The 56,136-nt window shown below is 60.9% G+C and carries 53 protein-coding genes and 1 pseudogene (2 of these 54 cut by a window edge); 27 read left to right on the plus strand and 27 right to left on the minus strand.

Going from position 1 to position 56,136, the window contains the following annotated elements; translation table 11 throughout:
- Window positions 1-173: the 5' end (the start) of an LPS-assembly lipoprotein LptE gene (locus ACVWXD_RS28730; protein WP_032884603.1), read on the minus strand. It extends 433 nt beyond the left edge of the window; the window shows 173 of its 606 coding nt (coding positions 1-173); it begins with the start codon at window positions 171-173; its stop codon lies off the left edge, out of view.
- A gap of 88 nt (window positions 174-261) precedes the next feature.
- On the minus strand, window positions 262-2,868 hold the full coding sequence (leuS, locus tag ACVWXD_RS28735; RefSeq protein ID WP_122681772.1) for a leucine--tRNA ligase: 2,607 nt from the start codon (window positions 2,866-2,868) through the stop codon (window positions 262-264).
- 261 nt (window positions 2,869-3,129) lie between these two features.
- On the opposite strand from leuS, the gene ACVWXD_RS28740 reads away from it, so the two are divergent.
- On the plus strand, window positions 3,130-3,447 hold the full coding sequence (locus ACVWXD_RS28740) for a hypothetical protein (RefSeq protein ID WP_032884605.1): 318 nt from the start codon (window positions 3,130-3,132) through the stop codon (window positions 3,445-3,447).
- Between the two features lie 98 nt (window positions 3,448-3,545).
- On the plus strand, window positions 3,546-4,307 hold the full coding sequence (locus ACVWXD_RS28745; protein ID WP_095186210.1) for a YdcF family protein: 762 nt from the start codon (window positions 3,546-3,548) through the stop codon (window positions 4,305-4,307).
- Between the two features lie 74 nt (window positions 4,308-4,381).
- Here the strand turns inward: ACVWXD_RS28745 and lnt are convergent, their stop codons facing one another.
- The 5 genes from lnt to miaB all read right to left on the minus strand — a co-directional run bounded on the left by lnt (window position 4,382) and on the right by miaB (window position 9,701).
- Window positions 4,382-5,905 (minus strand): apolipoprotein N-acyltransferase, encoded by a 1,524-nt coding sequence (gene lnt / locus ACVWXD_RS28750; protein WP_181643740.1) that lies wholly within the window; start codon window positions 5,903-5,905, stop codon window positions 4,382-4,384.
- 8 nt (window positions 5,906-5,913) lie between these two features.
- Entirely contained in the window at window positions 5,914-6,753 is an 840-nt protein-coding gene (locus ACVWXD_RS28755; RefSeq protein WP_005791724.1) for an HlyC/CorC family transporter, read from the minus strand.
- Window positions 6,754-6,784: 31 nt separating this feature from the next.
- Complete coding sequence (gene ybeY, locus ACVWXD_RS28760) at window positions 6,785-7,243, minus strand: rRNA maturation RNase YbeY (RefSeq protein WP_032884608.1); 459 nt, start codon at window positions 7,241-7,243, stop codon at window positions 6,785-6,787.
- Window positions 7,236-8,240 (minus strand): PhoH family protein, encoded by a 1,005-nt coding sequence (locus ACVWXD_RS28765; protein ID WP_181643739.1) that lies wholly within the window; start codon window positions 8,238-8,240, stop codon window positions 7,236-7,238. Before ACVWXD_RS28765 ends, ybeY begins: the two co-directional genes overlap by 8 nt.
- A 132-nt stretch (window positions 8,241-8,372) precedes the next feature.
- Window positions 8,373-9,701 (minus strand): tRNA (N6-isopentenyl adenosine(37)-C2)-methylthiotransferase MiaB, encoded by a 1,329-nt coding sequence (gene miaB / locus ACVWXD_RS28770; protein WP_032884610.1) that lies wholly within the window; start codon window positions 9,699-9,701, stop codon window positions 8,373-8,375.
- A 131-nt stretch (window positions 9,702-9,832) separates the two neighbouring features.
- Between miaB and ACVWXD_RS28775 the strand changes: the two genes are divergently transcribed.
- Window positions 9,833-10,159: a DUF1820 family protein gene (locus ACVWXD_RS28775; RefSeq protein ID WP_003236992.1), complete on the plus strand. Its 327-nt coding sequence runs from the start codon at window positions 9,833-9,835 to the stop codon at window positions 10,157-10,159.
- Window positions 10,160-10,167: 8 nt separating this feature from the next.
- On the opposite strand, the gene ACVWXD_RS28780 is transcribed toward ACVWXD_RS28775, so the two are convergent.
- The 4 genes from ACVWXD_RS28780 to ACVWXD_RS28795 all read right to left on the minus strand — a co-directional run bounded on the left by ACVWXD_RS28780 (window position 10,168) and on the right by ACVWXD_RS28795 (window position 13,702).
- Window positions 10,168-10,722 carry a tetratricopeptide repeat protein gene (locus ACVWXD_RS28780; protein ID WP_032884611.1) on the minus strand — a complete coding sequence of 185 codons (555 nt, stop codon included), beginning with the start codon at window positions 10,720-10,722 and terminating at the stop codon, window positions 10,168-10,170.
- 225 nt (window positions 10,723-10,947) lie between these two features.
- A complete protein-coding gene (gene hemL / locus ACVWXD_RS28785) occupies window positions 10,948-12,231 on the minus strand; it encodes a glutamate-1-semialdehyde 2,1-aminomutase (protein WP_095186212.1) in 1,284 nt (427 codons plus the stop codon).
- Window positions 12,232-12,249: 18 nt separating this feature from the next.
- On the minus strand, window positions 12,250-12,873 hold the full coding sequence (thiE, locus tag ACVWXD_RS28790; protein ID WP_032884613.1) for a thiamine phosphate synthase: 624 nt from the start codon (window positions 12,871-12,873) through the stop codon (window positions 12,250-12,252).
- A gap of 31 nt (window positions 12,874-12,904) precedes the next feature.
- Window positions 12,905-13,702 (minus strand): hydroxymethylpyrimidine/phosphomethylpyrimidine kinase, encoded by a 798-nt coding sequence (locus ACVWXD_RS28795; protein ID WP_032884614.1) that lies wholly within the window; start codon window positions 13,700-13,702, stop codon window positions 12,905-12,907.
- Between the two features lie 275 nt (window positions 13,703-13,977).
- Here ACVWXD_RS28795 and ACVWXD_RS28800 point away from each other — a divergent pair, with 275 nt between their 5' ends.
- The 4 genes from ACVWXD_RS28800 (at window position 13,978) to ACVWXD_RS28815 (ending at window position 20,468) form a co-directional block, all read left to right on the plus strand.
- Window positions 13,978-16,368, plus strand: coding sequence for a hybrid sensor histidine kinase/response regulator (locus ACVWXD_RS28800; RefSeq protein WP_122755999.1), 2,391 nt, complete (start codon window positions 13,978-13,980; stop codon window positions 16,366-16,368).
- Window positions 16,369-16,436: 68 nt separating this feature from the next.
- Entirely contained in the window at window positions 16,437-18,092 is a 1,656-nt protein-coding gene (locus ACVWXD_RS28805) for an acyl-CoA dehydrogenase family protein (RefSeq protein WP_457371555.1), read from the plus strand.
- Between the two features lie 195 nt (window positions 18,093-18,287).
- On the plus strand, window positions 18,288-19,760 hold the full coding sequence (gene amn, locus ACVWXD_RS28810) for an AMP nucleosidase (RefSeq protein WP_163033266.1): 1,473 nt from the start codon (window positions 18,288-18,290) through the stop codon (window positions 19,758-19,760).
- Between the two features lie 72 nt (window positions 19,761-19,832).
- Window positions 19,833-20,468: a pseudouridine synthase gene (locus tag ACVWXD_RS28815; protein WP_095186216.1), complete on the plus strand. Its 636-nt coding sequence runs from the start codon at window positions 19,833-19,835 to the stop codon at window positions 20,466-20,468.
- Here the strand turns inward: ACVWXD_RS28815 and ACVWXD_RS28820 are convergent.
- On the minus strand, window positions 20,463-20,672 hold the full coding sequence (locus ACVWXD_RS28820; protein ID WP_032884769.1) for a DUF2788 domain-containing protein: 210 nt from the start codon (window positions 20,670-20,672) through the stop codon (window positions 20,463-20,465). The two genes, ACVWXD_RS28815 and ACVWXD_RS28820, sit on opposite strands and share 6 nt — an antisense overlap.
- Window positions 20,673-20,867: 195 nt before the next feature.
- The gene (locus ACVWXD_RS28825) at window positions 20,868-21,347 is read right to left on the minus strand and encodes an Lrp/AsnC family transcriptional regulator (RefSeq protein ID WP_003176264.1); all 480 of its coding nucleotides are present in this window, start codon (window positions 21,345-21,347) and stop codon (window positions 20,868-20,870) included.
- A 416-nt stretch (window positions 21,348-21,763) separates the two neighbouring features.
- Here ACVWXD_RS28825 and ACVWXD_RS28830 point away from each other — a divergent pair, with 416 nt between their 5' ends.
- Complete coding sequence (locus ACVWXD_RS28830) at window positions 21,764-22,837, plus strand: DUF6515 family protein (protein WP_457371556.1); 1,074 nt, start codon at window positions 21,764-21,766, stop codon at window positions 22,835-22,837.
- Here ACVWXD_RS28830 and ACVWXD_RS28835 read toward each other — a convergent pair.
- Window positions 22,834-23,727 carry a cation diffusion facilitator family transporter gene (locus ACVWXD_RS28835; RefSeq protein WP_032884620.1) on the minus strand — a complete coding sequence of 298 codons (894 nt, stop codon included), beginning with the start codon at window positions 23,725-23,727 and terminating at the stop codon, window positions 22,834-22,836. The two genes, ACVWXD_RS28830 and ACVWXD_RS28835, sit on opposite strands and share 4 nt — an antisense overlap.
- Before the next feature lie 9 nt (window positions 23,728-23,736).
- On the minus strand, window positions 23,737-24,156 hold the full coding sequence (locus tag ACVWXD_RS28840) for a hypothetical protein (protein WP_032884621.1): 420 nt from the start codon (window positions 24,154-24,156) through the stop codon (window positions 23,737-23,739).
- A gap of 110 nt (window positions 24,157-24,266) precedes the next feature.
- Between ACVWXD_RS28840 and hrpB the strand changes: the two genes are divergently transcribed.
- Window positions 24,267-26,774 (plus strand): ATP-dependent helicase HrpB, encoded by a 2,508-nt coding sequence (gene hrpB / locus ACVWXD_RS28845; RefSeq protein WP_457371557.1) that lies wholly within the window; start codon window positions 24,267-24,269, stop codon window positions 26,772-26,774.
- 124 nt (window positions 26,775-26,898) lie between these two features.
- Here the strand turns inward: hrpB and ACVWXD_RS28850 are convergent, their stop codons facing one another.
- On the minus strand, window positions 26,899-27,987 hold the full coding sequence (locus ACVWXD_RS28850) for an endonuclease/exonuclease/phosphatase family protein (protein WP_032884623.1): 1,089 nt from the start codon (window positions 27,985-27,987) through the stop codon (window positions 26,899-26,901).
- 40 nt (window positions 27,988-28,027) lie between these two features.
- Window positions 28,028-28,687 carry a YciC family protein gene (locus ACVWXD_RS28855; RefSeq protein ID WP_401380767.1) on the minus strand — a complete coding sequence of 220 codons (660 nt, stop codon included), beginning with the start codon at window positions 28,685-28,687 and terminating at the stop codon, window positions 28,028-28,030.
- A gap of 180 nt (window positions 28,688-28,867) precedes the next feature.
- On the opposite strand from ACVWXD_RS28855, the gene ACVWXD_RS28860 reads away from it, so the two are divergent.
- The 3 genes from ACVWXD_RS28860 to ACVWXD_RS28870 all read left to right on the plus strand — a co-directional run bounded on the left by ACVWXD_RS28860 (window position 28,868) and on the right by ACVWXD_RS28870 (window position 30,865).
- The gene (locus ACVWXD_RS28860; protein ID WP_122681744.1) at window positions 28,868-29,617 is read left to right on the plus strand and encodes a DUF2076 domain-containing protein; all 750 of its coding nucleotides are present in this window, start codon (window positions 28,868-28,870) and stop codon (window positions 29,615-29,617) included.
- Between the two features lie 117 nt (window positions 29,618-29,734).
- On the plus strand, window positions 29,735-30,211 hold the full coding sequence (locus tag ACVWXD_RS28865) for a LabA-like NYN domain-containing protein (RefSeq protein WP_032884625.1): 477 nt from the start codon (window positions 29,735-29,737) through the stop codon (window positions 30,209-30,211).
- Between the two features lie 42 nt (window positions 30,212-30,253).
- Window positions 30,254-30,865, plus strand: coding sequence for a 3'-5' exonuclease (locus ACVWXD_RS28870; protein WP_032884626.1), 612 nt, complete (start codon window positions 30,254-30,256; stop codon window positions 30,863-30,865).
- Between the two features lie 154 nt (window positions 30,866-31,019).
- On the opposite strand, the pseudogene ACVWXD_RS28875 reads toward ACVWXD_RS28870, so the two are convergent.
- Window positions 31,020-31,261 (minus strand): annotated as a pseudogene (locus tag ACVWXD_RS28875) (DUF6124 family protein).
- Window positions 31,262-31,363: 102 nt separating this feature from the next.
- Between ACVWXD_RS28875 and ACVWXD_RS28880 the strand changes: the two are divergent.
- Both ACVWXD_RS28880 and ACVWXD_RS28885 read left to right on the plus strand, forming a co-directional pair.
- Window positions 31,364-31,930, plus strand: coding sequence for a hypothetical protein (locus ACVWXD_RS28880; protein WP_181643718.1), 567 nt, complete (start codon window positions 31,364-31,366; stop codon window positions 31,928-31,930).
- Entirely contained in the window at window positions 31,908-32,192 is a 285-nt protein-coding gene (locus ACVWXD_RS28885) for an acyl carrier protein (protein ID WP_181643717.1), read from the plus strand. Before ACVWXD_RS28880 ends, ACVWXD_RS28885 begins: the two co-directional genes overlap by 23 nt.
- Before the next feature lie 86 nt (window positions 32,193-32,278).
- Here ACVWXD_RS28885 and ACVWXD_RS28890 read toward each other — a convergent pair whose 3' ends face one another.
- Entirely contained in the window at window positions 32,279-32,740 is a 462-nt protein-coding gene (locus ACVWXD_RS28890) for an Lrp/AsnC family transcriptional regulator (protein WP_095186224.1), read from the minus strand.
- 161 nt (window positions 32,741-32,901) lie between these two features.
- Between ACVWXD_RS28890 and yedA the strand changes: the two genes are divergently transcribed.
- Window positions 32,902-33,798, plus strand: a complete 897-nt coding sequence (yedA, locus tag ACVWXD_RS28895) for a drug/metabolite exporter YedA (protein ID WP_032884630.1) — start codon at window positions 32,902-32,904, stop codon at window positions 33,796-33,798.
- 48 nt (window positions 33,799-33,846) lie between these two features.
- A complete protein-coding gene (locus ACVWXD_RS28900; RefSeq protein ID WP_032884631.1) occupies window positions 33,847-35,184 on the plus strand; it encodes a DEAD/DEAH box helicase in 1,338 nt (445 codons plus the stop codon).
- Between the two features lie 119 nt (window positions 35,185-35,303).
- Here the strand turns inward: ACVWXD_RS28900 and ACVWXD_RS28905 are convergent, their stop codons facing one another.
- Together ACVWXD_RS28905 and ACVWXD_RS28910 are read right to left on the minus strand one after the other, a co-directional pair.
- Entirely contained in the window at window positions 35,304-36,530 is a 1,227-nt protein-coding gene (locus ACVWXD_RS28905; protein ID WP_181643716.1) for a TIGR03862 family flavoprotein, read from the minus strand.
- A 170-nt stretch (window positions 36,531-36,700) separates the two neighbouring features.
- Window positions 36,701-37,621: a histone deacetylase family protein gene (locus ACVWXD_RS28910; protein ID WP_032884633.1), complete on the minus strand. Its 921-nt coding sequence runs from the start codon at window positions 37,619-37,621 to the stop codon at window positions 36,701-36,703.
- Between the two features lie 76 nt (window positions 37,622-37,697).
- On the opposite strand from ACVWXD_RS28910, the gene ACVWXD_RS28915 reads away from it, so the two are divergent.
- The 3 genes from ACVWXD_RS28915 to ACVWXD_RS28925 are packed head-to-tail and all read left to right on the plus strand — an operon-like array spanning window position 37,698 to window position 39,758.
- Window positions 37,698-38,267: a GNAT family N-acetyltransferase gene (locus tag ACVWXD_RS28915; protein WP_032884634.1), complete on the plus strand. Its 570-nt coding sequence runs from the start codon at window positions 37,698-37,700 to the stop codon at window positions 38,265-38,267.
- Between the two features lie 37 nt (window positions 38,268-38,304).
- Complete coding sequence (gene tesB / locus ACVWXD_RS28920; protein WP_032884635.1) at window positions 38,305-39,174, plus strand: acyl-CoA thioesterase II; 870 nt, start codon at window positions 38,305-38,307, stop codon at window positions 39,172-39,174.
- Window positions 39,171-39,758, plus strand: coding sequence for an HAD family hydrolase (locus ACVWXD_RS28925; RefSeq protein ID WP_099603258.1), 588 nt, complete (start codon window positions 39,171-39,173; stop codon window positions 39,756-39,758). Before tesB ends, ACVWXD_RS28925 begins: the two co-directional genes overlap by 4 nt.
- Window positions 39,759-39,890: 132 nt before the next feature.
- Here the strand turns inward: ACVWXD_RS28925 and ACVWXD_RS28930 are convergent, their stop codons facing one another.
- The 3 genes from ACVWXD_RS28930 to ACVWXD_RS28940 are packed head-to-tail and all read right to left on the minus strand — an operon-like array spanning window position 39,891 to window position 42,224.
- Window positions 39,891-40,865, minus strand: coding sequence for an alpha/beta hydrolase (locus tag ACVWXD_RS28930; RefSeq protein WP_122755991.1), 975 nt, complete (start codon window positions 40,863-40,865; stop codon window positions 39,891-39,893).
- Window positions 40,866-41,753: a KPN_02809 family neutral zinc metallopeptidase gene (ypfJ, locus tag ACVWXD_RS28935; RefSeq protein WP_032884638.1), complete on the minus strand. Its 888-nt coding sequence runs from the start codon at window positions 41,751-41,753 to the stop codon at window positions 40,866-40,868.
- Window positions 41,754-41,810: 57 nt separating this feature from the next.
- Entirely contained in the window at window positions 41,811-42,224 is a 414-nt protein-coding gene (locus ACVWXD_RS28940) for a membrane lipoprotein lipid attachment site-containing protein (RefSeq protein WP_095186226.1), read from the minus strand.
- Between the two features lie 198 nt (window positions 42,225-42,422).
- On the opposite strand from ACVWXD_RS28940, the gene ACVWXD_RS28945 reads away from it, so the two are divergent.
- Window positions 42,423-43,301: a DMT family transporter gene (locus ACVWXD_RS28945; protein WP_032884640.1), complete on the plus strand. Its 879-nt coding sequence runs from the start codon at window positions 42,423-42,425 to the stop codon at window positions 43,299-43,301.
- A gap of 1 nt (window position 43,302) precedes the next feature.
- Here ACVWXD_RS28945 and ACVWXD_RS28950 read toward each other — a convergent pair whose 3' ends face one another.
- Window positions 43,303-44,637, minus strand: coding sequence for an MFS transporter (locus ACVWXD_RS28950; protein ID WP_032884641.1), 1,335 nt, complete (start codon window positions 44,635-44,637; stop codon window positions 43,303-43,305).
- Window positions 44,638-44,869: 232 nt separating this feature from the next.
- On the opposite strand from ACVWXD_RS28950, the gene quiC reads away from it, so the two are divergent.
- Together quiC and ACVWXD_RS28960 are read left to right on the plus strand one after the other, a co-directional pair.
- Window positions 44,870-46,771: a 3-dehydroshikimate dehydratase QuiC gene (gene quiC / locus ACVWXD_RS28955; protein ID WP_099603255.1), complete on the plus strand. Its 1,902-nt coding sequence runs from the start codon at window positions 44,870-44,872 to the stop codon at window positions 46,769-46,771.
- An 80-nt stretch (window positions 46,772-46,851) separates the two neighbouring features.
- Window positions 46,852-47,517 (plus strand): TetR/AcrR family transcriptional regulator, encoded by a 666-nt coding sequence (locus ACVWXD_RS28960; RefSeq protein WP_032884643.1) that lies wholly within the window; start codon window positions 46,852-46,854, stop codon window positions 47,515-47,517.
- 47 nt (window positions 47,518-47,564) lie between these two features.
- Here the strand turns inward: ACVWXD_RS28960 and ACVWXD_RS28965 are convergent, their stop codons facing one another.
- A complete protein-coding gene (locus ACVWXD_RS28965) occupies window positions 47,565-48,413 on the minus strand; it encodes a shikimate dehydrogenase (protein WP_122681736.1) in 849 nt (282 codons plus the stop codon).
- Window positions 48,410-48,859 (minus strand): type II 3-dehydroquinate dehydratase, encoded by a 450-nt coding sequence (gene aroQ / locus ACVWXD_RS28970; RefSeq protein WP_099603253.1) that lies wholly within the window; start codon window positions 48,857-48,859, stop codon window positions 48,410-48,412. Before aroQ ends, ACVWXD_RS28965 begins: the two co-directional genes overlap by 4 nt.
- A 207-nt stretch (window positions 48,860-49,066) precedes the next feature.
- Here aroQ and ACVWXD_RS28975 point away from each other — a divergent pair, with 207 nt between their 5' ends.
- The 5 genes from ACVWXD_RS28975 to ACVWXD_RS28995 all read left to right on the plus strand — a co-directional run.
- Window positions 49,067-49,588, plus strand: a complete 522-nt coding sequence (locus ACVWXD_RS28975; protein WP_095186230.1) for an RNA polymerase sigma factor — start codon at window positions 49,067-49,069, stop codon at window positions 49,586-49,588.
- Window positions 49,589-49,652: 64 nt separating this feature from the next.
- Window positions 49,653-50,651 (plus strand): FecR family protein, encoded by a 999-nt coding sequence (locus ACVWXD_RS28980; protein WP_122681735.1) that lies wholly within the window; start codon window positions 49,653-49,655, stop codon window positions 50,649-50,651.
- Window positions 50,652-50,802: 151 nt separating this feature from the next.
- Window positions 50,803-53,553: a TonB-dependent hemoglobin/transferrin/lactoferrin family receptor gene (locus tag ACVWXD_RS28985; protein WP_457371558.1), complete on the plus strand. Its 2,751-nt coding sequence runs from the start codon at window positions 50,803-50,805 to the stop codon at window positions 53,551-53,553.
- 103 nt (window positions 53,554-53,656) lie between these two features.
- Window positions 53,657-54,280: a heme acquisition protein HasA gene (locus ACVWXD_RS28990; RefSeq protein WP_401380753.1), complete on the plus strand. Its 624-nt coding sequence runs from the start codon at window positions 53,657-53,659 to the stop codon at window positions 54,278-54,280.
- A 176-nt stretch (window positions 54,281-54,456) separates the two neighbouring features.
- Window positions 54,457-56,136: the 5' portion of a type I secretion system permease/ATPase gene (locus tag ACVWXD_RS28995; protein ID WP_032884650.1), read on the plus strand. Its footprint extends 57 nt past the window's final position; 1,680 of the gene's 1,737 nt are visible here — the first part of the coding sequence; the start codon lies at window positions 54,457-54,459; its stop codon lies off the right edge, out of view.

Below are 56,136 nucleotides of genomic sequence, written 5' to 3' on the forward strand. Positions count from 1 at the left end.
CCGTTGTTTTCCAGGACCTGGCGCAACTGGGTCACGGTTTCGCTGTAGGCGTCGCGCGCGCTGACATCCAGTTCCTTGATCGTCAGGTCATTGGTGCCGGTGCCGCGCAGCTGGAAGCCGCAAGCGCTCAGTAGCACGGCAAGGCCCATAACCAGCAGATTGCGTTTGATCATTTTGTTGCTCCCCTTGAAACCATGTGGGCCTTATCGAGGCCTTGAAGGCTTTGTTCGGCGCAGGGCTCAAGCCCTGCGCCCGATGCGATTAGCTAGCGACGATATTGACCAATTTGCCAGGCACCACGATCACTTTGCGGATCGTCAGGCCTTCGGTAAAGCGCAGCACGTTCTCGTTGACGCGTGCGGCCGCTTCGACTTCTTCACGGCTGGCACTGGCCGGCATGTCGATCTGGCCACGCAGCTTACCGTTGACCTGGATCACCAGTTGCAGCGTGTCCTGTACCAGGGCGCTGTCATCCTGCACCGGCCAACGCGCATCGATGACTGCGTCGCTATGGCCCAGACGGCTCCACAGGTCGTGGCTGATGTGCGGCGTAATCGGTGCCAGCAGCAGGGTGACCGTTTCCAGGCCTTCCTGTACCAGTGCGCGGTCCTGTTCGGTCGCTTGCGGGGCTTTTTCCAGCACGTTCATCAATGTCATCACCTGGGCGATGGCGGTGTTGAACTTGTGGTTTTGGCCTACATCCTGGCTGGCTTGCTTGATGGCCAGGTGGGTGCTGCGGCGAATAAGTTTCTGCTCGTCGCTCAGGGACGCCACGTCCAGCTTGGCCGGCAGGCCCTGGCTGACATGGGCGTGAGCCAGGCGCCAGACGCGCTTGAGGAAGCGGTGCGAGCCTTCGACGCCGGAGTCGGACCATTCGGCGCTCATGTCAGGTGGCGAGGCGAACATCATGAACAGACGGCAGGTGTCGGCACCGAACTGGTCGATCATCGACTGTGGGTCGACGCCATTGTTCTTCGACTTGGCCATTTTCTCGGTACCGCCGATCTCCACCGGCAGGCCGTCGGCGATCAGCTTGGCGCTGATGACCTTGGCTTTGCTGTCGCGCTCAAGTTCGACGTCCGCCGGGTTGAACCAGGTGTAGGCGCCATTGGCTTCGCGGCGATAGTAGGTCTCGGCGATCACCATGCCTTGGGTCAGCAGGTTCTTGAACGGCTCGTTGGAACTCACCAGGCCTTCGTCGCGCATCAACTTATGGAAGAAACGCGCGTACAGCAGGTGAAGAATGGCGTGTTCGATGCCACCAATGTACTGATCCACCGGCAACCAATGGTCAGCCGCGGATTTTTCCACCAGGCCACCCTCGTAGTGAGGCGAGGCGTAGCGGGCGTAGTACCACGAGGACTCCACGAAGGTGTCCATGGTGTCGGTTTCACGCTTGGCAGGCTGGCCGCATTTAGGGCAACTGCACTCGTAGAACTCAGGCATGCGTGCCAATGGCGAACCGGCGCCGTCCGGCACCACGTCTTCCGGGAGCACGACCGGCAGTTGGTCTTCCGGTACCGGCACGTCACCGCAGGTTTCGCAGTGGATAATCGGGATCGGGCAGCCCCAGTAGCGCTGGCGGCTGATGCCCCAGTCGCGCAGGCGGAACTGGGTGCGCGAGGCGCCGAGGTTCTTCTTGATCAGTGCGACTTCGATGGCGTCGAAAGCACCGGTGAAGTCCAGGCCGTCGAACTCTCCGGAATTGATCAGGGTGCCGTGCTCGCCGTAGGCGTCTTGCCATGGGGCCGGGTTGGTGTCGCCCGAACTGGTGCGTACCACCGACTTGATCGGCAGGTTGTACTTGGTGGCGAATTCGAAATCACGCTCGTCGTGGGCCGGTACAGCCATTACTGCGCCATCGCCGTAGTGCATCAACACGTAATTGGCGACCCAAACCGGCAACTTCTCGCCGGTCAGTGGGTGCTCGACGAACAGGCCGGTCGGCAGGCCTTTTTTCTCTTGGGTGGCGACGTCGGCTTCAGCCACGCTGCCGCCTTTGCATTCGGCGATGAACGCCTGCAGCTCCGGGTTGTTCTGTGCGGCCTGGGTGGCCAGCGGGTGCTCGGCGGCCACGGCGACGTAGGTCGCGCCCATCAGGGTGTCGGGACGGGTGGTGAAGACTTTGAGTGCGCCTGCTTCGCCGATGGAGTCGACGTTGTATGGGAACTGCACTTCCATGCCCTTGGACTTGCCGATCCAGTTGCGCTGCATGGTCTTGACCTGTTCAGGCCAGCCCGGCAAATCGTCGAGGCTCGACAAGAGTTCATCCGCGTAGGCGGTGATCTTGAAGTAGTACATCGGGATTTCGCGCTTTTCGATCAGCGCGCCGGAACGCCAGCCGCGCCCGTCGATCACCTGCTCGTTGGCCAGCACGGTCTGGTCGATCGGGTCCCAGTTCACGGTGCCGCTTTTTTTGTAGATCACGCCTTTTTCGAACAGGCGAGTGAACAGCCATTGTTCCCAGCGGTAGTAATCCGGCTTGCAGGTGGTCACTTCGCGGGACCAGTCCACCGCCAGGCCCAGGCTGCGCAGCTGGGTCTTCATGTAGGCGATGTTTTCGTAGGTCCACTTGGCGGGAGCCACGTTGTTTTTCATCGCAGCGTTTTCCGCCGGCATGCCGAAGGCGTCCCAACCCATGGGTTGCAGGACGTTCTTGCCTTGCATGCGCTGGTAGCGGGAAATCACGTCGCCGATGGTGTAGTTACGCACATGCCCCATGTGTAGCTTGCCGCTGGGGTAAGGGAACATCGATAGGCAATAGAAAGTCTCCTTGCCTGGCTGTTCACTGACTTCAAAGGACTTTTGCTCGTCCCAGAAGGTTTGGGCGGCATTTTCTATTTCACGGGGCTGATATTGTTCGTGCATGGCTACTTTTGAACTGGATAGGGGTGGCCTAATCCTCTTCGGTGCAACGTTCAGGTTGTTCGACACCAAAAAGCGGCGCGTCCGTGCCCAAACCCTGCGGGAAGTGGAGTTACAGGAAGCGCCGTAGCATACATGACCCCACTCTATCGAGGGAAACCCTGATTGCGTAGCCGAGGCCGTCTGTCGCGGCGCCGGGCAGGCGCAGCAACGAGGGCTACGCTGTTCAGTGGGGAGCAAGTCTTTCTTCAATGAGGTGAGGGGATGGTTGAATCGCAGCGAATCGCAACTAAACCGGACGTCTACGAGGGACTGATCGACCGATTGGGTCGTGCATTGGATGCAGCGAGGACAGCGGGCCGATTGCGTGATGAACGGCCTGTCGAGTTGGAACTGCGTGGATTGAGTCGCGCGGAGTTGGAACTGATCAAGGCTTACCTGGAACGCAACAAACGCAGTGCGCCCCCTTGGGTGGCAACCCCGCCAGTCCAAGAGCCTACGCACTCTGCCAAGGTGGTGTGGCTCAAGGACTTGCCGGCCGGTCGTGGCCCGGAAACATTCCGGTCCGCCCGCTACAAGTAGTTAACCCCCGCTGAACAACACCATTGCGCTATTTCACTGTAGAGATTGTCGCTAAACCCCGTTACACCTTAGGCTTCGGGCATCTTTGGAGATGCCCGATGCCTATTCGTTATTTCATTAAACAACTGCTCCTGCCGCCCGGCATTCTCTTGCTGCTGCTGGCCCTTGCCTGGTGGTTTAGACGCACTCGCCCACGTTTGGCCGGCTGCTGCTTTGCCCTGGGGTTTGGCGGCATGTGGTTGATCAGCTTGCCGGTGGCCGTGGAGTGGGGCGCGCGGGCCCTGGAGACCGAGCCTCCGTTGGCGCGTGAAGACTGGTCGACCCTGGCCCAGCGCGCCGACGCCATTGTGGTGCTGGGCTCGGGACGTGAGCGCGGCGACCCGGCATGGGGTTCTGATCAGCCTACCGGTATTGGCCTGGAGCGCCAGCGGTATGCCGCCCGACTGGCCAAGGCGTCCGGCCTGCCGGTGCTTACCACCGGGGGATTGCACTACGGCACGCCGCCCAGCGAAGCTGAGCTGATGGCGGTGTCGATGCAGGACGATTTCGGCGTTACGGTGCGCTGGAAGGAAGAGCGCAGCCGTACCACCTGGGAAAACGCACAGATGAGTGCCGAGATTCTATTGCCCGAGGGCATCAAGCGTGTGGTGGTCGTGACCCAGGCCTGGCACATGCCGCGTTCGGTGTGGAGTTTTGAAAAGGCCGGCTTCACCGTAGTGCCGGCGCCGGTGGGGTTTCTAGGCGTGGACAATGCACGGCCGCTGGGTGGATGGATGCCCGAGTTCAAGTCGGTGTGGCAGAGCGGGCAGTTGATCAACGAGGCGGTAGGGCAGGTGGGGTATCGGTTGTTCTATCGATAACCCTGCTGATTAAAATGCAGATCAAGATGTAGGAGGGGGCAAGCCCTCTCCCACATTTTGATTCGCGTTGGCTGTTAGACGGTTTTTGACATCCGGCCTGCCAGCAGCGCCCAACCAAACAACCCCAGGCACACGATGATCAGCGGCCACGAGCGCCATTGCAGGTATGGCGTCAGGTTATGCATCGGCACCACTTCGCCATAGAGGATTCCGCGCTCGAATTGCGGGATCTGCGCAGTGATCTGGCCAAACGGGTTGATCAACCCAGTCACGCCATTATTGGTCGCACGGATCATCCAGCGCCCAGCCTCCAACGCACGCATCTGCGCCATTTGCAGGTGCTGCAGCGGGCCGATGGAGCGGCCGAACCAGGTGTCATTGCTGATGGTCAGCAGCAGGTCGCTCTGGGCCGACAGTCCGGCGGCGAATTCCGGGTAGACCACTTCGTAGCAAATGAAAGGCGCGATCTGATAGCCCTTCGCCTGCAACATCGCCTGGTCGGCGGGGCCGCGGGCGAAGTCCGACATCGGCAGGTCGAAGAAGGCAATCAGTCCGCGCAGCATGTCCTGCAGCGGCACGTATTCGCCAAACGGCACGAGCTTCTGCTTCAGGTAAGTGCCGTCGCCTTCGCCTACCACGGTGATGCCATTGAAGTAGCGCTTCTGGTGGTGCACTTCCTGGCGTATTGGCACGCCGGTGATAAGCGCGGTGTGTCGGTCGGCGGCAAACTTGCCCATCATCCCCAGGTAGCCCTCGACGGACTCCTTGAGCACCGGCACCGCCGTTTCCGGCCACACCAGCAGGTCGACAGGCTTGGAGCTGAAACTCATGTCGCGGTACAGCGCGAGCTGCGCATTGAGCTGCTCGGGGTCCCACTTCATGCTTTGTTCGACGTTGCCCTGGATGGCCGCTACGGTCAGCGGAGCGCCGGACGGGGACGTCCAAGCGTGATGCTTGAGCGCCAGGCCGATGGCCCAGGGGGCGACCAGCAACACCAGACCTGCGCCGATAAACCCATTGCGTTTACTGGCCAGCAGGCGCGGCAGGTTGCCCAGCAGGGCCGCCGTCAGTGCCAGGGCAAAGGAAATCAGCCACATGCCACCCACTGGCGCCAGGCCGGTGAGGGGGCCGTCGAGCTGGCTATAACCGGAGTACAGCCACGGGAATCCGGTGAGGAACCAGCCGCGAAAGGCTTCCTGGCCGACCCACAATGCGGCAAACGTCAGCGCATCTGCCAACGGTGCTTCATTGCGACGCAACCAGCGCGCCCACAGCCAAGCCGGCAGGGCGAAGAACCAGGCAATGGCGGCGGTGAACAACAGCATCAGGAACCCCGCCAGCAGCACCGAAGCGCCGCCGAAGTGGTGGATACTGTAGTAAATCCAGCTGGTGCCAGCACCAAACAGGCCGAAACCGAAACACCAGCCACGGCCCAGGGCCTGACGGGGTGTCAGCTCTCGCAGGCCGACATAGAACACTCCCACCGCGATCAGTGCAAACGGCCACAGATCGAACGGCGCCAGCGCCAGGGTAGTGATGGCGCCGGCCACCACGGCCAGCAAGTTACCGGGCCAGCCGGGTGCGATCATGCGGCGCATTTCAGTCCTTAACGGGCAATAGGGGTCAAGCGGATCAAGTGGATACGACGGCTATCGGCATTCAGGATGCGGAAGCGATACGCGCCGATCTCGGTGGTTTCGTTACGCTTGGGCAGATGCCCGAACGCACTCATTACCAGGCCGCCAACGGTGTCGAACTCGTCGTCGGAGAATTCGCTGTCGAAAAACTCGTTGAAGTTCTCGATCGGCGTCAGCGCCTTGACCAGGAAGTCACCGCTCGGCAGCGGCTTGATGTAGCTGTCTTCTTCGACGTCGTGCTCATCTTCGATGTCGCCGACGATCTGTTCCAGCACGTCTTCGATGGTCACGAGGCCGGCCACGCCGCCGTATTCGTCGATCACAATGGCCATGTGATTGTGGTTGGCGCGGAATTCGCGCAGCAGCACATTCAGGCGCTTGGATTCGGGTACGAAGGTGGCGGGACGCAGCAGGTCCTTGATGTTGAAGCTGTCGCCGTTCTCCTTGAGGATCAGCGGCAGCAGGTCCTTGGCCAGCAGGACGCCCATGACGTCGTCATGGCTTTCACCGATCACCGGGTAGCGCGAGTGCGCGGAGTCGATCACGGCCGGGAGGAATTCCCGCGGGGTCTGGGTCGCCTTGATGCTGATCATCTGCGAGCGCGGGACCATGATGTCCCGTACTTGCAGGTCAGCGACCTGGATGGCGCCTTCGACGATGGCCAGCGCTTCGCTGTCCAGCAACTTGTTCTGGTGGGCCTCGCGCAGCAGCTCCAGCAGCTCCTGGCGGTTTTTCGGCTCGTGGGCAAAAGCCTGGGTCAGTTTACCCAGCCATGACTTTTGCCCGTTGCTCGATCGGTCTTCGCTCATAGCGATTACTCTAAATCCTTTGTTGTGTCAGTTATGTTTCGTCGTCTGCATACGGATCAGGGTGACCCAGTTCGGCAAGCAACGTTTGTTCCAGTGTTTCCATTTCCTCGGCTTCGTCATCGTCTATATGGTCGTAACCCAAGAGATGCAAGCAGCCGTGGATGACTAGATGAGCCCAGTGGGCTTCCAGCGTCTTACCTTGTTCCTTCGCCTCGCGCTCCACCACTTCGACGCAGATCACCAGATCGCCCAGCAACGGGATATCCAGCAGCTCGTCGGGTACGTCGGCGGGGAACGACAGCACGTTGGTCGCGTAGTCTTTCTGGCGCCAGGTGTGGTTCAACTCGCGGCCTTCGGGCTCGTCCACCAGACGGATGGTCAATTCCGAGTCGGCAGTGCGCTGGCGCAGGGCCAGTGCGCACCATTGGCGGAATTGTTCTTCACTGGGGGCGGGCGCCTCGGTGGCCAGTTGCAGGTCAAGCTCAAGCATCGCGGCGAATGTCCTTTGACAGTCCGTCGTCGCGGTGTTCGAAGCGCTCGTAGGCTTCGACGATGCGTTGCACCAGCGGGTGGCGCACTACGTCCTTGGGTGAGAAATGCGTGAAACTGATACCCGGCACGTCCTTGAGCACTTCAATCACATGGCTCAAGCCCGACTTGGTGCCCTTGGGCAGGTCAACCTGGGTAATGTCGCCTGTGATGATGGCCGTCGAGCCGAACCCGATGCGGGTCAGGAACATCTTCATCTGCTCGACCGTAGTGTTCTGGCTTTCGTCGAGGATGATGAAACTGTTGCTCAAGGTGCGGCCGCGCATGTAGGCCAGCGGGGCGATTTCAATCACCTGGCGTTCGATCAGCTTGGCCACGTATTCAAAGCCAAGCATCTCGTACAGCGCGTCGTAGAGTGGACGCAGGTACGGGTCGATCTTCTGTGCGAGGTCGCCGGGCAGGAAACCGAGCTTTTCGCCCGCTTCGACCGCCGGGCGCACCAGCAGGATGCGGCGCACTTGCTCGCGCTCAAGGGCATCCACTGCACAGGCCACGGCGAGGTAGGTCTTGCCGGTACCGGCGGGGCCGATGCCGAAATTGATATCGTTGCCGAGGATTGCCTTGACGTACTTCTGCTGATTCAAGCCCTTTGGGCGAATCATGCCTTTCTTGGTACGCAATGCCACGCTGGCTTCAGCGACGGGGTTGTTAGCCAAGTCTTCCACAGCCGACTCCTGCAAATACAGGTGCACGGTTTCTGGCGACAGCTCGCTACCCTTGGTTTCGCGGTAGAGACGGCGCAGCAGATTTTCTGCAGATTTAGTGGGCTGGGCTTCACCAATAAGCTCGAACTGATTGCCGCGATTGCGGATCTCGATGCCCAGGCGTTGTTCGATCAGGCGCAGGTGCTCGTCGAACTGTCCGCACAGATTGGCGAAACGGCGAGCCTCAAAGGGCTCAAGGATAAAACGATGGGGTTCTACTGTGGGTGCGTTCAAGGTCGCTTTTAGCCGCCCTTTGGCTGTTTAGGTGAAAGAGAGGATAACGCCAGTGACGCGGGTACGAAAGCACTTACGTCATTGGAATGTTGCACGGCTCCTATGTGGGAGGGGGCAAGCCCCCTCCCAAATTTATTGCACCAGAGAGCCGCGCAGCGAGTGTGGTTGCGCCGCATCGATGTGCACATCGGCAAATTGGCCGATCAGGGTTGGATTGTCGCAACGGAAGTTGACGATCCGATTGTTCTCGGTGCGGCCCTGCAATTCGCCGGGATCTTTCTTCGAGTAGTCGGTGACCAGGATGCGCTGGACTGAACCGACCATTTGTCGGCTGATCTCGAAGCCCTGCTGGTTCAGTCGGTGTTGTAGCGCGTTCAAGCGCTCTTTTTTCAGCGCTTCCGGGGTTTCGTCCACCAGATCGGCGGCGGGTGTGCCGGGGCGTTGGCTGTAGACGAACGAATAGGAGAAGTCGAAACCGACGTCTTCAATCAGCTTCATGGTCTGCTGGAAGTCTTTTTCGGTCTCGCCTGGGAAGCCGACGATAAAGTCTGAGCTGATGCAGATGCCCGGCACTGCTGCACGCAATTTGCGCAGTTTGGATTTGTATTCCAGGGCGGTGTGATTGCGCTTCATTGCCGACAAGATGCGATCCGAACCCGACTGCACCGGCAAATGCAGGTGCTTAACCAGCTCAGGCACGTCGGCGTGGGCCTGGATCAGGCTGTCGGAGAACTCCAGCGGGTGCGAAGTGGTGTAACGGATGCGCTCGATACCGTCCACTGCTGCCACTACGCGGATCAACTCTGCCAAGTCCGCCAGGCGCCCGTCCTCGGTCAAGCCGCGATAGCCGTTGACGTTCTGGCCCAACAGGGTCACTTCGCGCACGCCGTTTTCGGCCAGGTGGATGATCTCTGCCAGCACGTCGTCAAAGGGCCGGCTGACCTCTTCGCCACGGGTGTAGGGCACCACGCAGAAGGTGCAGTACTTGCTGCAGCCTTCCATCACCGATACATAGGCGCTTGGCCCGTCGATACGCGGCTCAGGCAAATGGTCGAATTTTTCGATTTCCGGGAACGAGACGTCTACCTGAGGCAGCTTGGTGATACGGGCCGCGTCGATCATTTCCGGCAAGCGGTGCAGGGTTTGCGGGCCGAAGACCACGTCGACATAGGGGGCGCGGTCGCGGATCGCGGCGCCTTCCTGGCTGGCCACGCAACCGCCGACGGCGATTACCATCTCTGGATTGGCCAGTTTCAATTCACGCCAGCGGCCCAACTGCGAGTACACACGGTCCTGGGCACGCTCGCGGATCGAGCAAGTATTGAGCAGGATAACGTCGGCATCTTCGGCGCGGGCGGTGACTTCCAGGGCCTGGTGTTCGCCCAGCAGATCGACCATGCGCGAGCTGTCGTACTCGTTCATCTGGCAACCGTGGGTTTCGATATAAAGCTTCTTGGCCATGGGAATCGTCAACTGGTGGTAAAGAACCGCGCATTATAGGGGGCATGCCCATTGGTTCCTAGCGTTGTGCATCGGGTGCCATGCTATAGTTCGCGCCCTCTTTTATATCCCCGATGTGTTATCCGCCCACCATGACCAAACGCGAAGCTCCAATCTACAAGGTGATTTTCCTCAACCAGGGCCAGGTGTTCGAAATGTACGCCAAGCAGATCTATCAAAGTGATCTGTGGGGCTTCCTGGAAGTGGAAGAGTTCGTCTTTGGCGAGCGCACCCAATTGGTCGTCGACCCGGGCGAAGAAAAGCTCAAGGCGCAGTTCGAAGGCGTGGTGCGCAGTTTTGTGCCGATGCATTCAATTGTGCGTATCGATGAAGTCGAGCGGCTGGGCACGCCGAAGATCAGCGAGGCACGGGGCGTGAGCAATGTCATGCCGTTTCCGATGCCAATGCCTGAGAAGTAAGACGGCTGTCAGGGCAGGGGTGAGAAGGGCGAACGCCCATCGGCACTCTGCAGTTCCTGCAGGTAGTTGCGGAAAATCTGGCCCAAGACCTGGGTGGCCACTTCCAGTTCATCGCGCTGCATGTGCTCGGCGACTTCGTCGGCCGTGTCCAGCGCGTCTTCGGCGCCGTTGACGGCGGCCATTTTCAGCACGATATACGCCTGAACGTTATTGGCCGGCACGCCTTCGCCTTTGAAGAACATGGTGCCTAGCTGGAATTGTGCCTGCGCGTGGCCCTGCAACGAGGCTTTCTCGAAGTAGCTCAAGGCTTTGTTGAGGTCGAGGGCGGGATTTTTGCTGTCGTGGTAGTACTCGCCCAACTCATATTGCGCCTGCGCATCACCTTCGTCGGCCTGTTTCTGGCACGCGCTCAGGGATTCGGCCTGGCTGTCTGGCTGGGTATTGAGGGTGCAACGACCCATCGCTGGGATTAACAACGAGTTGCCGCCTGCTTGGGCATTTGCCAGCAGCGGCTGAAGGAGCAACAGGCAGCCCAGTACCAGGGTGCGGCCGGTGCGTTTCATGGGAATCGACTTACCTCTGACGGGGCGCGCGGACCCTCACGGGATCCAATAAGCGCGCATTATGAAATAAGCAGGCCTCTGCTTACAAAGTCTTTACTCGTTTTTCTGCTGCTTGGGCAAGTTATCTGCCGGATTGCAGGTGAATTCTCGAAAAAATAAGGAAATCTCTGTAAGCAAAGTAGCAAATCTGGCGCCACCCACAGCGACGCCAGATGTTGCGACCGTTTATTTCAGGGCTGCGAATGCGCGTTCGGCGGCGTCCAGGGTCAGTTGCAACTCGGTTTCGCCATGGGCAATCGATGTGAAGCCCGCTTCAAAGGCACTCGGCGCCAGGTACACGCCGCCTTCCAGCATCAGGTGGAAGAAGCGTTTGAACAGGTCGGCGTCGCTGCTCATCACGTCATCAAAGGTGACGATATCGTCCGCACCGCTGAAGTACAGGCCGAACATACCCCCCGCCTGCGTGGTGACAAACGGGATGCCGGCCGCATCGGCGCGCTGTTGCAGGCCGTCCAGCAGGCGAGTGGTGTAGTCGGTCAGCTCAGCATGAAAGCCCGGGCGGCTGATCAAACGCAGCGTGGTCAGGCCGGCAGCCATAGCCAGCGGGTTACCCGACAGCGTGCCTGCCTGGTAGACCGGACCCAGTGGCGCGATGTGCTGCATGATTTCGCGTTTGCCGCCGAAGCAGCCTACCGGCATGCCTCCGCCGATGATCTTGCCGAAGGTGCTCAGGTCAGGCGTGACGCCATAGTGCGCCTGGGCACCACCAAGGGCGACGCGGAAACCGGTCATCACTTCATCGAAAATCAATACCACGCCATGCTTGTCGCACTGCTCGCGCAGGCCTTCGAGGAAACCCGGTGCAGGTGGTACGCAGTTCATGTTGCCGGCCACCGGCTCAACAATGATGCACGCCACGTCTTGGCCGACTTCGTTGAGCATCTGCTCGACGGCGGCTATGTCGTTGAACGGCAGCGTCAGAGTGTGCTTGGCAAATGCCGCTGGCACACCGGCCGAGCTGGGCACGCCTTGGGTCAAAAGGCCGGAGCCGGCTTTTACCAGCAGGCTGTCGGAGTGGCCGTGGTAGCAGCCTTCGAACTTGATGATGCTGTCGCGGCCGGTGAAACCACGGGCCAGACGAATCGCGCTCATGGTGGCTTCGGTGCCGGAGCTGACCATGCGCACCATTTCCATTGACGGCACGATTGAGCACACCAGGTCAGCCATCTCGGTTTCCATGGCGGTAGGGGCGCCGTAGGACAAGCCGTGCTCCAGTTGTTTACGCACTGCATCCAGCACGTCCGGGTGGCTGTGGCCCAGGATCATCGGGCCCCAGGAACCGACGTAATCTACATAGCGTTTATCATCTTCGTCGGTGACGTAGGCACCTTCGGCATGCTTGAAGAACAACGGCGTGCCGCCCACGCTCTTGAACGCACGCACGGGGGAGTTCACACCGCCGGGGATGTGTTTCTGAGCATTGGCAAACAGGGTTTCGGAACGAGACATGGTGGGGGCTCTCTGAATTCAGGATTTGATTAAGGCGTTGAAAGCGCGGGCGCGGCGCGTGACTTCCTGGGTGCTGTCGGCACCGAACAGGCCGTGGACCACGGCCAGTAAGTCGGCACCGTGGGCCACCAAGGGCTCGGCGTTTTCCAGGGTGACGCCCCCGATCACGCAGATCGGCAGGTGCAGGCGCTTGCGGGCCTCAGCCAGCATTTCAAGGGTGGCGGCAGGTGCACCAGGCTTGGTATTGGAATTGAAGAAGCGACCGAAGGCTACGTAACTGGCGCCTTCGCGCGCGGCCTGTTCGGCCAGTTCAATCTGGCTGTGGCAGGTGGCGCCGATGATGGCTTTGGAGCCCAGCAGCGCACGGGCCGGTGTCAGCGGGCCGTCGGTCTGGCCCAGGTGCACGCCGACGCCCAGGCGCGCGGCCAACTCGGCGTCATCGTTGATGATCAGTTGGGTCTTGTAGCGCGAGCACAGTTCACGCAGCTTTTCGGCTTCACGCAGGCGCCGAGCTTCGTCGCTGCTTTTGTCGCGGTACTGCAACAGGGTCACGCCACCGTCCAACGCCGCTTCCACATAGGCGAGGAATTTGCCAGCCAACAGTTGGCTGTCGGTGATGGCGTAAAGGCCACGTAGTTTCATCGGGCAGGCCTCTTGATGTTCGAGCAGAAAGTTACGAGCAGAAATCCAGCGGCAGCCGGCGCGGTACAAACTGGCCCTGGCCGAGCTGTTCAGCGTCACGCAGGGTGCGCCAGGTGTAGTTGAGCGCCGATTGCACCGCGCTCACCAGACCTTCGCCCTGAGCGATCCGCCCGGCCAGTGCGCTGGCCAGGGTGCAGCCCGAACCGTGATAGCTGCCGGGCAGGCGCTGGCAGGTAAAGGTCTGGTGCGTGCCGTCGCGGCTGTAGAGGCGGTTGTGCACTTCATGCTCGTCGCCATGTCCGCCGGTGATCAACAGATGCTTTATAAATGGCAGCAGTTTTTCGGCGCATTCGTCCGCGGTGCCTTCGGGCAGTTCGGCGAGAATGCGCGCTTCGGGCAGGTTCGGTGTGGCAATCAGCGACAACGGCAGCAGCCGCTCGCGCATGGCGTAGCCCACTTCGTCCTTGCCCAGGCTCCCGCCGCCGCCGGCACGCAGCACCGGGTCGCACACTACCGGCAGGTGCGGATGCGCCTGCAGCAGTTCGACCACGGTGTCGACCATTGCGGTGGAACCGAGCATGCCCAACTTGACCGCCGCTACTTCGGAATCGCCGAGCACTGCATTGGCCTGGGCCAATACCCACTCGCGGTCGAGCACGCGAAAATCGCTGACATTGACGGTGTTCTGCACGGTCAGGGCAGTAACGGCCGGAGCCGCATGGCACCCTTGGGCGAGCAGGGCTTCGATATCTGCCTGCAAGCCGGCGCCACCACTGGGATCATGGCCGGAGAGACAGAGGACAACAGGGCGAGAGCTGTAGATATTCATGGTGCGCGAGCTTACCACCAAACGCTTTTGGCGTGGCCGTCGCCCGATGGTTGAATTTTGTCCAGGCGGCGACGCTTTTTTGGCACTTTTCTTCTCGCAAAAGTGTGCTGAAAGCCTTGTCCTAGAGCCTTCAGGAAAATTATTTCAATGGTGTCCAATGGCCTTTAGCGGCTATGCTAAAGTGGATCCAAACAACTTAACTGTATCGCCGGTGTACGTCTTCTCAAAAGGAATGGGGGCTTTTGACATAACCGGACAGGCCACGCTGGGGCTCTATGCGCTATTTGCTGATCTTATTGTTGTGCGGGCTGCCGATGCTCGCCAACGCCATCGAGTTCAACCAGGACACTCGCAGCCTGGCACTGGGCCGAGCCATGCAAGTGCTCGAAGACCCGACCGATGCCCTCACGATTGCCGATGTCAGCGCGCCTTCCGCCGCCCGACAATTCAAACCCCACGATAAAGACACCCTCAATGCCGGCTATTCACGCTCGGTGTTCTGGCTCAAGGTCAACCTGCATTACCTGCCCCACAGCCCCGAGGCCCAACGCACTTGGTTGCTGGAGTTGGCCTACCCGCCGCTGGACCACCTTGACCTGTACCTGCCCGATAGCACCGGCAACTATCGCCTGGCCGGGCGCACCGGGGATGCGTTGCCGTTTTCCGCCCGTGAGATTCGCCAGAACAACTACCTGTTCAAGATCGATTTCACCCCCGGCGAGGCGAAAACGGTGTACCTGCGCCTGCAAAGCGAAGGCTCGATCCAGGCCCCGCTGACCCTTTGGTCCAGCACCGCCTACCTGGAACAGCAGCCGCTGCGCTTGTATGTATTGGGCCTGATCTACGGCGTGTTGTTGGGGATGCTGGTGTACAACCTGTTTATCTACCTCAGCGTGCGCGACACCAGCTACCTCTATTACATCTTCTATATCGCTTCGTTCGGCATGTACCAGTTGTCGGTCAACGGCGCGGCAGTGGAGTATTTCTGGCCGAACAACCCCTGGTGGGCGAATGCCGCGACGCCGTTCCTGATCGGTGCGGCTGCGTTGTTTGGCAGCTTGTTCGCGCGCAGCTTCCTGCATACGGCGCAGCACAGTCGCTGGATCAACCGCTTACTGCTGGCGTTGGTGGCCTGCGGTGCCGTGGTGATGTTGTTATCGTTGATGACCAGCTACGCCCTGGCGCTGCGCCTGGCTACCGGCTTGGCGTTGGTGTTTACCGTGACTATCTTTGTCGCCGCCATCAAGGCCTGGTACTGCGGGCAGCGGGTGGCGCGCTATTTCATCATTGCTTGGTCGGCCTTCCTGCTGGGCGGAGTGGTGAATACGCTGATGGTGCTGGGCTACCTGCCCAATGTGTTCCTTACGATGTACGCCAGCCAGATCGGCTCGGCGATTGAAGTGGCGCTGTTGTCCCTGGCGTTGGCTGATCGCATCAATGCCATGCGTGAGCAACAGGCGCAGATTCTGCTCGACGCCAGCCAGAAGCTCGAAGTGCTCAACCAGCAACTCGCCCGCAGCAACCGGCTCAAGGATGAGTTCCTCGCCACCCTGACCCACGAACTGCGCACCCCTATGAACGGCGTGATCGGCTCCCTTGAGTTGATGCAAACCGTGCCACTGGACGACGACCTCGCGCAATACCAGCAAACCGCCGCCGGCTCGGCGCGGGACATGATGCGCATGGTCAACGGTATTCTGACCCTCACCGAACTGCAGGCCGGGCGCCTCAGTGCACAGCTTCATGTGTTCAGCCTGCGCGGCGTGCTCGACACCTTGCGCCAGCAATTCAGCGCCAGCGCCCAAGCCAAAGGCTTGGCGTTTTCCATCGATGTGGCCGATGAACTGCCGGACCGCGTGGTGGGCGACGCAGACAAACTTATCCAGTGCCTGGATTGCCTGCTGGACAACGCATTCAAATTCACCCACGAAGGCGCCGTGCGCTTGCGGGTGGTGGGCGTGCCCCACAGCGACGGTGGCTTGCGCCTGAGCTTTATTGTGACCGACACCGGTATTGGCTTCGCCTTCCTCGACGAGGCCACCCTGTACCAGCGGTTTTTCCAGCTGGATGGCTCCATGACTCGTGAATACGGCGGCATGGGTATCGGCCTGGCTATCTGCCGGCAATTGATCGAGCTGTTGGGCGGGCGCCTCACGCACCATTCCGAGCCAAGCAAGGGCAGTCGTTTTCAACTGGAAGTGGAAGTCAGCCCGGTGGCGCCTGAAGCAAAACCGGCGGCGGATCGGCAGCGCGCGCCTCAGGATTGCGCGGTGCTGCTGGTGGATGACAACAGCATCGGCCAACTGGTGGTGCGCGGCATGTTGCTCAAACTCGGTTACCGAGTGAAAAACGTGGACAGCGGCCCGAGCGCATTGGCGGCCTTGCAGAGAGGCAATTTCGACGCGGTGGTGTTGGATATACCTGAGGGCGGCTTCTCATTGTGCTGTCAGATCCGTGCACTGCCGGGCTGCGCAGAGTTGCCGGTTATTGCCTTGAGCACGTCGCTGAATGTGTCTGAGCGCGAGCACTGTCATGGCATCGGTGTGTCCGACCGCCTCGCCAAGCCTGTGCGCTTTGAGGCCTTGCGGGCCGTGTTGGAGCGCCGGGTGCTGTGTCCGCAAGAGGGTGAAAGCGCCGGGCATTCGGCGGGTATGTCACTTTTTTAAGGCGGGTGACGGTGCTTAACTGAAATTCAGGCCTCAACTCAACGGGGCTTTTTCCATGAGGCCCCGTCATGAACCTGCACCCGTTCGCCGAAACCCACGACGTCACTAACCAGCCCCCATCCCTGGATGGCACCAACCTTTACCGCATCGATCTGCCGTTGCAAGAGTGGTCGCGCCGCTTTGGTGCCGGCTGGGCGCAACCGCGCCTCGATGCCTATGGCGCGCTGGCCGGTGGGCCGTTGATGGCGGCCGGTTTCCTGGCGAACCAGAACAAGCCCGTGTTCAACAGCCATGACCGTTATGGTCATCGCATCGACCTGGTGGAATTTCATCCTGCTTACCACGAACTGATGCGTATCGCCGTCGAACACGGCCTGCCGTCGTTGCCGTGGGCACACCCGCAGTCCGGCGCTCATGTGGCGCGGGCCGCGATGAATTATCTCCACAGCCAGGCCGAAGCCGGCACTGGCTGCCCGCTGACCATGACCTTCGCCTGCGTCCCGGCCCTGCGCCTGCAATCGGACCTGGCGAAGACGTGGTTGCCGAAAATCCTCAGCACCGAATATGACCCGCGCAATGTCGGTATCGCCCATAAGACCGGCGCCACCATCGGCATGGCCATGACCGAAAAACAGGGCGGCACCGATGTGCGGGCCAATACCACTCGCGCGTATCCGGTAGGGGCCGGCGGTCCAGGGCACGCTTATGAGCTGGTCGGGCATAAGTGGTTCTGCTCGGCGCCGATGTGCGATGCGTTCCTGACGCTGGCTCAGACTGACAAGGGCCTGACCTGTTTCCTACTGCCTCGGCACCGCCCGGATGACACGCGCAACGAGTTCTATATCCAGCGCCTTAAAAACAAGCTCGGTAACTGCTCCAACGCCTCCAGCGAAGTGGAGTTTCGCGGTGCCCTGGCCTGGATGATCGGCGAAGAAGGCCGTGGCGTGCCGACCATCATCGAGATGGTCGCCATGACCCGCTTTGACTGCATGGTCGGCTCCAGCGCCTTGATGCGCCAGGCGTTGACCCAGGCCAGTCATCATTGCGCCCATCGTTTGGTAGGTGGCCGTGTACTCAGTGAGCAACCGCTGATGCAAAACGTGCTGGCCGACCTGGCCCTGGAAAGCGAAGCCTCGCTGGCCTTGAGCATGCGCATGGGCTGCGCCCTGGATAATCTGGGTGATGAGCGGGAGGCCAAATTCGCCCGGCTGGTGACAGCGGTGGGCAAATATTGGATCTGCAAGCGCGCCCCGGCGATGATCAACGAAGCCGCCGAGTGCATGGGCGGCGCGGGGTATGTCGAGGACAGTATCCTGCCGCGCTTGTACCGTGAGGCACCGGTAAATTCGACGTGGGAAGGTTCCGGCAATGTGCAGTGCCTGGACGTGCTGCGCGCTCTGTCCAAAGAGCCCGGCGTGCTGGAAGCGCTGTTTGTCGAACTCGGTGACGGGCATGGTGATAAGCAGCTGGCGCGGCACATCGAACAACTGAAGTCGGCGTTCATGGACACCCAGGACATTCAGTATCGCGCGCGGCAGTTGACTGAGGACATCGCCGTGGCACTGCAGGCCAAGTTATTGCTGGAGGCCGGTCATGGGGCGGTCAGCGATGGGTTTATCGCCAGCCGTTTGGGCCAGTCGTCTGGCCGCGTCTACGGCACCTTGCCGCGTGGCGTCGATGTCGGGGCCATCGTCGCGCGCTCAAGCCCCAATGTCTCTGAATAGACACGGTCCAAATGTGGGAGGGGGCTTGCTCCCGATGGCTGAGTGTCCGTCAGCCTATCTATAAACTGACCCACCGCTATCGGGAGCAAGCCCCCTCCCACAAGGATTGCAGCCATCTTGGGAGGGCACTCCAATTCAAGGTTTGCGTCTGACAGGGATACAGGCAAGATAAAGGCCTGCAAGTCAGAACACAGGATGCTTACCGTGACCGAAGCTTTTGTTGTCGTTCAAACCGCCGAAGAGGCCGTGGATCGGCTGGCGGCCCTGCATGAGCGGGCTACCGGCGCGCTCAATCAAGCCCTCAAGCAATACCTCAAGGACCGCGTCGAACCCGACGCCGCACAACGCGCGTTGTTTCGTTATCCAGAGTTGCGCCTGACCTACCATTGCCACGGCGAAGTCCCACAGACTACCCGGGCGTATGCCAAGGTCCAGCTACCAGGGACCTACAGCGTCACCGTCACCCATCCGGCGGCGTTTCGTAAGTATTTGCTGGAACAATTGGTGCCGCTGATGCACGACTTCACCGTGACGGTGGAAGTGGGCGTCAGCCAGCAGAACATTCCGTACCCGTACGTGGTGGAGCAGGGCGACGAACTGGCCGGCTCCGGCGTAACCGCGGCCACCCTGGCCCGTGTGTTCCCCAGCACCGATCTGTCGGCCGCCACCGATGGCATCGCCGACGGCCTCTACGACTGGGAAAACACCGACCCGCTGCCCCTGGCACTGTTCGATGCGGCGCGTGTGGACTTCTCCCTGCGCCGCCTGGTGCATTACACCGGCAGCGACTGGCGCCATGTGCAGCCATGGATCCTGCTCACCAACTACCACCGTTATGTCGACCAGTTCATCCTGCATGGCCTGGAGCAACTGCGCAGCGACCCGCGCTTTATCCGCATGGTGCTGCCGGGCAACGTGGTGATCGATAAGAGCATGGACCACGGCGAAGCATCGGCCATTGCCGCGGGCGTGGTCTGGCATCGCTATCAGATGCCGGCCTATCACCTGCAGGCCAGCGATGGTCACGGCGTAACGCTGGTGAACATCGGCGTCGGCCCGTCCAACGCCAAGAACATCACTGACCACCTGGCCGTGCTGCGTCCGCATTGCTGGCTGATGATTGGCCACTGCGGCGGCCTGCGCCAATCCCAGACCATTGGCGACTACGTACTGGCCCACGCCTATATGCGCCGCGACGGGATTCTCGACCGCGTGGTGCCGCCGAACATTCCGATCCCGGCCCTGGCCGAAGTGCAGATGGCCTTGCAGCAAGCCGCCGCCAACGTCACCGGCGAAAAAGGCGAAGAGCTGAAAAAGCGCCTGCGCACCGGCACCGTGCTGACCTACGACGATCGCAACTGGGAACTGCGCTGGGCCCAGGAACGGCCATTGATCAACTTGTCCCGCGCCGTGGCGGTGGACATGGAAAGCGGCACCATCGCCGCCCAGGGCTACCGCTTGCGCGTACCGTACGGCACGTTGTTGTGTGTGTCGGACAAGCCGCTGCACAGTGAGATCAAATTGCCGGGTTCGGCCAACGCGTTCTATGAACGTGCGGTCAGCCAGCACTTGAAGATTGGCATCGAGGCGGTGGACCTGTTGCGCACCGAACTCAACTCGCTGCACTCGCGCAAGCTGCGCAGCTTCGACGAGCCGCCGTTCCGCTAAGCGGTTGGGATGGTCATTTAGCGGTCAGGCCACTAGCATTGTCGGTCCTGACCGTTAGATGTTCCTTTTGCCATGTCCCGTCCTACTCGCCCCGATTCGCGCCGCCCTGGCGTGAAACCTCCGTATTCTGCTGCGCGCCGTGTTGCCAAGGCGCCGCCTGCCGAGCCGAAGTTGGTCCTGTTCAATAAACCCTTCGATGTGCTGACCCAGTTCAGCGACGAAGGCGGGCGCGCGACGCTCAAGGACTTTATCGACATCCCCGGCATTTACCCGGCAGGCCGCCTGGACCGTGACAGCGAAGGCCTCTTACTGCTGACCAACGATGGTCAGTTGCAGGCGCGTATTGCCGATCCCAAGCACAAACTGGCGAAAACGTACTGGGTGCAGGTGGAAGGCGAACCCACCGAAGCATTACTGCAACGCCTGCGCGACGGAGTAGAACTCAACGACGGCAAAACCTTGCCCGCCGAGGCCCGGCGTTTGGACGAGCCTGAGTTATGGCCACGCAACCCGCCGGTACGCTTTCGCAAAAACCTACCGACTTACTGGCTTGAACTGGTGATTCGAGAGGGGCGTAACCGCCAGGTGCGACGCATGACCGCCGCCGTGGGCCTGCCGACCTTGCGTCTGGTACGGGTGCGTATTGGCGATTGGACAATCGACGGCCTGGACCAAGGCCAATGGAAGGAAGTACCCGCGCGTTTATAAAGCGCCGGACTCGATGAGGCCGATCACCACGCTCTTGATGATGAACGCGGCCACGCCCAGGCCCAGCACGAAAAACAGGATGAACGAACCAAAGCGCCCGGCCTTGGATTTCTTCGCCAGGTCCCAGACGATAAAGCCCATGAAAATGATCAGGACGGTGACCAGGCCGGTCATCATCCATTCTTCGAAGAGTGCGGGGTCGATGTTATTCATGGGGGCTTCCGACGGGGCAGGCGGCAAGTATACGGCAGCGTCACAGGTGCAACATTGACCTGGATCGAAGTGCGTTCCAAATGTGGGAGGGGCTTGCTCCCGATGGCGGTGTGTCAGTCAGCTAATCTGTGGCTGACACACCGTCATCGGGAGCAAGCCCCCTCCCACAGTTGACCTTCACCGATCTTAAGTACGCAGGTGGGTCAGTGGCAATTCGGTGCTGTTGAGCACCTGGTTCAGCACAAAGCTCGACCGGACGCTGGTCACGCCTTCAATGCGAGTGAGGTGGCCCAGCAGCAGCTTCTGGTAGTGATCCATGTCCGGCACCACCACTTTCAACTGATAGTCAGCATCCATCCCCGTCACCAAACTGCACTCCAGCACCTGGGGCAAGGTGCGGATGGCTGCTTCGAAATTCTCGAAGCGCTCCGGTGTATGCCGGTCCATACCGATCAGTACATAGGCGGTGAGGCTCAGGCCGAGCATCTTGCGGTCGAGCAGGGCGACCTGGCGGGAGATGTAGCCGTCGTCCTCCAACTGCTTGACCCGGCGCGAGCACGGCGACGGCGACAAGCCGATGCGCTCGGCCAACTCCTGGTTGGAGATCCTCGCGTCGCGCTGCAATTCCGCCAAAATACTCAGGTCGTATCGGTCAAGCTTGCTCATTGGGTTGGCCTTTGTCGTAACTATTGCGGCGAATTATCCATGAAGGGTTAAAAATTGCGCAAGCACTGTTTATTGACGCAATCTTCGCAATCATCTGTCGGGCGCTGGCGGGTATCTTTATCAACAGAATCACCGCCTGGACAACAGTCCACAGCAGCTCGCCCAATCAGGCTTGCTGCGGCCGCCACCCCAGCAGGGTTGAGCCGGCCTCCAGGCTGCACACTGTCCACAAGACGGCGTGAGGTGAGCCAACGTCAAAAGCGTTGAGCATGGACGAAGTTCTCAAGGGGTGGCCGACGGGTCACCCCTTTTCTTTTGCCTTAAGAAAATTGTTCTGGTGACTGATAACCTGTCTCAGAACCGGGCGAGGCTTTTCCAGTCTCATGTTCAAGCCCTAATCCGCAGTGAGGAATAGCATGAAGCGCATCTGGCGTATGGCAGGTGTTGGTTTGCTGGTGGTCACCGTCGGCACGCAAGTGATGGCTGAAGAGCAACGCCCTGAAGCGGGCGGCCAGCATGAAAGAGGGGCGGAGCGTGGTCGGCAGGGTAACGAACAGTCGCGCCCGCAAAATAACCAGCCGCGCCCGCAGCCTCAGAACAATCAACCACGGCCCGAAAACAATCAGCCGCGTCCACAGAACCCGCATTTTGATCGCGCCGAGCAACAACAGCACGGTGGCGGACAGGGAGAAGGTCGCCCGCAAGGTGCCGAACAGCCTCGGCCAGCACCGCAGCCTGCGAATAACCTGCCGATCCAGAGCCGCCCCGATACCGTGCGCCAGACCCAGGAGCCACGCCAGGGTTACTACCGTGACATCCCGCGTCGTAACGACGGCAACCAGCATTGGGAGGCCGGTGGTCCCGGTTCACGTCCGGGCAACAACGGCGGCGGTTACAACAACGGCCATCCCGGCGATAACCGTTGGCCAGGCCGTCCCGATGGGCATGGCAACGGCTGGGGCCCTGGCCCGCAATATCGTCCCGGTTATATCGTCGACCGCTTCCCCGACCGCAATTACCGCGTGCCGTACCGTGGCCAGGATTACTTCTTCTCCGGCGGCTACTGGTACCGCCCTCAAGGCCCGCGCTATGTAGTCGTGGCGCCGCCGTATGGCATTCGGGTGCATTACTTGCCGGACTATGCGCGCGAAGTCTGGGTCGGTGGCTCGCTGTTGTTCCTTGCCGCTGGCGCTTACTACGCCTACGAACAAAGCACCCAGCAATACGTGGTGGTGCAACCGCCGGCGCAAGTGCCAGCGCCACAGCCAGCACCGCAAGGCAATGGCTATGACGTGGTGGCCTATCCCGCCAACGGGCAGTCACCGGCGCAAGTCCAGCAGGACGGTTACGACTGTTATCGCTGGGCGGTGCAACAAAGCGGCTTCGACCCGCAGGCGGCCACCTACGCCCCTGACCCAGCGGTGGTGCAAACCTACCGCCAGGCCCAGGGCAACTGCCTGAGCAGTCGCGGGTATCAGGTGCAGTACTAGGCCTTGGCGCCCGTGACCACTTCTCGTGGGTCGGCGTGCACCAGCACTTCGGCACGCGGGTAGGCGGCGTGAATGGCATCGGCGGCCTGGTCGCTGATGCCGTGGGCCACTGACAGCGTCAACTCCCCTGGCAGCTCCAGGTGCAACTGCACAAACCAATGGTTGCCAGAGATGCGCGTGCGCAAGTCATGGGCACCCAGCACCCCCGGCACGCCGCGCGCCAGTTCCAGCATGTGCTGGCTGACGTCCGGCGGCAGTTCCTCGTCCATCAACACCGCAAAGCTTTCCTTGGCGATCTGGATCGCGCTCCACAAAATGTAGGCGGCGATGCCCAGGCCGAACCAAGCGTCGAACTGATGAAAACCCATGCCCGCCAGCACCAGCGCCACGAGGATGCTGCCGTTGAGCAGCAAGTCCGAGCGATAGTGCAACGAGTCCGCCCGCACGGCATTGGAGCCGGTTTCGCGCACAACTCGGTGTTGCAGCATCAGCAGTGCCACGGTCAGCGCCAGGGAAAACACGATCACCCCAATGCTCAGCCAAGGCGCGCCGACCGGTTCCGGATGCTGCAAACGCTCGTAGGCCTGCAAGGCGATCAGCACCGCACTGCCACCGATAAACAACGCCTGGGCCATGCCCGCCAGCGACTCCGCCTTGCCGTGGCCGTAACGGTGATCGTCATCGGCTGGGCGCAGGGCGTAATGGACCGCCAGCAGGTTCAGCAGCGAGGTCACGCCATCGAGCAGTGAGTCAGTCAACCCGGCGAGCATGCTCACCGAGCCGCTGAGCCACCAGGCGATGGCCTTTGTGACGATCAGCGCACAGGCCACGCCTACCGAGGCGCGGGTGGCCAGGCGTAACAGCCGGGCGTGTTCGGGACTGCTGGTCATAAACGTTCCTTAGGCGGCGGGTTGCAGGCCCAGGGACGCAAGTTGTTGCACGCTGCCCTTGAACTGGATCATGCGTGGGTCGTCCAGCGGCAGGGTGCGGCCGGTTTCTTTCTGGATGATGCTTTGCAGCTTGGCGTTGTCGACCTTGCCGTCGGCGCCGATAGCTTCCTGGAGTTTTTCCGGGGCGACCTGGGCCGTCTTGCCGGGTTCGAAATAGATCGCGCCCGTGGCGAAGTCGACGCCGAACGCGATCAAGCCAGGGATCACGTAGAACAACAGGCCTACGGCATCGAGCACGGCGATGGCCGGGTCGATCTTGCCGTCGATCTGGCCACGACGGTCCGGGTAGAAAATCGAACCGCAGGCCGTCAGTTGGCTCAGCAGGGTGACGGCGAGGACACCGCCGATGACACGGGAAGCGATACGCATGAAGACTCTCCTGAACACGGTTGATAGGGGACTATATAGCACTGCCATTGAGACCATCGTCGGCATCCGGCAGTTCGCCGTTATACTCGCCGCTCTGCTTTGGAGCCAGTATGAATTCGTTGCCGATCGATGATGTTTTACCCGCCCTGCGTGACGCCTTGGCGAATCGCCATGAAGCCGTGCTGGAAGCGCCACCCGGCGCCGGTAAAACCACCCGTGTGCCCTTGGCCCTATTGAATGAACCCTGGCTGGCCGGGCAGACCATCCTGATGCTCGAACCCCGGCGTTTGGCCGCTCGCGCCGCCGCCGAACGTCTGGCCAGCGAGCTGGGCGAAAAGGTCGGTGAAACCGTCGGCTACCGCATCCGCCTCGACAGCAAAGTCGGCCCCAACACCCGCATCGAAGTCGTCACCGAAGGCATCCTCACGCGCCGCCTGCAGGACGACCCGGCGCTGGACGGCGTGGGCCTGCTGATCTTTGACGAGTTTCACGAACGCAGCCTCGACGCCGACCTGGCGCTGGCCTTGAGCCTCAACGGCCGCGAGTTGTTTCGCGACGAGCAACCGCTGAAAATCCTGCTGATGTCTGCGACCCTTGAAGGCGAGCGCCTGGCCAGCCTGTTGGATGACGCGCCGATTCTGCGCAGTGAAGGGCGCATGTTCCCGGTGCAGATGCGCTGGGGCCGGCCGTACCAGGCCGGTGAATTTATCGAGCCGCGTGTGGTGCAGACTATCCTCGAAGCCGTGCATGACGAGACCGGCAGCGTGTTGGTGTTTCTGCCGGGGCAAGCCGAGATTCGGCTGGTCCACCAGCAACTGGTCGACGCGCTGGGTGATCGCCCTGATGTGCTGTTGTGCCCCCTGCATGGCGAGCTGGACCTGAATGCCCAACGCGCCGCCATCGACCCGGCACCCGCTGGTAAACGCAAAGTCGTACTGGCTACCAACATCGCCGAGACCAGCCTGACCATCAACGGCGTACGCGTGGTGATCGACGCCGGGTTGGCGCGCGTGCCGCGTTTCGACCCCGGCAGCGGCATGACCCGCCTCGACACCCAGCGTATCTCCCGCGCCAGCGCCACCCAGCGCGCCGGTCGGGCAGGGCGCTTGGAACCGGGGGTGTGTTATCGGTTGTGGTCCGAAGACCAGCATGAAGGGCTGGCCGCGTATGGCAGTGCGGAAATCCTTGCGGCCGACCTCGCCGGCCTCGCCTTGCAGCTGGCGCGCTGGGGCGTCACTCCCACGCAACTGGTGTGGCTGGATCTGCCGCCGACCGCCGCGTATGCCCAGGCCCAGGATTTGTTGCAACGCCTCGGTGCATTGAACGAAGACACACTCACCGCCCACGGCCAGAAAATGGCCGAGCTGCCGGCCCATCCGCGCATTGCCCACTTGCTGTTGCGCGGGCAGGACTTGGGGTTGGCGGCCACCGCCTGTGATGTCGCCGCCTTGCTGGGTGAGCGCGATATCTTGCGCGGTGGCGGCGCGGATTTGCACAGTCGTCTGGCCCTGCTGTCCGGCGAAGAGCGGGCGCGCGGAACCCAAGGCGGTGTGCAGCGGGCCAAGCAATTGGCGCGGCAATATCGCAGCTATTTAAGAGGCCAGGCGACCCAACCGGTGCCCGACCCCGATCACCCGCGCTGGCTCGGTGCGTTGCTGGCGCTGGCCTACCCGGATCGTGTCGCCCAGCAACGTCGCCCCGGCGGTGCCGAATACCGCCTGGCCAACGGCCGCGCGGCGCTGTTCGCCGAAGCCGACAGCCTGATGAAACAACCCTGGCTGGTCATCGCCGACCTTGGCAGCCGCCAGGGCCAGCGCGAAGAACGCATCTACTTGGCGGCGGATTTTGATCCGGCACTGTTCGACTCGGTACTCGCCGAGCAAGTGCGCAACGTCGACCAGCTGGATTGGGACGAACGCGAAGGCGTGCTGCGTGCCGAGCGCCAGCGCAAAGTCGGCGAACTGGTGCTCAGCCGCGAACCTCTCACCGGCCTCGACGAAAACGCACGCAGCCAGGCGCTGGTCAATCTGGTGCGGCGCAAAGGCCTGGAGTTGTTGCCGTGGACGCCTGAGCTGCGCCAATGGCAGTCCCGCGTCATGCTGCTGCGCCAACTGGACGTCGGCAAAACCAGCGAATGGCCCGACATCAGCGACAGCGCCTTGCTCGCCGACCTGGAGCACTGGCTGATGCCCTACCTGGGCAAGGTCTCGCGCCTGAGCCATTTCGCCAACCTGGATATCTCCAGCTACCTGCACAACCTCTTACCCTGGCCGCTGCCCCAGCGCCTGGACGAGCTGGCGCCGCAGCATGTGAAGGTGCCATCGGGGTCATCGGTGCGGTTGGATTACAGCGAACAACCGCCGATCCTGGCGGTGCGCTTGCAGGAATTGTTCGGGCTGGCGGATACGCCAAGGATTGCGGGCGGGCGTCAGGTGGTGAAGTTGCACCTATTGTCCCCGGCGCGGCGGCCGGTGCAGGTGACGCAGGATCTGGCGAACTTCTGGCGCAGTACGTACGCCGAGGTGAAGAAGGATTTGAAAGGCAGGTATCCCAAGCACTATTGGCCAGATGATCCGTTGATCGCAGAGCCGACCGCGCGGATCAAACCCCGAAAGTAAGCGTGATAGAGATCCAAATGTGGGAGGGTGCTTGCCCTCGATGACTGTGGGCCAGTTACCGATAAGTTGACTGACACGCCGCTATCGGGGGCAAGCCCCCTCCCACATTAGTTTTGTGTGTCTGTTATTGCGCAGCGGGCAGCAGGAAGCGCGCAATCACCGGCAAATGGTTGGAAATACGCAACGTATCCTCCTGCCGCACCTTGGCCTCCACTCGCTTGATCCTTGGGCTGTAGAACAGGTAATCCAGGGTGCGATCCGGGCCATCGATGCTCGGGTCATTGGGAAAGTGCGTCAGCCATTTCTCACGATCAATCCCGCTGGATTGGCTGTTGCTCGGGATCATCGGGTACTTATCCCACAACAGATGCAGCTCACTGTCCGGCGAATACTGCCCGCGCTTACCCGCATCCAAACGCAGGAATTGCCCCAGTGGCAGCAGGTTGAAATCACCGCCGATCAGCCAGGGCGTGCCACGGCCTTCAAATTTATCCAGTAACTTTACCGTGGCTTGCACTTGCTCCTGTACGGCACTGCGCCCCGGCGCGTCGCCGTCCAGGCGGGTGTTGAGGACGGCCAGTTGGCCGCCGTCGCTCAGTGGCAGGTAGGTCAACAGCAACGCTGGCTTGGGCTGGAATTGGCGACTGATGAAGTTGGCGTCCGGCACCGGCAATTGCAGGCGCTCGGCGTGTTCGATCTGGTAGCGGCTGAGGGTCGCGAGTTTTCGACCGACGCTGCCGAAGATATGCAGGTCGGGCACAAAGTCGGCCTTCCAGTCGAAGGCCTGGGCGCTGCATGGATAGAGGTCGACCAGGCGCTCCTGCAACAAGGCAAGTTGGTCCTGGTAATGGGAGGGCTTGGCGTTTTCGTCGAGTTCCTGCAACAGCAGGATGTCGGGCTGTTCGTCGCGAATCACCCGCGCCACTTCATCCAGGCTCACAGCCATGTCTTCCACGGTGGGGCGGTCGTCCGGGCCGCTGCCGTCGGGGGTGTCGTACCAGAACACGTAGTTCTTGCCGGCCAGGTATTGCACGTTCCACGTCATAACCTTGAGCGCCTGCCCTGGCAGCAGCGTCGGCGCGCGGGGCGCAACGCAGCTCACCGGCAAGGTTTCCTTAGGCGCGGGGCGCCAGGTCAGGCTGTAGATCAGGGCGGTGAGCACGCCTGCGATGATCAGCAGGCCCAGCAAGGTGATGCGCAATAAACGGGTCATCGGCTCGGCTTATAGCGTTTCAGGAATGGCACGGAGCATATCACCGCGCGTCGGCATCGCCACCGATCAGCATGAATAAACGGAACAGCACCACGCTGGTGAACAACTGTAGGAAGCTGTGGGCACTGTCCATCAACAGCCCCAGCAGCGGCGCAGGGTTGGGATACGCCGCGAGGCTGGCGCCTTTGAGCAACCACAGCGGGGTCATGACGCACAGCAGGCACACCAGGATCCGCCAGAAATGCCCACGGGTCAGACGGAAACTTTCCTTCATCGCCTCCAGCGCCGGCATGCCGCGCAGCACCAGCAGGTACTCGGCAAACGCCAGCACCACCATCAGCCACAGGCCAGGCAGGAAATACAGCGACAGGCCCAGCAGGATCAACAGGGTGCTCATGGCCGTCAGCAGGGCGAAGCGCGGCCATAGAGCCAGCGACATGGCCCAGACATCCTTGGTGCGCGGCGACTCACCACGGGTGCGCGCGTCGAGGAACAGAATCAAGGCGCCGGTGTACAGCGGGTACACCAATAAGCCCACCACTACGCTGTAACCGGGAAACGCATCCGCGTCCAGCGTGTGGTCCAGTATCTGTTGCAGCAAGGCTTCGAGAATCACCAGCGGCAGGCATAACTGGACGATCGCGCCCAGGTTGCTGCGGGTAAAACGGAGGGAGTCGCGCAATACGTCTAACGGATTCATCAGGTTCATCGCAGGCCTGGAAACAAGGGCGACACTTTAACCGATCACGGTCAGAGGGTCACAAACGTAAACCTTGAGTAAAGACCATTGAAACAACTCGTAACACCCCCATAACTGGAAGGCACCTGACCTGATCACAGGCGGGACCAGAATTTCTACCGGCAATCTAACGAGGTCGCCATGAACAGCGAAGAGCAAACCCTGATCGATGGACTGTTTTCACGGTTGCAGCAAGCCGAAACGGACTCAGCCCCCCGCGACGCCCAGGCCGAAGCGCGGATCAAGGAGCACATGACTCGCCAACCGGCCGCCGGGTACTACATGACGCAGTCGATCCTGGTGCAGGAACACGCGCTCAAGAGTCTCGACGCGCAGAACAAGCAACAGGCGCAGCAGATCCAGCAATTGCAGGATGAGTTGCAGCGGGCCAAGTCCGCGCAACCGGCCCCGGCGAGCAGCGGTGGTTTCCTGTCGAGCATCTTTGGCGGCGGCGGTTCCCGTGACGCGCAACCGGCGTCGAGCGCTCCGGGCAATTCGGGCGGTGGCTGGCGCGAGCCAGCGCGGCCTTCGTTCGGCGGCCAGTCCGCGCCGCAGCAAAACTATCAACAACCACAACAACCACCCGCCGCCGCGCCCATGGGCAGCGGCTTTCTCGGTGGCGCGATGAAAACCGCCGCTGGCGTGGCCGGTGGTGTGTTGCTGGCAGAAGGCATCAGCAGCCTGTTCAATCACAATTCGCAACAGCCGCAGGTCGTGGAAGAAATAATCCGTGAAGAGCCGGCGCCCGCCAGTGACAACGGCAACTGGGGCAATGACGACCAGAAGTTCGCCGGCAATGACAACTGGGGCGGCAATAACTCGGACAGCTTCGCCGACAGCGATTATTCCGACGATTCCTCCTCCTTTGGCGACGACGACTCCTTCGTCTGACACTCCCGGTCCGGGGCGCTGCGGCGTCCCGGTCTGATTTTTTCCGGAAACTTTCTCGCGGCTGGCATACTGGCACCCTTTCCGGGCCCAGGCGCCTGGCTGTCATGAGGAAGTGCGGTGAAGAAAATTGCAGTGTTCGCCGATGTACAAAACCTCTACTACACCGTCCGCCAGGCGTATGGCTGCCACTTCAACTACGCCGCCCTGTGGGCAGACATCAGCTCCCGCGGGCAGATCGTCGAGGCGTACGCCTATGCCATCGACCGTGGCGACAGCAAGCAGCAGCAATTCCAGCAGATCCTGCGCAACCTGGGGTTTACGGTAAAACTCAAACCGTACATCCAACGCAGTGACGGCTCGGCCAAGGGCGACTGGGACGTGGGCATCACCCTCGACATCATGGACGCCGCCGACCACGTCGACGAAGTGGTACTGGCCTCCGGTGACGGGGATTTCGACATGCTGCTCGAACGCATCATTCAAAAGCATGGGGTTGAAGCCGTGGCCTACGGCGTGCCCGGGCTGACGGCCAACTCACTGATACGCGCCGCCAGCCGCTACGTGCCGATCGAAGGCGCGCTGCTGCTCAAATAAGCGCCGCGGCTCAATCAATTGTTAGACGGAGTTGGAACAGGTTTGGAACGTATAGCGGTCATCGACTTTGAAACCACCGGCATCACCCCGAGCAGCCACTGCCGGGCCACGGAAATCGCGGTGGTTATCCTCGAACGTGGCCAGATCGTGGACCGCTACCAGAGCCTGATGAACGCAGGTGTGCGCGTACCGGGCTTTATCGAACAACTCACCGGCATCAGCAACGCCATGCTGCGCAGCGCCCCGCCGGCCGAGCGGGTGATGAATGAGGTCAACGAATTCGTCGGAACCACGCCCTTGATGGCGCATAACGCCGCGTTCGACCAGAAGTTCTGGGATTACGAGCTGGGGTTGATTCGCCGGACGCGTTTGCAGAAATTCGCCTGCTCGCTGTTGCTGGCACGTCGTCTGATGCCATCGGCACCAAACCACAAGCTCGGCACCCTCAACACCTACGCGAAACTGCCCCACACCGGCCAGGCTCACCGAGCGCTGGCGGATGCGGAAATGGCGGCCAACCTCACGGCGCACCTGGCCCAGGAACTGCGGCGTACCCACGGCTTGCGCGAACTGTCCCACGACCTGCTGTGCACTTTGCAGAAAGTGCCGGCGGCGAAGATCAATGAGCATTTGAAGAAGCATCGCGGGTTCTGACAGAACAACGCCGTTCAACATGTGGGAGGGGCGGTGCGACGGTTCGACTTGCTCCCGATTGCGGCGGGTCAGCCACACATAAGCTGACTGATCCACTGCTATCGGGAGCAAGTCGAACCGTCGCACCGCCCCTCCCACATTGGTTATCGGTCGTTCATCGAGGCTGCACACACTCCAACGCCCGATCCACCACCCCTTCGCCATCTCCACCAAATGCATCACCGCCCGCTGCTGCACATCCATCGCCTCACCCGACGAGTGCGCAGTGCCCACCGCGCAATGCAGCAAATCCGCCGCATGGGCGAGGGCATCTTCGAGGCTCAGGTTGTCGTTCAGGATGAAGGGCGGGGCATCTTGAGGGCGTTTATCTGCTTTCTGAATGGTCAGTAGGCTCAGCCCTAGTGTTTCGTCAGACCGTTCTGGATTTTCCTTCTCCCACCTATCGCTCTTCGCCGCAACCTAAAATCCCGCCTGTCATTTACGTAAAAGGACTACGTTATGCAGGAAAGCGATCTTCACACAGCAATCATGCGAAGCCAGCTCGAACTCCAACGGGACGGCATCGATTTCGGCTCAACTTCCAGCATGGCGTTTCATTTGGGTAATGCGATGACAAGTTGCCCGGCAGTCATAGTGTTGCCTCATTCACCAGGCTGGACCCATGGCGCCAGGTACCAGTTACTCAAGCCCATTCAGGCTGACTCCTCAGTGCCGAGCACCCCGTTTGACGAGCTCTGGACACCTACACAGCAACACCACGCCTTGACCGACGCGACGGTTCTGGCCGGTGCTGAGGGAATAGCTGTCAGCAAAATTGCCGTGGGCACCTGGGGCCGTGTCGGCGCCAGCAAAACGACTAGCCCGCTGAGTCTCACCGGGATGTGCTTTTTCCCTCGTACATTGATCAGGCAACCCACCTCGGCCAGAGTGGCAAAGGCAAATTTTGGCACCTTCCGGGTGTTTGGCATTGTTGGACGGGGTATTCCTTTCGTCGCTGGGGGGTTGGCTGTCTTTAATCTGGTCAGTGCCGGTAAGTGCGCCTATGAAACAAGCAACGGAAGGTAGCGCGACCAGAACCGAGATCAGCGAAAAGGTGATTCAGCTCTTCGTCGACATCATCGGTTTCATCGACCGAAGCCAGGTCACGGAGCAAACGGACTTCATCCATGACTTCACGATTATTGATGATGATTTGACCTGCTTTTTCATGCAGAACAAGTGGCAATTCAACTTGCAAGCGACCCAGGAAGATTGGGATCACATCACTACCGTCCAGCAGATAGTCGATTTGATTGTTGAACGCTCGAATTTGCAGTGCGGCCACTGACGCCATCGGGAGCAAGCCCCCTCCCACATTTTGAATGTATTCACAAATCAAACTGTGGGAGGGGGCTTGCTCCCGATGGCGGTAGATTAGCCACCATTTTTGCCATTGGTTTCCAACTGCCCCAACGGCACCCGCCGCTCTATCGCGCTCGACAAGATGATTGAGGTCTTGCTGAACCCGAACTTCGCCAGCCGATTGATCAAACGCTCCAACTCCGGCATCGACCCTACCGCCGCTTGCATGATCACGCACGGATCCCCTGTCACCCGATGGCATTCGGTCAGTTCGGGGATTTCGGCGAGTGCGTCATAAACCTTCTGGCTGCCATGGTTAGTCAGCCGCAGTTCGATCACGCACTGAATCGGCAAGCCCACCTTCGAAAAATCCACCTTGGCCTGGTATCCGGTGATCACCCCGCTGGCCTCCAGCTTGGCCACGCGCTCGGCTACGGCGGGGGCGGAAAGGTTTACCTTGCGGGCCAGTTGCGCGTAGGAGGCGCGGCCGTCTTCGAGCAGGGCGCTGAGGAGCATGCGGTCGTATTTGTCCATGATAAGGCTCCAATTGCACGTGGCTTTCGAAAGCACGGGTTATAGCCTTCATAACCATGATTTGAAAAGTGTATGGGCGGTTTAAACAGGTTTTGTAACTTATGTTTAACGACCTGCTTTTTTAGAATAAGCCTCTCTTATATCTGCCTTCGAGCCGCCCAATGCCTGGCACACGTCGCTTTCCCTTACCGTTGATCGCCGCTTTTTTTGCTTTGTATGTGATTTGGGGGTCTACCTACTTGGTGATCCGCATCGGCGTGGACTACTGGCCGCCGTTGTTGCTGGCGGGGATTCGATTCTGCACGGCGGGTGCACTGATGTATGGCTACCTCAGATGGCGCGGCGTGCCAGCGCCGACGTGGCCACAATGGAAGGCCGCCGGGATGATCGGCATTTTGCTGCTCACCTTCGGCAATGGCGGCGTCACGTTGGCCGAACATGCGGGCGTGTCGTCTGGCGTCGCTGCCCTGGCGGTAGCGACCGTGCCGCTGTTCACCTTGCTGTGCGGGTATTTCTGGGGCGCGCGCAATACGCGGCTGGAATGGGCCGGGGTGATCCTGGGGATTGTCGGCATCGCCATGCTCAACATGGGCAGCACGCTGCAATCGAGCCCGGTGGGCGCCGCCTTGTTGTTGTTCGCGGCGGCATCGTGGGCATTCGGGTCCGTGTGGAGTCGGCAGTTGTCGCTGCCCCAGGGCGCCATGGCCAGCGCTGCGGAGATGCTGGTGGCGGGCGTGGCATTGTTGATCGGCAGCGCGCTGTCCGGTGAGCACCTGCAGGCCATGCCGCCGCTGGAGGGTTGGCTGGCGTTGGCCTACCTGACGGTGTTCGGCTCAATCATCGCCTTCAACGCCTATATGTACCTGCTCAAGCACGTACGCCCGGCGGCGGCCACCAGCTATGCCTATGTGAACCCGGCGGTGGCGGTGTTGCTGGGGATTGTGTTCGTGGGTGAATCCATCGGCCTGGAAGAGGGCTTGGCCATGCTGGTGATTATCAGCGCCGTGCTGTTGATCAGTCTGCCCCAGTGGCGAAAGCCCAAGCCGGAAATAAGGTAAACTGCCGCGCAATTGCGACCTTGCGCTGAATTTTCCTACGGTAACTACATGACTTTCGCCACACTTGGCCTGATCGAACCCTTGCTGCGCGCCCTTGAGACGCTTGGCTACCAGACCCCGACGCCGGTGCAGGCGCAAGCCATTCCGGCGGTGCTGGCCGGTCGTGACCTCATGGCTGCGGCCCAGACTGGCACTGGCAAGACCGCAGGTTTTGCCTTGCCGTTGCTGCAACTGCTGACCATGGAAGGGCCGAAAGTCGCCGCCAACTCGGCGCGCGCGCTGATTCTGTGCCCGACCCGCGAACTGGCCGAGCAAGTTCATACCAGCGTTGCCGAATATGCCCAAAACCTGCCGCTGACCACCTACGCGGTCTATGGCGGCGTGAGCATCAACCCGCAGATGATGAAGCTGCGCAAGGGCGTCGACATCCTGGTTGCCACCCCTGGCCGCCTGATTGACCTGTTCCGCCAGAACGCGCTGAAGCTTAATCAGCTGCAGACCCTGGTGCTGGACGAAGCCGACCGCATGCTCGACTTGGGCTTCTCCGAGGAACTGGCGAATATCTATCGCATGCTGCCGAAAAAGCGCCAGACCCTGCTGTTCTCCGCGACCTTCTCCGATGAGATTCGCACGCTGGCCGGGCAGATGCTCAACGACCCGCTGAGCATCGAAGTCAGCCCGCGCAACGTGGCCGCCAACACCGTTAAGCAATGGGTGGTGCCGGTGGACAAGAAGCGCAAGGCGGAGCTGTTTGTGCACCTGATGCGCAAAGGCCGCTGGAAGCAGGTGCTGGTGTTCGCCAAGACCCGTAACGGCGTGGACGCGCTGGTGGATAAGTTGCAGGGCCTGGGCATCAATGCCGACGGCATCCATGGCGACAAACCCCAGGCAACCCGCCAGCGTGCGCTGGATCGCTTCAAGAGCAGCGAAGTGCAGATCCTGGTGGCCACCGACGTGGCGGCCCGTGGCCTGGATATCGAAGACCTGCCGATGGTCGTTAACTTCGACCTGCCGATCGTGGCCGAAGATTACATTCACCGTATCGGCCGTACCGGGCGTGCGGGCAACACCGGTGAGGCGATTTCCCTGGTGTGCGCCGATGAAGTGAACATGCTGTCGGCCATCGAGATGCTGACCCGTCAGACCTTGACCCGCAAAATGGAGCAGGACTTCGAACCGGAGCACCGCGTGCCGGACACCGATGCGAGTGGGCAAGTGGTGAAGAAACCGAAAAAGCCGAAGAAGCCTAAGGCGTCCGGTGGTGGCGGTGGTAAGCGCAACCTGGGTAAGTGGGTGGACAGTGGTGAAGTGGCACCGTCGGAACCGTCGATTAAGCCGGTGCGTAAGGTGCCGGTGTTTAACACTGGGCCGCGTAAGAAGAAGTGATTTTGCGGGGTTGCTGATTGCCTCATCGGGAGCAAGCCCCCTCCCACATTTGAAGGTGTTCACAATTCAAATGTGGGAGGGGGCTTGCCCCCGACAGCGGACTTGAGCTCACCGCAATCTCAAGCGTTCAACCACTCCAACACCCCCCGCCCAGCCGCTCTGCCACTGGCAAAACACCCCGTTAGCAAATACCCGCCGGTCGGCGCTTCCCAGTCCAGCATCTCCCCCGCACAAAACACCCCAGGCAATTGCTTGAGCATCAAGCGCTCATCCAACGCTTCAAACGGCACGCCGCCTGCCGTACTGATCGCCTCGTCCATTGGCCGCGTCTTCACCAGCGTCAACGGCAGGGCCTTGATATCCACCGCCAGTTGCGCCGGATCATTGAAGTGATCGGCTGGCGCCAACTCACGCAACAACGCCGCCTTGACCCCGTCCAGCCCCAACTGACTGTGCAGATGCTTGCTCATCGAGCGTGAACCGCGCGGTTTGGCCAGCGCAGCTTGCACCTTGTCCAGCGGCTTGCTCGGTAGCAAGTCGATATGCACGGTGGCCGCGCCGTCGCGGTTGATCGCCTCACGAATCGGTGCCGACAGCGCATAGATCAGGCTGCCCTCGATACCGGTGGCGGTGACCACACATTCGCCGAGCCGAGGTTTGTCGTCACACAAACCGATGGCGACATTTTTCAACGGAGCGCCGGCGAATTTGCTCACCATCAATTCGCTCCAGGCCGACACTTCGAAGCCGCAGTTACTCGGTTGCAGTGCCACGTAAGGCACGCCTTTGTCCTCCAGCAGCTTGAGCCACGCACCATCTGAGCCCAGCCGTGACCAACTGCCGCCGCCCAGTGCCAGCAGCACGGCATCGCTGCGCACGGCTTTCTCGCCTTCAGGGCTGTGGATAAGTAAATCACCTTCGGTATTCCAGCCGGTCCAACGATGCCGGGTGTGGATAACCACGCCTTGGTCACGCAGGCGCTTGAGCCAGGCGCGCAGCAGCGGGGCGGCTTTCATGTCCGTAGGAAACACTCGGCCGGAGGTGCCGACAAAGGTCTCGATACCCAACCCATGTATCCATTCGCACAACGCTTCGGCACCAAACCCACGCAGCAACGGCGCCATCTGCGGCGCGCGCTCGGCGTAGCGCGAGAGGAAGGCCGGGTAAGCCTCGGAGTGGGTGATGTTCATGCCGCCCACACCCGCCAGCAGGAATTTTCGCCCCACTGATGGCATGCCGTCATACAGATCTACGCGCACCCCGGCCTGGCTCAAGACTTCGGCGGCCATCAGCCCGGTAGGGCCGCCGCCGATAATAGTGACGTGGTGAGTTGCGGTCTGAGGCATGGGTAGGGCTACGGTGGCGTGAATAGGCCGAGCATTCTACCCGACGTCAGCCAGGCTGCCTGATCAAAAAACGTACACTTTCCTACAGGTCCTATGCCTGCTGGCTTTCAGCCGCTTACGCTCAAGTTATCCACAGGCCGTTCCACAGCCATTGTGGGTAAGCGCACAACTCAATGACAACCTGATGACGTCCACACCCGTTGCGCACTGTGGTGCAGGATGCCGTGGCGACGGGCCAAGGCTGGACGGTCTTTGCTGTAGCCGCCGCCAATCACGCCCATCACCGGAATGTCGCGGCCCAGACAGTGGCGCATGACGCTCTCATCGCGGGCGGCCACGCCTTCGTCTGTCAGCTTGAGGTACCCGAGGGCGTCGTCTTTATGCACATCCACGCCTGCGTCGTACAGCACCAGGTCGGGTTGGTAGAGCGGCAGCAGGTAGTTGAGGGCGTCATCGACCACTCGCAGGTAATCGGCATCGCCCATGCCCATGGGCAGTGGGATGTCCCAATCGCTTTGGGCCTTGCGCGCCGGGAAGTTCTTTTCGCAGTGCAGCGACACGGTGATGGCATCCGGCGTGTCGTGGAGGATGCGCGCGGTGCCATCGCCCTGATGCACGTCGCAGTCGAAGATCAGCACGCGGCTGACCCGGCCGCTGGCCAGCAGGTAATGGCTGATCACCGCCAGGTCATTGAAGATGCAAAAGCCCGCCGGGTAATCGTAATGCGCGTGATGCGTGCCGCCCGCCAGGTGACAGGCCAGACCGTGCTCAAGCGCTTGCTCCGCCGCCAGGATCGAGCCGCCGACCGCGCGCACGGTGCGCCGGGCCAGGGCTTCGCTCCAGGGCAGGCCAAGGCGGCGCTGGTCCTCGCGGGACAACTCGCCGCTCATGTAGCGTTCGATATACCCAGGCTCGTGGGCCAGGGCCAGGATGTCGGCAGGGCACAGCTGCGGGCGCAGCAGTTGGCTGTCTTCGGTCAGGCCGGTGGCCACCAAGTGGTCGCGCAACAGGCGGAACTTGTCCATGGGGAATCGGTGGTCCGCCGGGAACTCGGGGCTGTAGTCATCGTGGTAGATCAATGGCAAAGGCATGGGATTTTCTGACGGGAACCTGCGAAGGATCTTACCAGCGCTGTACACTCACGCACATGGCAAGGGGAGGGGACCCGTGGAGTCGATACTCGAATTGGAAAGTGCTCGCCTGGTGCTGCGCCAATGGCGCGACAGCGACCTGACGGCCTTCGCAAGCATGTGCGCCGACCCACACGTGATGCGTTATTTCCCGGCCAAGCTGAGCCACCTGGAAAGCGCCGCACTGATCGGGCGGATACGCGGCCACTTCGCCGAATATGGCTTTGGCCTCTGGGCGCTGCAGCGCAAGGACAGCGGCGAGTTCATCGGCCTGACCGGGTTGCAGCATGTCAGCTTTGACGCGGACTTTACCCCAGCAGTAGAAATTGGCTGGCGCCTGGCCCGCGAGCATTGGGGACTGGGCTATGCCAGCGAGGCGGCGTGGACTGCACTGCGCTGTGGTTTCGACCGTTTGCAGCTGGATGAAATCGTTGCCTTCACCACCGAAGCCAATCTGCCATCACAAAAAGTCATGCAGGCCATAGGTATGCATTACGATCCCCTGGCAGATTTTGAACACCCCAAGGTCGCAGCCGATGACCCGCTGCGCCCACATGTTTTGTACCGCATCACCCGCGCCCAATGGTTGGACACGCTGCACGGATAGCAGCCCGGAATGCCCCATAGATTGTAGGAGTTGCTCTATGAGCCAAGTATTGGAAGATCTGGTGGACCTGCTGACCCTGGAGCCGATCGAGGAAAACCTCTTTCGCGGCCGCAGCCAGGACCTGGGTTTTCGCCAACTGTTCGGCGGTCAGGTGCTCGGCCAGTCGCTGTCGGCGGCCAGCCAGACCGTTGAAGAAGCGCGCCATGTGCATTCCCTGCACGGTTATTTCCTGCGCCCCGGCGATGCCGCGTTGCCGGTGGTTTATTCGGTTGACCGTGTTCGTGATGGCGGCAGTTTCAGCACGCGCCGCGTGACCGCGATTCAGAAGGGCCACCCGATCTTCACCTGCACCACGTCGTTCCAGTACGACGAAGAAGGCTTCGAGCACCAGACCACCATGCCCGTGGTGGTCGGCCCGGAAAACCTGCCGTCGGAGCTGGAATTGACCCAGCAGCGCGCGCACCTGATCCCCGAGCACATGCGTGACAAGCTGCTGTGCCCGAAGCCGATTGAAGTGCGACCGGTCACCGAAAAAGACCCGTTCAACCCGCAGCCGTCCGACCCGGTCAAGTACGTGTGGTTTCGTGCCGACGGCGCGTTGGCCGACACACCAGCGCTGCATAAATACTTGCTGGCCTACGCTTCGGACTTTGGCCTGCTGACCACCTCGTTGCTGCCCCACGGCAAGACCGTTTGGCAGAAAGACATGCAGGTCGCCAGCCTCGACCACGCGTTGTGGTTCCACGCGGATCTGCGTGCCGATGACTGGTTGCTCTACGCCATGGACAGTCCGTGGGCCGGCAATTCCCGTGGGTTCTCCCGTGGCAGCGTGTACAACCGCGCCGGGCAACTGGTGGCCTCGGTCACCCAGGAAGGCTTGATTCGCCATCGCAAGGATTGGGCATGAGCCTGAGGGAGGTTAAGCACTGGGTGTTCGACATGGACGGCACCCTCACGGTGGCCGTGCATGACTTCGCGGCGATTCGCGTGGCGTTGGACATTCCCCCCGAGGACGACATCCTCACTCACCTCAGCGCATTGCCGGCGGACATCGCGGCGGCCAAGCATGCTTGGTTGTTGGAGCACGAGCGCGAGTTGGCACTCGGTTCTGTTGCGGCTGAAGGCGCGGTGCAATTGGTACGCGAATTGGCCGGGCGCGGTTATCGCCTGGGCATCCTGACTCGCAATGCGCGGGAGCTGGCCCACGTGACGCTGGAAGCGATTGGCCTGGCTGACTGCTTTGCGGTCGAGGATGTGCTGGGCCGAGATGACGCGCCACCCAAGCCCGATCCGGGTGGGTTATTGAAATTGGCGGCGGCGTGGGATGTATCGCCGAGCGAGATGGTGATGGTCGGCGATTACCGTTTTGACCTGGACTGCGGCCGGGCGGCGGGGGCCAGGACGGTGTTGGTCAACCTGCCGGAGAATCCGTGGCCGGAGCTGGCGGATTGGCATGCTGAAGATTGTGCTGCATTGCGCCGGATGATTTAACCCAAGCAACAGAGATCAAATGTGGGAGGGGGCTTGCCCCCGATAGCGGTCTGTCAGTTAAAAAATTGCTGACTGACACACTGCTATCGGGGGCAAGCCCCCTCCCACATGTTGAGACTGTTTCTTCAGGTATTACTGAGTGAACAGCACCTTCTGCCCTTCGGGCGAAGTAAACATTTCATCCCCGTTATGCCCCACCCCTGGCACCTCAACCAGCGTCTGGCTCAACTGCGGATGCCGGTGTTTGAGGTAGTCAAAATAGTTATGCCCACGCATCAGCCGATAGGCGCCCTGTGTCTCTGCCTCACAGCTTTTATCCAACGCAGGATGGTTCGGATCAGTGTCTTGCTGGCCCAGCAGGTAGGTGATGTCCCGTGACACGTAGGCCTGCTCCAACTGCTCGGCGCTTTGGCCTTTGGCGTAGGCCGGCAGGTGTTGCAGGCCGTACTTCCAATCGTTGAAGCCTGGGCAACTGGCGGTATCGAACTGCACCGGTCGCTGTCGGCTGAAGTAGGCATAGGACGACGGGTTGGCCACCACATAGCGCAGGCGGATGCCTTCGTTTTTCAGGGTTGGGTGATCATGGCCGGTGAGGGCGAAGCGCTGCACTACCTGGCCACCGCCGGAATGGCCGGCGACGACGATTTCCTTTAAAGCTGGAAACAGCGTGCGGTTGCCCAGGTGCTTGATGATCTGGTCAAGGGCGCCGTAGGAGCTGATTTGGCCTGGGCCGGTGGAAGGCTCGCCGGCCATCCAGTCGTTGCCGTTCCAGCGCAGTACTTGGCCGTCCAGATGGTTGCGCTTGATGTCGGACGCATTCAGAAACTGCGGCGCGATGACTAGCGTATTCGCGCTAACGCCTGCGTGCTCGGCGGCATCGATACCGCTTTGCAGGTAGGTCTGCGCATTGCGTAGGCGACCATGCACAAGAATCAGGGCGCGGGTGACGTTAGGCAGCGGCTGGCGCCAGTCCTGGCTCACGCCGAGGCTGAGGTCGCCGGCGTCCAGGTGAAAACGATCGGGGCTGACGACTTTGACGCCGTGTTCAGCCGCCAGGGTTGAGCACGACACTAATAAAGTCAGCAGCAAGCCCCATCGCTTATTCATTTAAAGACTCTTGGCCGTGAAGGTGTCGCATTGGGTGATCTGGCCCTGGGCGAAACCGGTCTTGAACCAGCGAACCCGCTGTGCCGAGGTGCCGTGGGTAAACGAGTCCGGCACCACGCGCCCTTGACCCTGTTGCTGCAAGCGATCATCGCCGATGGCGTTGGCTGCGTTCAGGGCTTCTTCAATGTCGCCGGCTTCCAGCCAGTTCAGGCGTTTTTGCGCACGGTTGGCCCACACGCCGGCAAAACAGTCGGCTTGCAGCTCCTGGCGTACCAGTAGACCGCCGTCGCCTTGCATCTGCCGACCCTGTTGGCGCGCATTCTGGATCTTCGAGGAAATACCGAGCAACGTCTGCACATGGTGCCCAACTTCGTGGGCGATCACGTAGGCCTGGGCGAAATCGCCGGAGGCCTGGAAGCGTTGGGACATTTCCCGGAAGAAATCCAGGTCCAGGTAGACCTGTTGGTCAGCCGGGCAATAGAACGGACCGCTGGCCGAGGTGGCGCCACCACAGGCGGAATTGACCCGGCCACGGAACAGGATCAGTTTCGGGTTCTTGTATGTCAGGCCGTTTTCCTGAAACACCTGAGCCCAGGTGTCTTCGGTATCGCCGAGCACTGCGCGGACGAAATCGGCGTGTTCATCATTGGCCGGCGGCGCCTGGCGCGACTGCGTGCTGACGGACGGCGCCTGTTCCATTTGGCCGGTCAATTGGCCGAGGATCTGCATCGGGTCCTGGCCGGTCAGCCAGCCAATACCGACGATCAGCACAATCGCGGTCAGGCTCAAACCCTTGCCACCGCCAAAACGCATGCCGCCACCGCCGCCGCCACTGTCCTCGCGGGCATCCACCACGTTGTCGCTGCGTCGGCCTTTTTTCCATAGCATGGGGGCAATCCTCTTGATGAACGGTCCTACAAAAATGTGGTTTGAGTATGGCCGGTATTAGCGGCAATACCCTTCTCCGGTGGCGACGATCAGGCAGTCTTTTTTATCGGCCAGCCATTTCAGCCCAGTGGCTTCGCCGTCGCCGGCACGCAGCAATTGCGGGCCGTCCGGGCGGGTGAAGGCGATACCGTCTTCAGCTGCTTCGCCCTTGAAGGTGCCGGAATCGTCCGCATCAAGGCCGTATTGCATGGTGAGAACGTAGTGGCCACGGCCGATGGTGTCGTCCTTGGCGATAGTCAGGTTCAGGCCTTCGACGCCGATCCACTTGCCGACCCATTTATCGGTGGGTGGGGTCTCGGGCACCAGGGTGGCCTGCACAGAGGCTGGCGCGGGTTTGGGCGTTTCCTTGGCCTCCTGGTTGCAGGCGCTGAGCAGGGCAAGGGTAGACAGAACAAAGAGGGTTTTTTTCATAGCAACAGGCCTTGGTTAAAAAGTGTGCAGCACGGGGGCGAACGTGCAGGGTTGGACTCGGTTCCCGTGATTTAGTGCGCTGTTCGCCCGGTGTTTGGTTATGCTCTTTGGGCAGACTTCGGCCCGGCTGCTAGATTACCGGGTTGAGTGCTTCTTCGTTCAGCGCTCAGCGTTCCGCTCGCCACGCAAGAGAATTCAATGACCCTTAGTACCCCGTTGTCCGGCATCAACCATCCCTTCAAAGGCATTTTGCTGATTGTGGCGGCGACGTTCCTGTTCTCCAGCCACGACGCCTTGTCCAAATACTTGGCCGGTTTTTACCCGATTGTGATGGTGGTATGGGCGCGCTACCTGGTGCACACCTTGTTGATGGCCGGTATTTTCCTGCCGCAATCAGGTTTGCGCGTGCTGCGCAGCAAACGGCCAGGCATGCAGGTGGTGCGGGCGTTGTGCCTGTTGGGCACCAGCCTGTTTTTTACCTCGGCCCTGCATTACATCCCGCTGGCGGAAGCCACGGCGGTGAACTTCCTGGCGCCGATCCTGGTGACCGCGCTGTCGGTGCCGCTGCTGGGTGAGCACGTCACGCGTGGCCAATGGCTGGCGGTGATCTGCGGGTTTGTCGGCGTGCTGGTGATCATCCATCCCGGCGGTGAACTCTTCACCCCGGCGGTGTTGCTGCCGCTGTGCTCGGCGCTGTTCTTCTGCTTCTACCAGTTGCTCACACGCATCCTCAGCCAGTACGACACGCCTACCACCAGCAATTTCTTCGCCGGGTTGTGCAATACCCTGGTGATGAGCGCGATGGTGCCGTTCTTCTGGCAGATCCCCACGCTGTGGCATGGGGTGATGATGCTGGCGCTGGGCACGTGCGGGATGACCGCGCACTTGATGCTGACCCAGGCGTTCCGCTTTGCGGCGCCGGCCTTGCTGGCGCCGTTCGGCTATTGCCAGATTGTGTTCGCGGGGTTGTTGGGTTGGCTGGTGTTCAGCCATACCCCCGATATGACCACGGTGGTGGGTATTGGGGTGATCTGCATGAGCGGGTTGGCCGCTGCCTGGCAGCAGCGGCGTCGGTAAATCAGGCGTCGACGGTAGGAATCTTGCGCGGCGCCATGAAGTACATCCACGTCAGCGCTATGAAGTACATCGCCGGGATCAGGGTGAACAACACGGTGTAGTTGTTGTTGGTCACGGTGAGAATATGGCCGACGATCTGGGTCATGAACATGCCGCCGATGGCTGCGCACATGCCGCCGAAGCCGAACACGGTGCTCATCATGTGCTTGGGCGTGTAGTCCATCACCAGGCTCCAGATGTTGGCGGTCCAGGCCTGATGCGCGCCGATGGCCAGGGAGATGGCAAATACCGCGACCCACAGTTGGCTGGAACCGGCCGCCATGATCACGCCGACGATGCAGCAGGCAAACAGCAGCATCGACAACAGCCGCGCCTTGATCGAGTTCATCCCACGGCCGATCAGGAATGACGACAGGATGCCCCCACCCACGCTGCCGAAGTCAGCGGTCAGGTAGATGATGATCAATGGGATGCCCATCTGGGTCACGTTGATGCCCAGGTTGTATTGCTGGTTCAGGAACGGCGGCAGCCAATACAGGTAAAACCAGAACACCGGCGCGGTCAGTGCGTAGGCAATCGCAAAGGCCCAAGTGCCGCGCATACGCAGGATTCGGCTGAACGGTACGCCAGGCTGTTCCGGCTCGACTTCCCGTTGCACGTAATCCAATTCTGATTGTTTAACGTTCGGATGATCTTCCGGGTTGTAGTACTTCAACCCCCAGAACACCAACCAGATCGCGCCCAGCGATGCCATGCACAGGAAGGCAGCCTGCCAGCCCCACACATGCAGGATCAGCGGCAGCAGCATTGGCGTCATCATCGCGCCAACGTTGGTACCGGCGTTGAAAATCCCGGTTGCCACGGCGCGCTCACCGGCGGGGAACCACAGGCGCGTGGTCTTGACGCAGGCCGGGTAGTTGGCGGCTTCGGTCAGCCCAAGGATAAAGCGACAGACCATAAAGCCGACGGCCGAAGTGGCCAGGCCGTGGGCGCCGGTGGCCAGGCTCCACAGCAGCACCGCGCAGAAGAACACGCGTTTCACGCCGACCTTGTCGATCAATCGGCCTTGCAGCACAAAGCCAATCGCGTAGCCCACCTGGAACCAGAAGTTGATGTTGGCGTAGTCCATCGCCGTCCAACTCATCTCTTTGGCGAGGATCGGTTGCATCACGCCCAAGGCAGCGCGGTCGATGTAATTGAGGGTGGTGGCGAAGAACACCAGGGCCAACATGCCCCAGCGAGTTTTACCGACGGCCATGGCGCCGCGGATCTTGTCGCCGATGCCGGCGTGCGGGGTGCCGGGGCGCGAAGCCAGGGCGGAGTTTTGCGAAGGCATGTGGTTGTACCCGTTTTTTGAAATTTTTATGGTGTGTTCTGGGTCTTTTCTAAACGTTGGTGCGGGATCGATGGTGCGCAGCGGCTAAAAAATCGTCAATTCGCCAAAGAGGCTTAGTGTTCGATAATCGCACCAAAAACTAACCGGTTCGTACATTTTAATTGCTGTGAGTAGTTTAGCGGCCAATAATTTGCCGTAAATAAGACGAGCCTTAAATGCCGGGAGTCGCGCTATGCAACGTTCCATTGCCACTGTTTCCTTGAGCGGCACCCTGCCGGAAAAGCTTGAAGCCATCGCCGCCGCCGGGTTTGACGGGGTTGAGATCTTCGAGAACGACCTGTTGTATTACGACGGCAGCCCACGGGAAGTTAGGCAGATGTGCGCCGACCTCGGCATCGCCATTACCTTGTTCCAGCCATTTCGCGACTTTGAAGGCTGCCGACGCGACCGTCTGGCGCGCAACCTGGAACGGGCCGAGCGCAAATTCGACCTGATGCAGGAGCTGGGCACGGACCTGGTGCTGGTGTGCAGCAACGCCTCGGCCGATTGCGTCGGCGATGAACGTATTCTCCTCGATGACTTGAGCCTGCTGGCCGAACATGCCGGGCGCCGTGGCTTGCGCATCGGTTATGAAGCACTGGCCTGGGGCAAGCACGTGAACACCTGGCAACAGGTGTGGAATCTGGTGCGTCAGGTTGATCACCCAAGCCTCGGCGTGCTGCTCGACAGCTTCCATACCCTGTCGCTCAAGGGCGACCCAACTGCCATCGCCGAGATCCCAGGCGACAAGATCTTCTTTGTACAAATGGCCGACGCGCCGATCCTGGCCATGGATGTGCTGGAGTGGAGCCGCCATTTCCGCTGCTTCCCCGGTCAGGGCGAATTCGATCTGGCGGGCTTTTTGGCGCCGATCATCAAGAGCGGCTACACCGGGCCGTTGTCCCTGGAAATTTTCAACGATGGTTTCCGTGCGGCGCCGACTCGGGCCAATGCCGCCGATGGCCTGCGTTCTCTGCTGTACCTGGAGGAGAAAACCCGCCAGCGCCTGGCCGAGGAGGCGCCTGCCACGCCGGTCGATATCCTGTTTGAAACCCCGGCGGCCAGCGAATACGACGGCATTGAATTCCTTGAGTTTGCGGTCGATGAAAACCTCGGTGCCAAGCTGACGAACTGGCTGGAACGCCTGGGTTTCGTCAAGGCCGGGCAGCACCGCTCCAAGAGCGTGAGCCTGCTGCGCCAGGGCGATATCAACCTGATCCTCAACTGCGAACCCTATTCCTTCGCCCATAACTTTTTCGAAGCCCATGGACCGTCGTTGTGCGCCACGGCGATCCGGGTCAAGGACAGCGCCAAAGCTCTGGAGCGAGCGGTCGCCTATAAAGGCCAACCCTATCGCGGACTGGTCGGGCCTAACGAGCTGGAGTTGGCGGCCGTGCGCGCGCCGGACGGCAGCTTGATTTACCTGGTGGACCAGAGCGAGGGTGGTTTGTACGACACCGATTTCAATCTGCAATCCGCTGCGACCGACGCCGGTGGTTTGCTGCGTATCGACCATATGGCCATGGCCTTGCCGGCCGACAGCCTCGACAGTTGGGTGTTGTTCTATAAGAGCCTGCTGGACTTTGAAGCTGATGACGAAGTGGTGTTGCCCGACCCCTACGGCCTGGTGAAAAGCCGCGCATTGCGCAGCCGTTGCAGCTCGATTCGCCTGCCGCTGAACATCTCCGAAAACCGCAACACTGCCATTTCCCACGCGCTATCGAGCTATCGCGGTTCGGGCGTGCACCACATTGCCTTCGATTGCGCGGACATTTTCGCCGAGGTGCGCCGCGCGAAAGAGGCCGGCGTGCCGCTGCTGGATATCCCGCTCAACTATTACGACGACCTGGCCGCACGCTTCGATTTTGACGATGAGTTCCTCAGCGAGTTGGCGTACTACAACGTGTTGTACGACCGAGACGCCCAGGGCGGTGAGTTGTTTCATGTGTACACCGAACCGTTTGAAGGGCGGTTCTTCTTCGAGATCATCCAGCGCAAGAACGGTTACGCCGGCTACGGCGCGGCCAACGTGGCGGTGCGTCTGGCGGCGATGGCCAAATCCCGCAGCGGTGCAGTGCGTCAGGCACGTTTATAAGAGGGAGTCGGGTGCTTCCTTCGGGGAGCACCGGGCCCCATAATCGCGGCCTGCAAAATAAAAATGGCCGTGAGCGCACCATGACCTCAAGTCCCGAACTCCCCGAGGTGCCAGACGCACCGCGCAAGAGTCGTAAGAACAATCCGGAAAAGACCCGCGAGAACATCCTCCAGGAAGCCATTGTGGAGTTTGTCCAACAGGGCCTGTCCGGCGCTCGCGTGGACGCCATTGCCGAGCGCATCCACACCTCAAAACGCATGATCTATTACTACTTCGGCAGTAAAGAGCAGTTGTACGTTGAGGTTTTGGAGAAACTCTACGGCGATATCCGCAACACCGAAGCACGCATGAACCTTACGGCGCTGGAGCCGCGTGAGGCGATTCGGCGGCTGGTGGAATTCACCTTTGATCACCACGATCAGAACGTGGACTTTGTGCGGATCGTCAGCATCGAAAATATCCACAATGCCGAGTATGTGAAACGCACCGACACGATCAAGGCGATGAACAGCAAGATCCTTGAAGGGCTGGGCGCGACATTGCGCCGGGGCGCCGAGATGGGGGTGTTCCGTGAAGGGCTGGAGCCGCTGGATGTGCACTTGCTGATCAACTCATTCAGCTTTTACCGCGTGTCCAACCGCCATACGTTCAGTGAGCTTTTTCAGATCGAGCTGTCGGATGAAGTGGTTAAACAGCGGCATCGCGAGATGATCTGCGAGTCGGTGTTGCGTTACCTGCAGGCCTGAATACAGCGCCTAACCCAATGTGGGAGGGGGCTTGCCCCCTCCACATTTCAGGCATTCATACTCTTGAAGTGCGCCAACATCCGCTGCGCATCCGCCACTTGACCACTGAACAACTCAAACGCCTTTACCGCCTGAAACACCGCCATATTGCCGCCATCCAACGTGCGGCAACCCAAGGCGCGGGCGTTGCGCAGCAGTTCGGTTTCCAGCGGGAAATACACGATTTCCGCGACCCACAATTGCGCCCGCAACAGAGTCGCCGGCACCGGCATACCCGGCAGTTTGGCCATGCCCATTGGCGTGGTGTTGACCAGACCATCGGCCTCGGCCATCGCGTTGTCTAAATCAAGACCCACTTGTGCACGACCGCTGCCGAAGCGCTGGGCGAGGTTATCCACAAGGTCGCGGGCGCGGCTGGCGTCCACGTCGAAAATGCTCAAGTGCTCCACACCCTCAGCCAACAGCGCATGGGCCACCGCCGCGCCCGCACCACCGGCGCCCATCTGCACCACGCGCTGACGTGGCACATCATTAAGGTTGCGCCGGAAACCTTCGGCGAATCCAAGGCAATCGGTGTTGTGGCCGATGCGCTTGCCGTCTTTGAACACCACCGTATTCACCGCGCCGATACCCCGTGCTTCATCGGACAGTTCATCGAGCAGCGGTAGGATGGCCTGTTTGCACGGGTAGGTAATGTTCAGTCCGGTGAAGTGCATCTGCTCGGCTGCACGCAGGAGGTCGGGCAGGGCGTTGGTGTCCAGGTGCAGCGGCTCCAGATCAATCAGGCGATACAGGTAACGCAAACCTTGGGCGTCGCCTTCCTGTTCATGCAGAGCGGGGGTACGGGAAGCCTGGATACCGGCGCCGATCAGGCCGGCGAGGATGCGCTGTTTCATTGAGCCGATCCCTTCAGCAATTGGCTGAAGTGTTCCAGGGCCAGGTGGTAGCCGTGGCTGCCAAAACCGGCGAGCACCGCTTTGGCGATGGGCGACACAAAGGAGTGATGACGAAATGCTTCGCGGGCATGCACGTTGGATAAATGCACTTCGATCACCGGCACTTCACTGGCCACCAGAGCGTCACGAATCGCCACCGAGGTGTGCGTCCAGGCCGCAGGATTGATCACGATACCGGCGCAACGGCCACGGGCGCCGTGGATCCAGTCCAGCAGTTCGCCTTCGTGATTGGTCTGGCGAAATTCGATTTTCAGCCCGAGCTTATCGGCACTGCGCCCGCACAGGGCGGCGACGTCGGCCAGGGTTTCATGGCCGTAGGTGGCGGGCTCGCGGGTGCCGAGCAGGTTGAGGTTGGGGCCGTTGAGCACCAGCACGATAGGCGGCATTGGGGGGTATCTCCACAGTTCTTGTTCGTTGTGCAGATAAAATGTACTGGTTAGTTAATTTGGTCAATTGATGGCGGCGGATGTGTTCGATTACCGAACTTTTAATCAGGTGTGCCCCTAGCTGAATCGGATTAGATATCAATTGAAAATCATTCTCGACCACGCTTAAGATGCCCGCCTGTTTCCTTTTCATTCCAGGGAGTCGGTTTGTCGGACGTGGATCTCAAGGGCCTGTTTCTCAAGCACGCCGATACCCTGCGCGGGTATCTGGCTCGCAAGGTACGGGACCCGCAGTTGGCGGCCGACCTGGTGCAGGAGAGCTTCCTGCGCCTGGCGGAAAAACCACCCGGCGAGCGCATCGACAATTCCCAGGGCTATCTCTATCGAACGGCGAGCAATCTGCTGATCGACCATATCCGCCAGGAAGCACGGCGCAAGACCGATTCCGTGCCTAATGAGGCGCTGGCCGAGATTGAAGATGAAGTGGCCGGGTTGGAGGCTCAGGCAATGGCGCAGCAACAGCGGCAGGCATTGAAGCAGGCATTGGCGGAGTTGCCGGAACGAACCCAGCAGATCTTCCGTCTGAATCGGATAGAGGGCATGACTCATGCCCAGGTTGCGCGGCACTTGGATATATCAGACAGCTCCGTACAAAAGCACCTGGCCAAGGCGTTGGCGTATGTCATGCAGCGCTTGCAGGACGGTCAGGTGGCGCCATCCGACGAATGAGTTACGGAAAAACCTCCGCTCAGACGTCACAGCGTTACATAACGAAAAAATTCGAGATTCACACGTGAATAGCCAGGGTCCGCAACAGCACAGCATTACCGAGGCCGCCGCCGATTGGGCGGTGCGCCTGCACGCCGGTGCCCTGACCGACCAGGAGCAGGCCGAGCTGCGCCAATGGATTGCCTGCGACAGCCGCCATGAAGCGGCGCTGCGCTTTGCCGAGCAGACCTGGGCAGCGTTGGGCGAGGTGCATAAGGACGAGCCAGTGCACCGTCAGCGTCCGGCGGCGGCGACGCTGCCGGTGCGCCGAACCCCGCGACGCAGGCCGTGGCAACGTGCGGCGGCGGTGGCGCTGGTGGTGGTGGTCGCCGGCGTGGGTTGGGTGCGCGGGCCGGAGGCCTGGCTGCGCATGCAGGCCGATTACGTGACCCAGAAGGGCGAAGTGCGCACCGTGCACTTGGCCGATGGCAGCACGGTAGAACTGGATTCCGCCAGTGCCATCCGGCTGGACTACGACGGCGTGCAGCGGCGCATCAGCCTGATCCAGGGCTCGGCGATTTTTGACGTGGCGCCGATGGTGGGTAAGGAAACCCGGCCATTCGTGGTGCAGAGCGCCGGCGGGCAGACGCGGGCGCTGGGCACGCGGTTTGTGGTGCAGCGTGAGGACGACCGCCAGGGCTGGGTCGGCGTGTTGCAGCACAGCGTCGAAGTCTCCCTGCACGCTACACCGAAAAAAGGCCCGAGCGACCACGTGCTCAAGGAAGGCCAGGCCGCCCGCTACAGCCCCGCGCAGGGCATCGAGCCCTTGGATCAGTTTGATGTAGAGCGTGCCACCAGTTGGCGGCGTGGCGTGTTGATTTTTGATCGTCAGCCCTTGGCCAAAGTGATTGAGCAGCTCAACCGCTACCGTCCCGGTCAGGTGGTGTTGACCCATTCCGACCTGGGTGAACGTGAAGTCAGCGGCGTGTTCCGCCTAGACATGCTCGACACGGCGCTCGGCACCCTGACTCAGGAACTCCAGGTGCAACGCTTGGACTTGGCAGGCCTCAGCCTGATCTATTAATGACCTGGCGGGAGGTCTGCTCCCGCCCGCTTAAAACCCCCCGCACGAAAAACTTTTAAAAAGTCTTACTGACTTCCTGCGCCTCGTACGTCTTGCTAGGTGAGAAGCATTCGCATAAACAAAAATACGATCAGCGCAGGGAAAACCAGAAATGTCAGCACTCACCAAGGGGCGTATCACCGGTAGCCGGTTAGCCTTGGCCATTCACTTGGGCCTGTTCGCCGCAGCGGCTCCCGTGTACGCGGCGCAGCCTCAAGCGGGAGCGGCCCAGCCCGTCGTGCTGACGTTCGATATCCCTGCGCAATCCTTGGGCAGTGCCGTGTTGGCGTTCGCCGACCAAGCCGGTTTACAAGTGTTGTTTGACAGCCAGCGCCTGCAAGGCTTGAACAGCACTGCGCTCAAAGGCAGCTTCAGCGTGCAGGAAGGCCTGGGCCGTTTGCTCGGCGCTGCGCCGGTGGAGTATCGCTTCACCAGTGAACGCCAAGTGACCCTCAACCGCGTCAGCGATGATCACGCGGGCGCCATGACCGTAGGCACCACCACCATCACCGCCAACACCAATGGCCAGGCCAGTGATTGGGTGTACCAGACCCCAAAGTCCGTGGCGGTGATCAGCCGTGACATGATCGATAAACGCCCGCCCCGTCACGCCGCCGACATGCTCGAAGAAACCGCAGGCGTCTACACCGCCGTCAACCAGCGCGATCCTGGTTTGTCGGTGAACATTCGCGGGGTGCAAGACTACGGCCGCGTGAATATGAACATCGACGGCATGCGCCAGAACTTCAACGTCAACGGCCACCAGCAACGCAACGGCACCCTGCTGATCGACCCGGAGTTCATCTCCAGTATCGAGATCGACAAGGGCAGCCAGTCGGGGCAGGGCGGCGCAGCAGTGTTGGGCGGAATTGCCTCGTTCAAGACGTTGGATGCCAGTGAGTTCTTGAAAGACGGCAAGGAATACGGCGGACGCATCCGCGCTGGCCACGGCATTGGTGAGCTGGGCAATGGCACCAATTTTAATGGCAGCGGTGTGTTTGCCTTTGGTGATGAGCGCGGCGATGTGTTGGTGGGGTACAGCGAACGGCATTTCGGCGATTACCGCTCGGGTAACCACAATGACCAGAAATTGGGCACCAACCTGCGCGCCCGCAAGGCCATGCCGGGTGCGTTCGATGATTGGTTGAACAGCGAAGTCGGTGACATGGGCAGCGTGACCCGATCACAGATCGTCAAGCTGGGCCTTAACTTGCCCAATGACCAGCGCGTGCAACTGAGCTACCTGGAAAGTGACAGCGACAGCAACGATGCCTGGGCTTACACCAGCGACGATAACCAGAGTGTGTTTTACCAACGAGTCAGCAAAAACAACCTCAACGCCAAGAATTTTGCGTTGGACTACAGCTATACCCCGGACAACCCACTGATCGATCTGAAGGCCAAGGCGTACTACGTCACCACCCAGCTTGATCGCACCAATGCGCCGAACGGCGCGACGGTAGGCACCGGAAACTACGTGGGGACCTACACTGACCACTTCCAGACGGACACCTGGGGACTACAAGGCGACAACACCTCGCGCTTTGATTTCGGTCAGTTGGGCCACGTGAGCTGGAACTACGGTGGGGAGCTGTACCAGGACGAGTTCAAGCCACGCACCAACAAGGTCGAAGCCACCAACGACCTCGCTTTGCTGCCCTACGCCGAGGGTGGAACGCCGGGCGGCAAACGCACCATCGCGAGCCTGTTTAATAACCTGCAATACGAGTATGGCGATTGGCTGACCCTGGATGGCGGTTTGCGTTACGACCGTTATCGGCTCGAAGGCGAAACGGGCATGACGCTGTACCGCCGTGATCGCTTCTACAGCAGCCTGGTGGGGGCCAAGCGGGTCGTGGAAGTCTACGATGTCGATCGCGAGGAGGGGCAGTTCTCCCCCACCTTCGGCATCGCCGTCAAACCTGGCCTGGACTGGCTGCAGCTTTATACGCGCTGGGGCAAAGGCTGGCGCCCGCCGGCAGTGACCGAAACCTTCATGACGGGCCGCCCCCATGGCGGCGGCTCGGGTGAGCGCGTGTTCCCCAACCCCTATCTCAAGCCAGAGGAGTCGAAGGATTGGGAGGTGGGCGTGAACGTGTTCAAGGAAGGGCTGTTGTTCGGTGATGATCGCTTGGGCATCAAGGTGGCCTACTTTGATACCAAGATCGAAAACTTCTCCTTTCTCAACACCAGCGTCAGCCTTCCGGAAACCACATCGGGTGGTTTTCTCGGGACCATGGCCTACGTCAACAACACCAACCCCACGCGTTTCCGTGGGCTTGAGTACCAGCTCAACTACGACATGGGCCGCGTCTACGCCAACCTGAGCTTCACCCACATGATCGGCAGTAACGAGTTCTGTTCGAAGAACTATTACATGGGCGGCGCGAAGAAAAACGGCCCAAGCACAACGCGTATCGAGCGCTATGTGGATGCAAACGGCGTTTCACGAATCCGCCTCGTGACCCGCTATGAAGTACTCGACGATGACGTTGCCAACAATCGGGAAAGCTGCGGCCGGATCATGGGCAACGCCACCTACATGCCCGCCGACCGTGGCTCCGTGACCCTGGGTGCGCGCTTCCTGGACAAGCGCCTGGATACCGGTGTGCGTGTGCGCTACAGCGCGGGCAATGGGGAAAACCTCAATCAGCAGGGTTACGACCTGATCGACCAGGCGCTCTGGCCTCAATACACCCTGTATGACCTGTACGGCAGTTACTGGATGACTGACCACCTGAACATTTCGCTGGCATTGGAAAACGCCACCAATGAAGCCTATTTCGTCGCCATGGGCGACGCCAACAACTTGAGCCTGGCGCGCGGCCGGACGTTGAGCGGGATGTTGGAATACAAGTTCTGATCTACGTGCAGCGGTACGTGATCAATGGTTTTACCCAACAGTGGGTAAAAAAGTGCGCCGCTTGTGCGTACTCATCAATAGCGTTGTTTAACGAGGTTTAGTGATGACTATTTCTGTTAGCTACGATTCGATCCTGAGTGATGTAACCGTCTCGGAATACCTGAGCGCTTGGGCCCTGGGCTTCAACACAGCCGGTCACGGCAACAGCAACACCGGTGGCTTCAGCAACGGCTCACTCGCCGGTGACCAGTACGCTACCCACGGCGCCAACAGCTCCGACTACGCCTTCATTGCCGACAGCGACACCAGCAATGGCCTGCACTATGTATTCAATCCACTGCTGCCAGCGAGCAGCAACCAAAACCACTTCCTGTGGGGTGAGCTGGATAACGTTCAACTGGGCACTGGTCTGGGCGGCGGCGGCGGCAGCGACTTCAGCCTGACCGACTTCAAGGTCGCCTTCAACGGCCTCGACCTGAGCGCAGCGTCGGATGCCGGTCGCGTCGGTAACGAGGTCCAGAGCGTGATCTACGGCCTGATGCAGGGCAACACGTCCGCGTTGGAAACCGTTCTCGCTGACCTGCTGGGCGCAATCGGCGAAGACCTCAACAGCACCTTCGACGAGATCAGCGCCGCTGTCGCCAGCCATGCCGCATCCTCGGCCACCACCGACGTTGCGCTGGTGGGTGTGCAAGACGTGACACAGGACTGGGCACTCGCCGCCTAACGCCTTCGCTGCATGAAAAAAGCGAATGGAAGATCGCTCTCCCATTCGCCGCATGACACACCGCCGTCGCCCAAGCCTTCTAACTCTTCCGGCGACGGCGGTGCCAAATTCTGCGCAGCGTCGTATCGCCTGTCAACGCGGCGACCTTGCACGTTTAACCCCACGAGAACCTCCAGATGCGCCACGCAGGTAACGAAACCCTGGCCGCCCTCACGGCCTATAAAAGTGGCTTCTTCAACATCGGCCTGTTCTCGGCGGTGATCAACCTGCTGATGCTGGCCCCGGCGCTTTACATGTTGCAGGTGTACGACCGAGTGCTTGCTTCGGGCAATCAGATGACCCTGTTGATGCTGACGCTGATGATCCTCGGCCTGTTCGGCCTGATGGGCGCATTGGAGTGGGTGCGCAGCCAAGTGGTGATCCGCCTCGGCACGCAGATGGACATGCGCCTGAACCAGCGGGTGTACGACGCCGCGTTCGAGGCACAACTCAAGGGCGGCACCCAGGCGGCGGGGCAGGCACTGAATGACCTGACGACGCTGCGCCAGTTCGCTACCGGACAGGCGTTGTTCGCGTTCTTTGATGCGCCGTGGTTTCCGGTGTACCTACTGGTGATCTTCCTCTTCCATCCCTGGCTCGGAATGCTGGCGCTGGGCGGCGCGGTGATTTTGATCGCGCTGGCGTGGATCAACCATCATGTGAGCCAGGCGCCGATGGCCCAGGCCAGCCAACTGTCTATCAGCGCGAGCCAGCAAGCCACCGCCAACCTGCGCAATGCCGACACCATCGAAGCCATGGGCATGCTTGCCACGTTGCGCGGGCGTTGGTTCAACCAGCACCAGGCGTTTCTCGCGCAGCAGAACCTGGCGAGTGAAAAGACCGCCGCTGTCAGTGCCTGGTCCAAGGGCGTGCGCCTGGCGTTGCAGTCGCTGGTGCTGGGCCTGGGCGCGTTGCTGGCGGTGCAGGGCGACATCACGCCGGGGATGATGATTGCCGGTTCCATTCTGATGGGCCGGGTGCTCACCCCCATCGACCAACTGATCGGCGTGTGGAAGCAATGGGGCTCGGCGCGCCTGGCCTTTGATCGGCTATCGAAGATGTTGGCGGACAACCCCGCGCGCCCGGCGCGCATGAGCCTGCCGGCGCCCAAGGGGCAATTGAGCGTCGAGCAACTCAGCGCCTGCGCCCCCGGCAGCCGTCGGCCGGCGTTGGCCAACCTGGGCTTCAACCTACCTGCGGGTGACGTGCTGGGGGTGATCGGGCCGTCAGGCTGCGGCAAGTCAACCCTGGCGCGGGTGCTGGTGGGCGCCTGGGCTCCACTGGCCGGCAAGGTGCGCCTGGACGGCGCCGACCTGACCCAATGGGACAAGCAGCAACTCGGCCCGCACATCGGCTATCTGCCCCAGGACATCCAACTGTTTGCCGGCAGCATCGCCGACAACATCGCGAGGTTTACCGAGCTGGATGCGGACAAGGTCCTCGCCGCCGCGCAAATGGCCGGCGTACACGACCTGATTCTGCAACTGCCCCAAGGCTATGACACGCAGTTGGGGGAGGGGGGCGCAGGCTTGTCCGGCGGCCAGAAACAACGGGTGGCCCTGGCGCGTGCGCTGTACGGTTTGCCCGCGCTGATCGTGCTGGATGAACCCAACGCCAACCTCGATGAAGTGGGCGAGCAGGCCCTGCTCCAGGCCATCGCCCAGCTCAAGCAGCAGCGTCGCACCGTGATCCTGATTACCCACAAAGCCAATGTGCTGAGCCTCACTGACCAATTGCTGATCCTCAAGGACGGCCAGTTGCAGGCCTTCGGTCCAACGGCGCGGGTGTTGGAGGCGCGGCAGAAACCGGCAGTCAGC

This window comes from Pseudomonas sp. TE3911 (genome assembly GCF_054062775.1).

Coding starts and splice junctions, on each gene's coding strand:
- leuS (WP_122681772.1), bottom strand. CDS start 2,868: ATGCACGAACAATATCAGCCCCGTGAAATAGAAAATGCCGCCCAAACC.
- ACVWXD_RS28740 (WP_032884605.1), top strand. CDS start 3,130: ATGGTTGAATCGCAGCGAATCGCAACTAAACCGGACGTCTACGAGGGA.
- ACVWXD_RS28745 (WP_095186210.1), top strand. CDS start 3,546: ATGCCTATTCGTTATTTCATTAAACAACTGCTCCTGCCGCCCGGCATT.
- lnt (WP_181643740.1), bottom strand. CDS start 5,905: ATGCGCCGCATGATCGCACCCGGCTGGCCCGGTAACTTGCTGGCCGTG.
- ACVWXD_RS28755 (WP_005791724.1), bottom strand. CDS start 6,753: ATGAGCGAAGACCGATCGAGCAACGGGCAAAAGTCATGGCTGGGTAAA.
- ybeY (WP_032884608.1), bottom strand. CDS start 7,243: ATGCTTGAGCTTGACCTGCAACTGGCCACCGAGGCGCCCGCCCCCAGT.
- miaB (WP_032884610.1), bottom strand. CDS start 9,701: ATGGCCAAGAAGCTTTATATCGAAACCCACGGTTGCCAGATGAACGAG.
- ACVWXD_RS28775 (WP_003236992.1), top strand. CDS start 9,833: ATGACCAAACGCGAAGCTCCAATCTACAAGGTGATTTTCCTCAACCAG.
- ACVWXD_RS28780 (WP_032884611.1), bottom strand. CDS start 10,722: ATGAAACGCACCGGCCGCACCCTGGTACTGGGCTGCCTGTTGCTCCTT.
- hemL (WP_095186212.1), bottom strand. CDS start 12,231: ATGTCTCGTTCCGAAACCCTGTTTGCCAATGCTCAGAAACACATCCCC.
- thiE (WP_032884613.1), bottom strand. CDS start 12,873: ATGAAACTACGTGGCCTTTACGCCATCACCGACAGCCAACTGTTGGCT.
- ACVWXD_RS28795 (WP_032884614.1), bottom strand. CDS start 13,702: ATGAATATCTACAGCTCTCGCCCTGTTGTCCTCTGTCTCTCCGGCCAT.
- ACVWXD_RS28800 (WP_122755999.1), top strand. CDS start 13,978: ATGCGCTATTTGCTGATCTTATTGTTGTGCGGGCTGCCGATGCTCGCC.
- ACVWXD_RS28805 (WP_457371555.1), top strand. CDS start 16,437: ATGAACCTGCACCCGTTCGCCGAAACCCACGACGTCACTAACCAGCCC.
- amn (WP_163033266.1), top strand. CDS start 18,288: ATGCTTACCGTGACCGAAGCTTTTGTTGTCGTTCAAACCGCCGAAGAG.
- ACVWXD_RS28815 (WP_095186216.1), top strand. CDS start 19,833: ATGTCCCGTCCTACTCGCCCCGATTCGCGCCGCCCTGGCGTGAAACCT.
- ACVWXD_RS28825 (WP_003176264.1), bottom strand. CDS start 21,347: ATGAGCAAGCTTGACCGATACGACCTGAGTATTTTGGCGGAATTGCAG.
- ACVWXD_RS28830 (WP_457371556.1), top strand. CDS start 21,764: ATGAAGCGCATCTGGCGTATGGCAGGTGTTGGTTTGCTGGTGGTCACC.
- ACVWXD_RS28835 (WP_032884620.1), bottom strand. CDS start 23,727: ATGACCAGCAGTCCCGAACACGCCCGGCTGTTACGCCTGGCCACCCGC.
- ACVWXD_RS28840 (WP_032884621.1), bottom strand. CDS start 24,156: ATGCGTATCGCTTCCCGTGTCATCGGCGGTGTCCTCGCCGTCACCCTG.
- hrpB (WP_457371557.1), top strand. CDS start 24,267: ATGAATTCGTTGCCGATCGATGATGTTTTACCCGCCCTGCGTGACGCC.
- ACVWXD_RS28850 (WP_032884623.1), bottom strand. CDS start 27,987: ATGACCCGTTTATTGCGCATCACCTTGCTGGGCCTGCTGATCATCGCA.
- ACVWXD_RS28855 (WP_401380767.1), bottom strand. CDS start 28,687: ATGAATCCGTTAGACGTATTGCGCGACTCCCTCCGTTTTACCCGCAGC.
- ACVWXD_RS28860 (WP_122681744.1), top strand. CDS start 28,868: ATGAACAGCGAAGAGCAAACCCTGATCGATGGACTGTTTTCACGGTTG.
- ACVWXD_RS28880 (WP_181643718.1), top strand. CDS start 31,364: ATGCAGGAAAGCGATCTTCACACAGCAATCATGCGAAGCCAGCTCGAA.
- ACVWXD_RS28885 (WP_181643717.1), top strand. CDS start 31,908: ATGAAACAAGCAACGGAAGGTAGCGCGACCAGAACCGAGATCAGCGAA.
- ACVWXD_RS28890 (WP_095186224.1), bottom strand. CDS start 32,740: ATGGACAAATACGACCGCATGCTCCTCAGCGCCCTGCTCGAAGACGGC.
- yedA (WP_032884630.1), top strand. CDS start 32,902: ATGCCTGGCACACGTCGCTTTCCCTTACCGTTGATCGCCGCTTTTTTT.
- ACVWXD_RS28900 (WP_032884631.1), top strand. CDS start 33,847: ATGACTTTCGCCACACTTGGCCTGATCGAACCCTTGCTGCGCGCCCTT.
- ACVWXD_RS28905 (WP_181643716.1), bottom strand. CDS start 36,530: ATGCCTCAGACCGCAACTCACCACGTCACTATTATCGGCGGCGGCCCT.
- ACVWXD_RS28910 (WP_032884633.1), bottom strand. CDS start 37,621: ATGCCTTTGCCATTGATCTACCACGATGACTACAGCCCCGAGTTCCCG.
- tesB (WP_032884635.1), top strand. CDS start 38,305: ATGAGCCAAGTATTGGAAGATCTGGTGGACCTGCTGACCCTGGAGCCG.
- ACVWXD_RS28925 (WP_099603258.1), top strand. CDS start 39,171: ATGAGCCTGAGGGAGGTTAAGCACTGGGTGTTCGACATGGACGGCACC.
- ACVWXD_RS28930 (WP_122755991.1), bottom strand. CDS start 40,865: ATGAATAAGCGATGGGGCTTGCTGCTGACTTTATTAGTGTCGTGCTCA.
- ypfJ (WP_032884638.1), bottom strand. CDS start 41,753: ATGCTATGGAAAAAAGGCCGACGCAGCGACAACGTGGTGGATGCCCGC.
- ACVWXD_RS28940 (WP_095186226.1), bottom strand. CDS start 42,224: ATGAAAAAAACCCTCTTTGTTCTGTCTACCCTTGCCCTGCTCAGCGCC.
- ACVWXD_RS28945 (WP_032884640.1), top strand. CDS start 42,423: ATGACCCTTAGTACCCCGTTGTCCGGCATCAACCATCCCTTCAAAGGC.
- ACVWXD_RS28950 (WP_032884641.1), bottom strand. CDS start 44,637: ATGCCTTCGCAAAACTCCGCCCTGGCTTCGCGCCCCGGCACCCCGCAC.
- quiC (WP_099603255.1), top strand. CDS start 44,870: ATGCAACGTTCCATTGCCACTGTTTCCTTGAGCGGCACCCTGCCGGAA.
- ACVWXD_RS28960 (WP_032884643.1), top strand. CDS start 46,852: ATGACCTCAAGTCCCGAACTCCCCGAGGTGCCAGACGCACCGCGCAAG.
- ACVWXD_RS28965 (WP_122681736.1), bottom strand. CDS start 48,413: ATGAAACAGCGCATCCTCGCCGGCCTGATCGGCGCCGGTATCCAGGCT.
- aroQ (WP_099603253.1), bottom strand. CDS start 48,859: ATGCCGCCTATCGTGCTGGTGCTCAACGGCCCCAACCTCAACCTGCTC.
- ACVWXD_RS28985 (WP_457371558.1), top strand. CDS start 50,803: ATGTCAGCACTCACCAAGGGGCGTATCACCGGTAGCCGGTTAGCCTTG.
- ACVWXD_RS28990 (WP_401380753.1), top strand. CDS start 53,657: ATGACTATTTCTGTTAGCTACGATTCGATCCTGAGTGATGTAACCGTC.